Source organism: Devosia sediminis (assembly GCF_016411825.1).
GTDB lineage: Bacteria > Pseudomonadota > Alphaproteobacteria > Rhizobiales > Devosiaceae > Devosia > Devosia sediminis.
Genome location: NZ_JAEKMH010000004.1, coordinates 109,451 through 167,121, shown reverse-complemented (window position 1 = coordinate 167,121; position 57,671 = coordinate 109,451). Strand labels below are relative to the sequence as shown.

The 57,671-nt window shown below is 64.8% G+C and carries 46 protein-coding genes and 2 pseudogenes (2 of these 48 running past the window's edge); 34 read left to right on the top strand and 14 right to left on the bottom strand.

Annotated elements, in window-relative coordinates:
• The 3 genes in view from JEQ47_RS16545 to JEQ47_RS16535 are tightly spaced (at most 18 nt apart) and all read right to left on the bottom strand, a layout consistent with a single transcriptional unit that may run on beyond the window.
• Positions 1 to 120, bottom strand: the 5' portion of a protein-coding gene (locus tag JEQ47_RS16545; RefSeq protein ID WP_328769390.1) for an EamA family transporter. Its footprint begins 744 nt before the window's first position; 120 of the gene's 864 nt are visible here — the first part of the coding sequence; the start codon lies at positions 118 to 120; its stop codon lies beyond the left edge, outside the window.
• Between the two features lie 18 nt (positions 121 to 138).
• Complete coding sequence (locus tag JEQ47_RS16540; RefSeq protein WP_198877528.1) at positions 139 to 501, bottom strand: GFA family protein; 363 nt, start codon at positions 499 to 501, stop codon at positions 139 to 141.
• Positions 502 to 508: 7 nt separating this feature from the next.
• Positions 509 to 1,198: an AprI/Inh family metalloprotease inhibitor gene (locus JEQ47_RS16535; protein WP_198877527.1), complete on the bottom strand. Its 690-nt coding sequence runs from the start codon at positions 1,196 to 1,198 to the stop codon at positions 509 to 511.
• Positions 1,199 to 1,320: 122 nt separating this feature from the next.
• Here JEQ47_RS16535 and JEQ47_RS16530 point away from each other — a divergent pair, with 122 nt between their 5' ends.
• The 5 genes and pseudogenes from JEQ47_RS16530 (at position 1,321) to JEQ47_RS16510 (ending at position 7,353) form a co-directional block, all read left to right on the top strand.
• A complete protein-coding gene (locus tag JEQ47_RS16530; RefSeq protein WP_198877526.1) occupies positions 1,321 to 2,382 on the top strand; it encodes an aldo/keto reductase in 1,062 nt (353 codons plus the stop codon).
• Positions 2,375 to 3,058, top strand: a complete 684-nt coding sequence (locus JEQ47_RS16525) for a fumarylacetoacetate hydrolase family protein (protein ID WP_328769387.1) — start codon at positions 2,375 to 2,377, stop codon at positions 3,056 to 3,058. The genes JEQ47_RS16530 and JEQ47_RS16525 overlap by 8 nt, the downstream gene beginning before the upstream one ends.
• On the top strand, positions 3,058 to 4,149 hold the full coding sequence (locus JEQ47_RS16520; RefSeq protein ID WP_198877524.1) for an ATP-dependent DNA helicase: 1,092 nt from the start codon (positions 3,058 to 3,060) through the stop codon (positions 4,147 to 4,149). Before JEQ47_RS16525 ends, JEQ47_RS16520 begins: the two co-directional genes overlap by 1 nt.
• Positions 4,150 to 4,452: 303 nt before the next feature.
• Positions 4,453 to 6,237 (top strand): annotated as a pseudogene (locus tag JEQ47_RS16515) (cation:proton antiporter domain-containing protein); the annotation flags it as partial.
• 687 nt (positions 6,238 to 6,924) lie between these two features.
• Positions 6,925 to 7,353 (top strand): RrF2 family transcriptional regulator, encoded by a 429-nt coding sequence (locus tag JEQ47_RS16510; protein ID WP_198877522.1) that lies wholly within the window; start codon positions 6,925 to 6,927, stop codon positions 7,351 to 7,353.
• 148 nt (positions 7,354 to 7,501) lie between these two features.
• Here JEQ47_RS16510 and purU read toward each other — a convergent pair whose 3' ends face one another.
• Complete coding sequence (gene purU, locus JEQ47_RS16505; RefSeq protein WP_198877521.1) at positions 7,502 to 8,356, bottom strand: formyltetrahydrofolate deformylase; 855 nt, start codon at positions 8,354 to 8,356, stop codon at positions 7,502 to 7,504.
• A gap of 337 nt (positions 8,357 to 8,693) precedes the next feature.
• Here purU and JEQ47_RS16500 point away from each other — a divergent pair, with 337 nt between their 5' ends.
• A complete protein-coding gene (locus JEQ47_RS16500; protein ID WP_198877520.1) occupies positions 8,694 to 9,113 on the top strand; it encodes a DUF2267 domain-containing protein in 420 nt (139 codons plus the stop codon).
• A gap of 292 nt (positions 9,114 to 9,405) precedes the next feature.
• Here the strand turns inward: JEQ47_RS16500 and JEQ47_RS16495 are convergent, their stop codons facing one another.
• The 4 genes from JEQ47_RS16495 to JEQ47_RS16480 form a co-directional block, all read right to left on the bottom strand.
• Entirely contained in the window at positions 9,406 to 10,215 is an 810-nt protein-coding gene (locus JEQ47_RS16495; RefSeq protein ID WP_198877519.1) for an ABC transporter permease subunit, read from the bottom strand.
• A 1-nt stretch (position 10,216) separates the two neighbouring features.
• Positions 10,217 to 11,170 carry an ABC transporter permease subunit gene (locus tag JEQ47_RS16490; RefSeq protein ID WP_198877518.1) on the bottom strand — a complete coding sequence of 318 codons (954 nt, stop codon included), beginning with the start codon at positions 11,168 to 11,170 and terminating at the stop codon, positions 10,217 to 10,219.
• Between the two features lie 181 nt (positions 11,171 to 11,351).
• A complete protein-coding gene (locus JEQ47_RS16485) occupies positions 11,352 to 12,503 on the bottom strand; it encodes an ABC transporter ATP-binding protein (protein WP_198877517.1) in 1,152 nt (383 codons plus the stop codon).
• 57 nt (positions 12,504 to 12,560) lie between these two features.
• On the bottom strand, positions 12,561 to 13,652 hold the full coding sequence (locus JEQ47_RS16480; RefSeq protein ID WP_198877516.1) for a polyamine ABC transporter substrate-binding protein: 1,092 nt from the start codon (positions 13,650 to 13,652) through the stop codon (positions 12,561 to 12,563).
• Between the two features lie 418 nt (positions 13,653 to 14,070).
• On the opposite strand from JEQ47_RS16480, the gene JEQ47_RS16475 reads away from it, so the two are divergent.
• Entirely contained in the window at positions 14,071 to 15,006 is a 936-nt protein-coding gene (locus JEQ47_RS16475) for a pseudouridine-5'-phosphate glycosidase (RefSeq protein ID WP_198877515.1), read from the top strand.
• Complete coding sequence (locus JEQ47_RS16470; protein ID WP_198877514.1) at positions 15,003 to 15,887, top strand: carbohydrate kinase family protein; 885 nt, start codon at positions 15,003 to 15,005, stop codon at positions 15,885 to 15,887. Before JEQ47_RS16475 ends, JEQ47_RS16470 begins: the two co-directional genes overlap by 4 nt.
• A 149-nt stretch (positions 15,888 to 16,036) precedes the next feature.
• Here the strand turns inward: JEQ47_RS16470 and JEQ47_RS16465 are convergent, their stop codons facing one another.
• Positions 16,037 to 16,846, bottom strand: a complete 810-nt coding sequence (locus JEQ47_RS16465) for a siderophore-interacting protein (RefSeq protein ID WP_198877513.1) — start codon at positions 16,844 to 16,846, stop codon at positions 16,037 to 16,039.
• 163 nt (positions 16,847 to 17,009) lie between these two features.
• Here JEQ47_RS16465 and JEQ47_RS16460 point away from each other — a divergent pair, with 163 nt between their 5' ends.
• Positions 17,010 to 17,981 carry a zinc-binding dehydrogenase gene (locus JEQ47_RS16460; protein WP_198877512.1) on the top strand — a complete coding sequence of 324 codons (972 nt, stop codon included), beginning with the start codon at positions 17,010 to 17,012 and terminating at the stop codon, positions 17,979 to 17,981.
• Between the two features lie 198 nt (positions 17,982 to 18,179).
• Here JEQ47_RS16460 and JEQ47_RS16455 read toward each other — a convergent pair whose 3' ends face one another.
• The gene (locus JEQ47_RS16455) at positions 18,180 to 19,496 is read right to left on the bottom strand and encodes an NAD(P)H-dependent oxidoreductase (RefSeq protein WP_198877511.1); all 1,317 of its coding nucleotides are present in this window, start codon (positions 19,494 to 19,496) and stop codon (positions 18,180 to 18,182) included.
• A gap of 327 nt (positions 19,497 to 19,823) precedes the next feature.
• Here JEQ47_RS16455 and JEQ47_RS16450 point away from each other — a divergent pair, with 327 nt between their 5' ends.
• The 5 genes from JEQ47_RS16450 (at position 19,824) to JEQ47_RS16430 (ending at position 25,123) form a co-directional block, all read left to right on the top strand.
• Positions 19,824 to 20,114 carry an STAS domain-containing protein gene (locus tag JEQ47_RS16450; RefSeq protein WP_198877510.1) on the top strand — a complete coding sequence of 97 codons (291 nt, stop codon included), beginning with the start codon at positions 19,824 to 19,826 and terminating at the stop codon, positions 20,112 to 20,114.
• Positions 20,111 to 20,476, top strand: a complete 366-nt coding sequence (locus tag JEQ47_RS16445) for a response regulator (RefSeq protein WP_198877509.1) — start codon at positions 20,111 to 20,113, stop codon at positions 20,474 to 20,476. The genes JEQ47_RS16450 and JEQ47_RS16445 overlap by 4 nt, the downstream gene beginning before the upstream one ends.
• A gap of 40 nt (positions 20,477 to 20,516) precedes the next feature.
• A complete protein-coding gene (locus tag JEQ47_RS16440) occupies positions 20,517 to 22,850 on the top strand; it encodes a chemotaxis protein CheA (protein ID WP_198877508.1) in 2,334 nt (777 codons plus the stop codon).
• A gap of 104 nt (positions 22,851 to 22,954) precedes the next feature.
• A complete protein-coding gene (locus tag JEQ47_RS16435) occupies positions 22,955 to 23,443 on the top strand; it encodes a chemotaxis protein CheW (RefSeq protein ID WP_198877507.1) in 489 nt (162 codons plus the stop codon).
• A 606-nt stretch (positions 23,444 to 24,049) separates the two neighbouring features.
• The gene (locus tag JEQ47_RS16430; RefSeq protein WP_198877506.1) at positions 24,050 to 25,123 is read left to right on the top strand and encodes an ATP-dependent DNA ligase; all 1,074 of its coding nucleotides are present in this window, start codon (positions 24,050 to 24,052) and stop codon (positions 25,121 to 25,123) included.
• Here JEQ47_RS16430 and JEQ47_RS16425 read toward each other — a convergent pair.
• A complete protein-coding gene (locus tag JEQ47_RS16425; RefSeq protein ID WP_198877505.1) occupies positions 25,120 to 25,473 on the bottom strand; it encodes a hypothetical protein in 354 nt (117 codons plus the stop codon). The genes JEQ47_RS16430 and JEQ47_RS16425 overlap by 4 nt on opposite strands.
• Positions 25,474 to 25,641: 168 nt before the next feature.
• On the opposite strand from JEQ47_RS16425, the gene JEQ47_RS16420 reads away from it, so the two are divergent.
• From JEQ47_RS16420 to JEQ47_RS16335, 18 genes and pseudogenes are all read left to right on the top strand, one after another.
• The gene (locus JEQ47_RS16420) at positions 25,642 to 26,232 is read left to right on the top strand and encodes a chemotaxis protein CheD (RefSeq protein ID WP_198877504.1); all 591 of its coding nucleotides are present in this window, start codon (positions 25,642 to 25,644) and stop codon (positions 26,230 to 26,232) included.
• Between the two features lie 90 nt (positions 26,233 to 26,322).
• A pseudogene (locus JEQ47_RS20805) lies at positions 26,323 to 27,613 on the top strand (methyl-accepting chemotaxis protein); the annotation flags it as partial.
• A 390-nt stretch (positions 27,614 to 28,003) separates the two neighbouring features.
• Complete coding sequence (locus JEQ47_RS16410) at positions 28,004 to 28,846, top strand: CheR family methyltransferase (RefSeq protein ID WP_198877503.1); 843 nt, start codon at positions 28,004 to 28,006, stop codon at positions 28,844 to 28,846.
• Positions 28,846 to 29,901, top strand: coding sequence for a protein-glutamate methylesterase/protein-glutamine glutaminase (locus JEQ47_RS16405; RefSeq protein ID WP_198877502.1), 1,056 nt, complete (start codon positions 28,846 to 28,848; stop codon positions 29,899 to 29,901). Before JEQ47_RS16410 ends, JEQ47_RS16405 begins: the two co-directional genes overlap by 1 nt.
• Before the next feature lie 112 nt (positions 29,902 to 30,013).
• On the top strand, positions 30,014 to 30,403 hold the full coding sequence (locus tag JEQ47_RS16400; protein WP_104892861.1) for a response regulator: 390 nt from the start codon (positions 30,014 to 30,016) through the stop codon (positions 30,401 to 30,403).
• Between the two features lie 254 nt (positions 30,404 to 30,657).
• Entirely contained in the window at positions 30,658 to 33,186 is a 2,529-nt protein-coding gene (locus tag JEQ47_RS20800; protein ID WP_236020925.1) for a methyl-accepting chemotaxis protein, read from the top strand.
• 139 nt (positions 33,187 to 33,325) lie between these two features.
• Positions 33,326 to 35,368, top strand: a complete 2,043-nt coding sequence (locus JEQ47_RS16390; protein ID WP_198877501.1) for a methyl-accepting chemotaxis protein — start codon at positions 33,326 to 33,328, stop codon at positions 35,366 to 35,368.
• A gap of 196 nt (positions 35,369 to 35,564) precedes the next feature.
• Positions 35,565 to 37,628, top strand: coding sequence for a methyl-accepting chemotaxis protein (locus tag JEQ47_RS16385; protein WP_236020924.1), 2,064 nt, complete (start codon positions 35,565 to 35,567; stop codon positions 37,626 to 37,628).
• 246 nt (positions 37,629 to 37,874) lie between these two features.
• Positions 37,875 to 39,947, top strand: a complete 2,073-nt coding sequence (locus JEQ47_RS16380) for a methyl-accepting chemotaxis protein (RefSeq protein WP_236020923.1) — start codon at positions 37,875 to 37,877, stop codon at positions 39,945 to 39,947.
• Between the two features lie 154 nt (positions 39,948 to 40,101).
• The gene (locus JEQ47_RS16375) at positions 40,102 to 42,171 is read left to right on the top strand and encodes a methyl-accepting chemotaxis protein (protein WP_328769373.1); all 2,070 of its coding nucleotides are present in this window, start codon (positions 40,102 to 40,104) and stop codon (positions 42,169 to 42,171) included.
• 292 nt (positions 42,172 to 42,463) lie between these two features.
• The gene (locus JEQ47_RS16370; RefSeq protein WP_198877500.1) at positions 42,464 to 44,866 is read left to right on the top strand and encodes a methyl-accepting chemotaxis protein; all 2,403 of its coding nucleotides are present in this window, start codon (positions 42,464 to 42,466) and stop codon (positions 44,864 to 44,866) included.
• Positions 44,867 to 45,143: 277 nt separating this feature from the next.
• On the top strand, positions 45,144 to 46,898 hold the full coding sequence (locus JEQ47_RS16365; protein ID WP_198877499.1) for a methyl-accepting chemotaxis protein: 1,755 nt from the start codon (positions 45,144 to 45,146) through the stop codon (positions 46,896 to 46,898).
• Between the two features lie 166 nt (positions 46,899 to 47,064).
• Positions 47,065 to 48,591, top strand: a complete 1,527-nt coding sequence (locus tag JEQ47_RS16360) for a protoglobin domain-containing protein (protein WP_198877498.1) — start codon at positions 47,065 to 47,067, stop codon at positions 48,589 to 48,591.
• A 67-nt stretch (positions 48,592 to 48,658) separates the two neighbouring features.
• The gene (locus JEQ47_RS16355) at positions 48,659 to 49,021 is read left to right on the top strand and encodes a methylglyoxal synthase (protein WP_198877497.1); all 363 of its coding nucleotides are present in this window, start codon (positions 48,659 to 48,661) and stop codon (positions 49,019 to 49,021) included.
• Positions 49,022 to 49,126: 105 nt separating this feature from the next.
• Positions 49,127 to 49,909 carry an ABC transporter ATP-binding protein gene (locus JEQ47_RS16350; protein ID WP_198877496.1) on the top strand — a complete coding sequence of 261 codons (783 nt, stop codon included), beginning with the start codon at positions 49,127 to 49,129 and terminating at the stop codon, positions 49,907 to 49,909.
• Positions 49,910 to 49,911: 2 nt separating this feature from the next.
• Positions 49,912 to 50,616: an ABC transporter ATP-binding protein gene (locus tag JEQ47_RS16345; protein ID WP_198877855.1), complete on the top strand. Its 705-nt coding sequence runs from the start codon at positions 49,912 to 49,914 to the stop codon at positions 50,614 to 50,616.
• Between the two features lie 3 nt (positions 50,617 to 50,619).
• Positions 50,620 to 51,624, top strand: a complete 1,005-nt coding sequence (locus JEQ47_RS16340; RefSeq protein ID WP_198877495.1) for a branched-chain amino acid ABC transporter permease — start codon at positions 50,620 to 50,622, stop codon at positions 51,622 to 51,624.
• Positions 51,621 to 52,913, top strand: a complete 1,293-nt coding sequence (locus JEQ47_RS16335) for a branched-chain amino acid ABC transporter permease (RefSeq protein WP_198877494.1) — start codon at positions 51,621 to 51,623, stop codon at positions 52,911 to 52,913. The genes JEQ47_RS16340 and JEQ47_RS16335 overlap by 4 nt, the downstream gene beginning before the upstream one ends.
• Positions 52,914 to 53,075: 162 nt before the next feature.
• Here the strand turns inward: JEQ47_RS16335 and JEQ47_RS16330 are convergent, their stop codons facing one another.
• The 3 genes from JEQ47_RS16330 to JEQ47_RS16320 all read right to left on the bottom strand — a co-directional run bounded on the left by JEQ47_RS16330 (position 53,076) and on the right by JEQ47_RS16320 (position 55,841).
• The gene (locus tag JEQ47_RS16330) at positions 53,076 to 53,663 is read right to left on the bottom strand and encodes a class I SAM-dependent methyltransferase (RefSeq protein WP_198877493.1); all 588 of its coding nucleotides are present in this window, start codon (positions 53,661 to 53,663) and stop codon (positions 53,076 to 53,078) included.
• A complete protein-coding gene (locus tag JEQ47_RS16325) occupies positions 53,656 to 54,582 on the bottom strand; it encodes an oxidoreductase (RefSeq protein WP_198877492.1) in 927 nt (308 codons plus the stop codon). The genes JEQ47_RS16330 and JEQ47_RS16325 overlap by 8 nt, the downstream gene beginning before the upstream one ends.
• 62 nt (positions 54,583 to 54,644) lie before the next feature.
• Positions 54,645 to 55,841, bottom strand: coding sequence for an ABC transporter substrate-binding protein (locus tag JEQ47_RS16320; RefSeq protein WP_198877491.1), 1,197 nt, complete (start codon positions 55,839 to 55,841; stop codon positions 54,645 to 54,647).
• 237 nt (positions 55,842 to 56,078) lie between these two features.
• Here JEQ47_RS16320 and JEQ47_RS16315 point away from each other — a divergent pair, with 237 nt between their 5' ends.
• Together JEQ47_RS16315 and JEQ47_RS16310 are read left to right on the top strand one after the other, a co-directional pair.
• On the top strand, positions 56,079 to 57,116 hold the full coding sequence (locus JEQ47_RS16315; RefSeq protein WP_198877490.1) for a glycine betaine ABC transporter substrate-binding protein: 1,038 nt from the start codon (positions 56,079 to 56,081) through the stop codon (positions 57,114 to 57,116).
• A 228-nt stretch (positions 57,117 to 57,344) separates the two neighbouring features.
• On the top strand, positions 57,345 to 57,671 hold the beginning of the coding sequence (locus JEQ47_RS16310; RefSeq protein ID WP_198877489.1) for a glycine betaine ABC transporter substrate-binding protein. The gene runs 702 nt beyond the window's last position; 327 of the gene's 1,029 nt are visible here — the first part of the coding sequence; the start codon lies at positions 57,345 to 57,347; its stop codon lies beyond the right edge, outside the window.

Below are 57,671 nucleotides of genomic sequence, written 5' to 3'. Positions count from 1 at the left end.
CGCCGTCGCCCCGCCGGCGCCGACCAGCGGAAACAGCATTTTCGCAAAGCTGGCCCCGGTCTGGGTGAAGACCATGCCGAGGGTGACAAGGAGGACGGGGAGAAAGAGGCTGGAGCGCACGGGCGTGCTTTCGGGGCGTCAGTGAAACAGGCCGGTGCCTGCCGAGTCCTTATGATGGATTTTTGCCCCTTCGATAAGGGCCTGGTCAAACAGCCGGATATTGATGCCGAGGCGGTCGCGTCCCGCTTTGCGTGGCCACCAATGGGTGACGCAACCACACTTGGTGCAGCGGTGGAAATCGACATTGCGGCCGCCCCAGGCATAGGTGTCGGTGCCCTTGGTCTCGATGGTGACCTCGGCCATCTGATAATAGGCCCAGAGCACACCATAGCGCCGGCAAAGGCTGCAATTGCAGTGGGTTATTTCCGAAGGCGGGGCCGGCACGGTGATGGACACCGCGCCGCAATGGCATGTGCCGGTGATGAGGGCGCTCCCTGCCATCTTTGCCTCAGCAAAAATTCTGGAAGCCGATGAAGGTGCCCTGGCTGTCGGTGAAGTGTTTCAGCACGTAGCCGGTGGGCAGGTCGTTCTGGCCGGGCGCGATATGGCAGCGGATGCCATCCGGTGTAGCCTGGCAGCTATCAATCATGAAGCACTGGTTGGGCTGGGTCTGGCCAAGGAGGTCGCTGTTGCCATCGGGCAGGGCGCGGATATTGAGCAGATGCGCGCCACGCACCCAGAGCGGAAAGGCGGTGGGCACGGCAATGTCGGACGCATCGGCACAATAGCCGCTGGCGGGATGGCGGATGCAGTTCTGCGCCGGGGCCGGCATGTTGGAGGCGACATTCTGGCCGCTGAGCGGCGCGAGGACCGCCGGTGCGCCATCGGCAAAACGCCCGTCCAGCGCCCGTCCATTGGGCGAGAAGGTGGCGACGGGATTGCCGTCATAGCCCAGAAGGTGAAGATTGCCGCCCTCGGTGCGCCAGCCATTGACCATGGCGATGGGGCCAAGGCAGCCGAGGCTCGTGGCCCAGAGCCCAAACGTGCCGCTATTGGTGGCGAGATTGACCCGGCACATGCCGGTGCCGCCGCCCCCCTCGGTCACCTGCCAGTCGCCGGCATAGCGCGCAGCGCCGTCCTGCGCATGAGCCGGACCTGCAACCATCACCAGCAATGCCAGCAAAAGCCTGAAACGCATGACTTCTCCCCCAACCATGCAACGGCCGCAGAATGCCGTGATTCTGTGCCGTCTGGCGAGGCGGCCATTGACCCTCACCGGCGCCGCCTTTACTCCTTGCGGGCAGAACAAAGGAGGAATCCATGGAGTACCGCTATCTCGGGCGTTCGGGGCTCAGAGTCTCCAAGCTCACCATGGGCACCATGACCTTTGGCGGCAGCCAGAAGATCGGCCATACCGATCTGCATGCCGCGGCGCGGCAGATCGATCTCTGCCTCGATGCCGGAATCAATCTCTACGATACGGCCAATGTCTACAATGCCGGGATTTCCGAGGAAATCCTGGGGCAGGTGCTGGCCGAGAACGGCCGCCGGCAGAAGGCGCTGGTGGCCACGAAAGTGCGCTTCAAGATGGGCGAGGGGCCCAACCAGATCGGCCTTTCCCGCCACCACATCATCGAGCAGTGCAAGGCGAGCCTCAAGCGGCTCAAGACCGATGTCATCGACCTCTACCAGGTGCACGAATGGGACGGCATGACGCCGATCGAGGAGACGATGGAAGCGCTGGACACGCTCGTGCGCCATGGACATGTCCGCTATATCGGCTGCTCGAACTATTCCGGCTGGCACATCATGAAGGCCCTGATGGCGGCCGAGAAGCGCCAGGGCGAGCGCTTCGTTTCCCAGCAGGTCCACTATTCGCTGCATTCGCGCGACGCCGAATACGAACTGGTGCCGATTTCGCAGGACCAGGGCCTGGGCATGCTGATCTGGTCGCCGCTGGCCGGCGGGCTGCTGTCGGGCAAGTATCGGCGCGACGGCGGCCCGGAAAGCGGCCGGCATGTGGGCGGGTTCCGCGAGCCGCCGGTCTATGACTGGGAAAAGCTCTACGACGTCATCGACGTCATCGTCGCCATCGCCGAGGAGCGCGGCGTGTCCGGCGCCCAGGTGGCGCTGAGCTGGCTGCTGGAGCGGCCGGGCGTCACCTCGGTCATCATCGGCGGGCGCAACGAGGCGCAGTTCGCAGACAATATCGCCGCCGCGCATCTCGACCTCAACGCCGAGGAGCGCAAGCGGCTCGACATGGCGAGCCGCCCGCCGCTGCTTTATCCCTACTGGCACCAGTCATTCACCGCGCAGGACCGGCTGGGCAAGATCGATCTCGACCTCATTGGCCCCTATGCCGAGGAGTTCAAGCGTGGCTGATCTCGTTGTTGCGGCCACGCCGCCGGTGCTGATCCCGGTCCAGGGTGGGGGCCTCTATCCGGTGCGGCGCATTTATTGCGTCGGGCGCAACTATGCCGAGCACATCAGGGAAATGGGAAATGACGTGCGCGACCCGCCGTTTTTCTTTGCCAAGCCGGCCGATGCGGTGGTGACCGAGGGCGCGCCGATCGCCTATCCGTCGGAGACCCAGGATTTCCACCACGAGATCGAACTGGTGGTGGCCATCGGCAGGGACGGCGCCGATATCGGCCCGCACGAAGCGCTGGACCATGTCTTCGGCTATGCCGCCGGGCTCGACATGACCCGCCGCGACCTCCAGGCCGTGGCCAAGAAGGCCGGGCGACCGTGGGAAATGGCCAAGGCCTTCGACCAGTCGGCCCCGATCGGTACGATTGTCCCGGCCAGTGTCATCGGTCATCCGGCGCGCGGCGCCATCACGCTTTCGGTCAATGGCGCCGAGCGGCAGCGCGGTGACCTCAGCGAACAGATCTGGAGCGTGCCCGAGACCATCGCCTTTCTGAGCCGCCTTGTCGGCCTCCGGGCCGGCGACCTCATCATGACCGGCACGCCGGCCGGGGTCGGCGCGGTGCGGCGGCGCGATGTGATCGAAGGCCAGATCGAGGGCGTCGGGACGGTGTCGACGGTGATCGCCTGATGCCACCGGTCTGGTCGTCGCAGCAGGATGCAGCCCTGGTGGCGGTTTCGGCCTGGCTCAAGGACCGTGACGGGCCGCAGGTGTTTCGCCTGTTCGGCTGGGCCGGCACCGGCAAATCGACGCTGGCCGTGCACCTGGCGCAGGATGTGCGCTCGGTCAAATACGCCGCCTTTACCGGCAAGGCGGCGATGGTCATGCGCAAGCGCGGCTGCAAGGGCGCCCAGACCATCCATAGCCTCATCTATACGCTGGTGAGCGAGAAGGAGGGCGAACCGCGCTTCGTGCTCGACCCCGAAAGCCCGGCGGCGGACGCCGACCTCATCGTCATCGACGAGGTGTCGATGGTGGACGAGCAACTGGGTGCCGATCTCCTTTCCTTCGGGGTGAAGGTACTGGTGCTGGGCGACCCGTTCCAGTTGCCGCCGGTGCAGGGGGCGGGCTTCTTCATTGCCAAGGAGCCCGACATCATGCTGACCGAGATCCATCGGCAGGCGGCGGACAATCCGATCATCCAGCTCTCGATGGCGGTGCGTGAGGGCGGCTATCTCGAACATGGGCGCTATGGCGAAAGCGTGGTTGTGGGGCGCGACCAGGTGGACCGCGACGCGGTCATGGAAGCCGACCAGGTGCTGGTGGGGCGCAACAAGACGCGGCTGACCTATAATGACCGGCTGCGCGAGCTGAAGGGCCTGCCCTTTCACGAGCCGGTCGTGGGCGACCGCATGGTGTGCCTCCGCAACAACCCGCGCAAGCGCCTGCTCAACGGGCAGATCTGGATCGTCACCGATACGACGCGGCGCTCCAACGGCAAGTGGAGTCTCCTCTTGGCCGATGACGAGGGCAAGGGCGAGGCGCGGGTCCTGACCCACAAGGCCTTCTTTTCGGGCGAAGAGGACGCGATGAGCTGGCCCGAACGGCGGCAGTTCGACGAATTCACCTTCGGCTACTGCCTCACCGTCCACAAGGCGCAGGGCAGCCAGTGGGACAATGTCTATCTCTTCGACGAGAGCTTCGTATTCCGCGAGGAGCGGGCGCGCTGGCTCTATACCGGCATCACGCGGGCGGCGGAAAAGATCACGATCGTCAGTTGAGGGCGTCCAGGGAGAAGGGCCCCCACCTAACCTCCCCCGGAAGACGGGGGGAGGGACCTATCGAGTTTGCGGTGAGGCTTCGGTCGAACGCCGATCCGCTCCTCCCCCTCCTTCAGGGGGAGGCCGGGTGGGGGCCTTCCTTACAGCTCTCAAAGTCTCAATTCAGCCAAACATCCTGTCTCTATGAGACGGCGCGCATCATCCGAACGGACAATCGCTTTGTGCCGATGATCCGCTTGCGCCTGGGGGATCGATACCCCATTGTGACTATAGAGTTTTATTCCAACGAAGACGGAGGCGCCGATGCACCACGAAACCCCCCTGATCACAACGATCGTCGCGGGTCTGGTGCTGGCCTATATCTTCGGGATGATCGCCAACCGGCTGAAAATGCCGCCGCTGGTGGGGTATCTGTTCGCCGGCATCCTGGCTGGTCCCTATACGCCGGGCTTCGTCGCCGATCAGGCGCTGGGCGCCGAGCTGGCGGAACTGGGCGTCATCCTCCTGATGTTCGGCGTCGGCCTCCATTTCTCGCTCAAGGACCTGATGAGCGTGCGCGCCATCGCCATTCCCGGCGCCGTGGTGCAGATGGGCGTGGCGACGCTGCTGGGCGCGGGTCTGGGGCTCCTGCTCGGCTGGGACCTGGGGGCATCGGTGCTGTTCGGCCTCGCGCTTTCGGTGGCCTCAACCGTGGTGCTACTCAAGGCGCTGCAGGACCGGCGCCTGATCGAAAGCGAGCGCGGCCGCATCGCCGTCGGCTGGCTGATCGTGGAAGACCTCGCCATGGTGCTGGCGCTGGTGCTGGTGCCGGCCATTGCCAGCCTCAACGGCACCAGCGACGTGCACGATCCCTTCGTGTCCTTCGTGACCCGCATGCTGGGCATGGATATCGGCATCTGGGGCATTCTGGGCCTCACCGTGCTCAAGGTGGCGGCCTTTGTCGGCTTCATGCTGGTGGTGGGGCGGCGCGTCATTCCATGGGCGCTGCATGCCACCGCCCATACCGGCAGCCGCGAACTGTTCCGTCTCGCGGTACTCGCCATTGCCCTGGGCGTAGCGCTCGGCTCGGCCGTGCTGTTCGGCGTGTCGCTGGCGCTGGGCGCGTTCTTTGCCGGCATGATCCTTTCGGAAAGCGAGCTCAGCCACCGCGCCGCCAATGAAACGCTGCCGCTGCGCGACGCTTTCGCGGTGCTGTTCTTCGTGTCGGTCGGCATGCTGTTCGATCCCTCGATCCTTGTCGAGCAGCCGCTTCTGGTGCTGGCGACGGTGTTCATCATCGTCATCGGCAAGTCGCTGGCAGCCTTCTGGATCGTCATCCTGTTCCGCCGCCCGGTGGGCACGGCGCTGACCATTTCGGCCTCGCTGGCGCAGATCGGCGAATTCTCCTTCATCCTGGCCAGCATGGGCGTGGCCCTTGCCATCATGCCGCCCGAAGGACAGGACCTGATCCTCGCCGGCGCGCTGATTTCCATCGTGCTCAACCCTGTCGTGTTCTTTGTGCTCGACCTGGTGAAACCAAGGCTCGAGGCCCGCATCGCGACGCACAAGGGCGCCGAGCCCAAGGCTGCCCCGATCGAACCGCTCGAGCCGAGCATGGCTGCGCAGGGCCCGGCGGTCACCGATGCGCCCACCCAGGGCGCGGTGGACCGGGGTGCGCCCGGAGCCGACGACGATACCGGGGAGCCGTCCGAGCAGACCGGGCACACCGTGCTGGTGGGCTATGGCCAGGTCGGTCGCATCGTGGCGGCCGGCATCAAGGCCGATGGCAATGGCATTGTGGTCATCGAGGATTCCGACCACGACGTGGCCGCGGCGCGGGCCGAGGGGCTGGAAGTGGTGTTCGGCAATGCCGCCAGCGAGGACGTGCTGCGGCTCGCCAATCTGCCGGCGGCGCGCAGCCTCCTGGTCGCGATTTCCAACGGCTTCGAGGCCGGCTCGGTCTGCGAAAGCGGCCGCAAGCTCAATCCGGGAATTTCCATCGTCGCCCGCGCCTATTCGGAAGAGGAGGAGTCCTTCCTCAGAAGCTGCGGCGCCACCACGGTCATCCGGGGCGAGCGCGAGATCGGCAAGGGTATCCTGACCTATCTGCGCAGCGACGAGGCCAGGGGCGTGCAGCCGCAGGAAGAGCCCAAGCTGCCGGCGGCCGAGAATATCCTCGCCAAGGCCGCCGTTGTCGCGGCCGTGACCGAACCGGTGGTGAGCGTGCCGGAACCGGTCACCGAAACCTTGGCGGCGACGCCTCTGGTGGTCGACGAGCCCGTTGCACTCGTCGAGCCTGAGCCCGTAGTCGAGCCCGCCGTGATTGAGCCGGAAGCCGCAGCCGAACCGGAATCCATGCCGGAAACGCCCGATGCCGTCCTTGTGGCTGAGCCATCCGTTGCCGTCGAACCGTCTGCCGATGGAGCGGATGTCACGCCGGTGAGCGCCGAAGCGGAAACCGAAACGCCCGAGGTCGCGGCGGAGACGGTTGAGGTCGAGGTGGAAACGGCCGAGGCGCCGGTTGCGGCCGACGTGCTGCCGGTGGTCGAAGCGGTGCCGGAAATTGACACCGGGGACAGCGCCGAGGCACCGGTCGAAACGGACAGCCTGCCGCCGGCCGAGATCGTGCCGATCGACCCTGCGCCGGTCGCTGCGGAAGACGCACCGGCCGAGGCCGTCGAGGAGAAGGCCGAGCCGTCCGAAGACACGGATGACACGGCCAAGAAGGACCAGTCGCCAGGCGAAGTGCCGGTGGTGGTGCCGGAGCCCAAGGGCTGACGGCGACAGGGGGAAGCGATGATCTCGCAAAAGGCCAAATATGCGCTGAGGGCCCTGGTGGCCCTGGCGCGCGCCGGTCGTGGCCAGAGCCGCATGATCGGCGAGATTTCGCAGGACCAGGCGATACCCAAGAAATTCCTCGAGCAGATCCTGCTCGAGTTGAAGCGCGCCGGCATCGTCAATTCCCGCCGCGGCCGCATGGGCGGCTATGAGCTGCTGCGGGCGCCCGAGGAAATCACCTATGGCGAAGTGCTGCGGCTGATCGACGGGCCGATCGCGCCGCTGCCATGCCTCAGCAAAATCGCCTATCGCAAGTGCACCGACTGCAAGGACGAGGCGAGCTGCGAAGTGCGCCACGTCTTCGAGCGGGTGACCCTGGCCACGCGCGCCGTGCTCGATCGGACGACCCTGGCGGATTCCCTCAATCTGGAAGAGCTGGCGGTTTAACGCTAGCGACCCCCACCTAGCCTCCCCTGAAGAAGGGGGAGGGACGCATTGAGTTGGGCTCTATGACTGGGCTTGCACCAGTCTGCTCCTCCCCCTTCTTCAGGGGGAGGTTGGGTGGGGGTAAGGACGCCCACGACCTGAACTAGCTTTATCCAAACACCACGGTCTTCTTGCCGTTGAGCATGACCCGGCTTTCGAGGTGCAGTTTCACCGCGCGGGCCAGCACGCGGCTCTCGATGTCGCGGCCGGCGGCGACCAGGTCATCCGGGCTCATGGCATGGGTGACGCGCGCCGTTTCCTGCTCGATGATCGGGCCTTCGTCGAGATCGGGCGTCACATAATGGGCGGTGGCGCCGATGATTTTCACGCCGCGCTCATGCGCCTGGTGATAGGGCTTTGCGCCCTTGAAACTGGGCAGGAACGAGTGGTGGATATTGATGACCTGACCGAAGAGGCGCGTGGAGAGGTTGTCGGAGAGCACCTGCATGTAGCGGGCCAGCACCACGAGATCGGCGCCTGAGGATTTGACGATCTCGAGCACCTGGGATTCCTGGTCTGCCTTGGTCTCGCGCGTGACGGGCAGGTAGTGGAAGGGAATGCCGGCATCCTCTGCGATCCTGCGGGCATCTTCGTGATTGGAGATCACGGCCGCCACCTCGGCGTCGAGCCAACCGACGCGGATCTGGTAGAGCAGGTGCAGAAGCGTGTGATCGAATCTGGAAACCAGGATGACGATGCGCTTCCTGCGGCTTTCGTCGCTCAGCGCCGTCTTCATGTCGAAGCGCTCGATGGGCGATTTCAGCGCCTTTTCGATGCTTTCGCGGCTTACGCCTTCTGGTGCGGCAAAGGCGAGGCGCATGAAGAAGCGACCGGTCTCGCGATCCCAGAACTGGTTGGATTCGGCAATATTGGCCTTGAGCGCCGCCAGTTCGGTGGTGACGGCGGCAACAATGCCGGGCCGGTCGGTGCAGCTCAGGGTGAGGACGAAATTGGCCGCTGACAAGGCTGCCTCCAAACAAAACGTTGGCAGGGGTATCAATGGCTTGCGGGCCCGCGTCAAGCCTTGCGGCGGCCTTGAGTAAAAGTCCTCAGAACGGAAAAGGGCCGCCCTTGCGGACGACCCTTCCCGAGCTTATCGGCCTTGTGGGGCCGGGAGGCGCGTGCTTAGCCGAGATCACTCCCAGTCAACACGCGAAAACCCAGACCTTCCTCAAGAGCCAAAATCTCATAAGACACTGGACCACCTCCTTTGCTTTGGTTGAACATGAGAGGGAGCTTGCGCCTGTTCGACGGGGCTGTCCAGTCATCGGACAGTCACAATTTTCGTGAGCAATCGGGACATGACCAATCCAAGAGACGTCAAATACGCCAATGAAAGCATTGCCCGCTGGCAGGCGGCGCTGAAAGAGCGGGCAATGCTGGAAACCAACAACATCACCTTCGCGTGCCTGCGCGGCTTTTTGCACGAGCTGCGGGCGCGCCTCGACATCGAGTCCATTGCCCGCTTCGGCAATCACCTGCCGGCGGTGCAGCGGGGCGTGTTTTACCAGGACTGGGTGCCGGGTGAACCGCTGGCAACGCCGGACCTGGCAGGGTTCGAGGCTGCCTTGGCTCAGCGGCTTCTGCCGCATATCCATATGCCCGACGGGATCACCCGCGACGTGCTCTGGCTCATCCGAAGCGAGAGCGAGCCGTTCGACGCGGCGGAACTGCGCAAGGCGCTGCCAGATGTGCTCGCGGTGGTGTGGGACGGGGTCTAGGAAGTACCCCCACCCAGCCTCCCCCTGAAAAGGGGGAGGAGCAGATCGAGTTCGGCGACGATCCTGCGACAGGCACCAGCGCACCCCTCCCCCTTTTCAGGGGGAGGCTGGGTGGGGGTGCCTGACTGGAGTCTGGACGGGATACCGGCTGTTCCACCAACACCCAGTGCCGTCCTAGGGCTTGACCCGAGGACCATTCAAGACGCGCGCGGTGTGGGGAGTGGCCCTCGGGTCAAGCCCGAGGGCGGCTTCGTGGTGGTGACGGACTTGGGCCTGCCGAAGCTGGGGTGCCTTACGCCCCGCTGCTTTTCGGCTTGCTGCGCAGTTGCAGGATGGTCGCCCCCAGCACCCCCAGAGCCACGATGCCGATGATGATGGTGGCCAGCGCGTTGACGTCGGGGGAGACGCCGAGGCGAACTTTGGAAAAGATCACCATGGGCAGGGTCGAGGAGCCGGGGCCCGAAACGAAGCTGGCAATGACCAGGTCGTCGAGCGACAGGGTAAAGCCCAGCAGCCAGCCCGAGACCAGAGCCGGGGCGATGATCGGCAGGGTGATGTCGAAGAAGGTGCGGACCGGCGAGGCGCCGAGGTCCATGGCGGCTTCCTCGAGGCTGCGGTCGAAATCGGAAAGCCGCGACTGCACCACGACGCAGACATAGGCGGTACAGAAGGTGGCGTGGGCTATGACGATGGTCACCATGCCCCGGCCCTGCGGCCACCCCAGAAGCCCCTCCATGGCCACGAACAGCAGCAGCAGCGAAAGACCGGTGATGACGTCGGGCATGACCAGCGGCGCCGAAACCATGCCCGAAAACAGGGTGCGGCCCCGGAAGCGGCGGAAGCGCACCAGGGCGACGGCGGCAAGCGTGCCGAGCACCAAGGCGATGGAAGCGGCGAGCGCCGCGATCTGCAGGCTGAGCCAAGCGGCGCCGAGCAGTTGCGGATCGCTGAACAGGGCGCCGTACCACTTGGTGGAAAAGCCCGACCAGACGGTGACGAGACTCGACTCGTTGAACGAGAAGATCACCAGCGAGACGATGGGCGCATAAAGGAATGCAAAGCCCAGGGATGCGGCGATGGGCAGGAACCAGCCTCTGCGCATGCTACTTCTCCACCACCGCGCCCTGGGCGCGTTGCAACAGCATGATCGGCACCACCACGACGACCAGCATGGCTACCGCCACGGCGGCGGCGCGCGGCCAGTTGGTGGCGGCAAAGAACTCGTCCCAGAGCACGCGGCCGATCATCAGGGTTTCGGGGCCGCCCAGCAGCGAGGGAATGACGAATTCGCCGATGGCCGGGATGAAGACCAGCATGGAGCCGGCGACGATGCCCGGCAGCGACAGCGGCAGGGTGACGAAGAGGAAAGTGTGGATGGGCCGCGCGCCCAGATCCGCCGAGGCCTCGAACAGCGAGGTGTCGAGTTTCACCAGCGTCGTGTAGAGCGGCAGGATCATGAAGGGCAGGTAGGTGTAAACAATGCCCACATAGACCGCGAAATCGGTCTGCATCATCACCAGCGGCGGAATGCCGAACAGCCCCAGAAACTGGTTGATGACGCCATTGCCGCGCATGAAGCCGGTCAACGCATAGACGCGCAGCAGGAACGAGGTGAAGAAGGGCAGCACCACCAGCATCAGGAAGATGTTGCGCCAGCGATCGGGCGCGCGGGCAATGGCATAGGCCATGGGATAGCCCACGAGCAGCGTGATGACGGTCGAGATGGCAGCGATGCGGATCGAGGAGAGGTAGGCCGCCACATAGAGATTGTCGGTGAACAGGCGGATATAGTTGTTGAACTGCAGGGTGAGCTGCACCGTGCCTTCCTCGGTCGTGAGGAGCGGCGAATAGGGCGGGCGGCCGAACTGCTTGGTGGTCAGCGAAATGCCGAAGACCACGGCCAGCGGAATGAGAAAGAACACCAGCAGCCACAGCACCGGCGCGGCCAGCACCAGCATGCGGCCGGTAATGCCGACCTTGGCGAGGCCACGCTCAACCGCATTCCAGGGCTTCAATCGCCGGGGCGGCGGAATGGTGGGATCGCGGGCGATGGTCATTTAAGTAGTCCCCCAAGGCTAGCGGCAGACGCGATGCGCTCCCTCTCCCTAGGGGGAGAGGGTTGGGGTGAGGGGGCCCGCTGGCAGATGCCGGAGCGCGACAAGGCCCCCTCACCCGGCGCTGCGCGCCGACCTCTCCCCCAGAGGGAGAGGTGGCCTTCGGCAAAATGCGCGATCACGCTCATACCGTCAGCACCGAGCCGGAACTGTCGCCCCAGGAGATATAGACGCGCTCTTCCCAGGTAATGGCGTCGGGGTTGCCGCGCACCGAATTGGTCTGGCTGACTCGGATGCGCTTGCCGCTGTCGAGCGCCACCTGGTAGAGCGAGATATCCCCCAGATAGGCGATTTCCTCGACAATGCCCGATGTGACGTTGGCGCCGTGCGGATGGGTGGGCTTTTCGCGGCTAAGCACCATCTTTTCGGGGCGGATGGCCCACCAGAGCAACTGGTCGGGGGCGCAATCGACGCCATGGGCGACATAGATATCGCAGCCCAGTTCGGCCGAGCGGATGCGCACATGGCCGGGCTCGTCCTCGGTGACGATGCCCTCGACCATGTTGGCCGAGCCGATGAAGCTGGCGACGAAGCGGGAATTGGGAAATTCGTAGATGTCGGTGGGCTCGCCCACCATGGCGATCTCGCCCTGGTTCATCACCCCGATGCGGGTGGCCAGCGTCATCGCCTCTTCCTGGTCGTGGGTGACGACGATGAAGGTGACGCCGAGCGATTCCTGGATCTTCACCAGCTCGAACTGGGTTTCCTCGCGCAGTTTCTTATCAAGCGCGCCCAGGGGTTCGTCGAGCAGCAGGAGTTTCGGACGCTTGGCAAGGGCCCGAGCCAGGGCGACGCGCTGGCGCTGGCCGCCGGAGAGCTGGTGCGGCTTGCGCTTGCCATAGTCCTGGAGTTTTACGAGCGCCAGCAGCTCGGCGACGCGGGCCGCGATCTCGGCCTTGGGCAGGCCGTCGCGCTTCAGGCCATAGGCAATGTTCTGCTCGACACTCATATGCGGGAACAGGGCATAGGACTGGAACATCATGTTGACCGGCCGCGCATAGGGCGGCACTTCGGTCATGTCCTGGCCGTCGATTTCGATCGTACCCGAGGTCGGGGTCTCGAAGCCGGCGAGCATGCGCAGCAGCGTCGACTTGCCCGAGCCCGAGCCACCCAGGAGGCAGAAGAGTTCGGACTTGTAGATGTCGAGCGACACGTCGTGGACCGCCAGCACGTCGCCGAATTTCTTCGAGACATTGCGGATGCGCACAAAGGGCTTGTTGTTGGCAGTATCGCGCCAGGGGCGGGTGTCGATCGCAAGCTGCGGTTTTTTAGCCATGACGCTCTGTACCGGAAGGAGTGACGGGACGGCCGGAGCCGCCCCGCAAGGGTGGTCTTACTGACCGGTCTTGATGCGAGTCCAGGTGCGGGTCAGCACTTCCTCGAATTCAGGCGAATGCGCCTTCATCACGAATGCCTTGGCGATAGTCTCGGCCGGCGGGTAGATGCCCGGGTTGGACTTGACTTCCTCGGCGACGAATTCGAGCGCCGGCAGGTTGGGGTTGGCGTAGAACACGTAGTTGGTGATCTCGGCAACCACTTCCGGACGCAGGATGTAGTCGATGAACTTGTGGGCATTTTCCGGATGCGGGGCATCGGCGGGAATGGCCAGGAAGTCAAAGAGGGTCGCGGCGCCTTCCTCGGGGATCAGGTAGGTCACTTCATTGCCCTGGCCCGCTTCGGCAGCGGCGTCGGCGGCGATGAAGATGTCACCCGAATAGCCCAGCGCCAGACAGATTTCGCCATTGCCCAGGTCGTCGATATACTGGGACGAGTGGAAGTAGCGGATCGAGGGTTTTACCGAGTTCAGCAGTTCCTCGGCCTTGGCCAGGTCCTCTTCGCTTTCCGAGTTCGGGTCGAGGCCGAGATAGTGCAGGGCAATGCCCACGACTTCGGACGGGCTGTCGAGCACGGCGACGCCGCAGCCGGCGAGCTTGGACACGACATCCGGGTTGAACAGCAGGTCCCAGCTCTGCAGGTTCGCGTCGGCGCCCAGCGCCTCGGTGACCTTGGCGACATTGTAGCCGAGGCCGATGGTGTTGATCATGTAGGGCACGCCATGGGCATTGTCCGGGTCCTGGCTGGCGGCGGTCGCCATCACGGCCGGGTCGAGATTGCCCAGATTGGTGAGCTTGGACTTGTCGAGCGGCAGGATCAGGCCGGCCTGGATCTGGCGCTCGAGGAAGTTGCCCGAGGGCACGACGATGTCATAGCCGGAATTGCCGGCCAGCAGCTTGGCGTCGACGATCTCGTTATTGTCGTAGACGTCGTAGTTGACCTTGATGCCGGTCTCCGCCTCGAAATTGGCGATGGTGTCTTCGGCAATGTAGTCCGACCAGTTGTAGATGTTGAGGACCGGCTCCTCCTGCGCGAAGGCAGGGCTCGCGGCCATCAGGGCGCCAAGGGCAATGGCGAGCGATTTTTTCATTTCACTAGTCTCCTCAGGGGACCAAGGTGGAGGCGATTGGCGTCCCGAATGGACAGCCGGTTAGACGCGACGGGCGCGCATCCGCGGAAAGAGCCGCGGCTCAGCCCCGGGGCCTCATCTTCGAGAACCCGGAAATGATGAAATCGTGAAATCTGGATACGCCATGAGGGGGCGCCCGGAGGCGCCGGCAAACGTCGCTGCGATCAGCCCTGATCCGGGCGCGTATCGAGGCGCAAACCCTGCGCCATCAATGCTGGACCTGTTCAGCGAAGTGCCCTTTCCCTTCCTTGCAAGGGGCAAATTATCGACAAACCCCAGGCCCGACAAGGCGGTGCGGGCGAAGATTTTGCAGGACTTGACCGCAGGTGGACGTGGGCGCAAAAGCTCGGCCAAACAGCAGTTCCGGAGTGTCCCGAAAATGAGTGCCAAGGCCTATCTGTCGATCTCGGGCGAAGTGAAGGCGGCCCTGGCCGCCGGCAAGCCGGTGGTGGCGCTCGAATCCACCATCATCACCCATGGCATGCCCTATCCGCAGAACCTTGCCATGGCGCGCGAGGTCGAGGACGTGGTGCGGTCAAACGGCGCCATGCCAGCCACCATCGCCATCATGGACGGACGGCTCTGCGTCGGCGTTTCGGGCGAAGACCTGGTGCGCCTGGCCGAGGAAGGCCATGCCGCCGCCAAGGCCAGCCGCCGCGATATGGCGAGCCTGCTCGCCAGTGGAGTGATGGCCGGCACCACCGTCGCCACCACCATGCAGATCGCGGCCCTTGCCGGCATTCGCATCTTCGCAACCGGCGGCATTGGCGGCGTGCATCGCGGCGCCGAGGACACATTCGACATTTCCGCCGACCTCGAAGAGCTCGGTCGCACGCCCGTGGCCGTGGTCTGCGCCGGCGCCAAGTCGATCCTCGACATCGCCAAGACATTGGAAGTGCTGGAAACCAATGGCGTGCCGGTGCTGGGCTTTGGCACCGAGGATTTTCCGGCCTTCTGGGCCCGCACCAGCGGCCATAAGGTCGACCAGCGCTATGATACCGCTGCCGAAGTGGCGAGGATGCTGGCGATCCAGTCCGACCTCCATATGGGTGGCGTCCTCATCGCCAACCCGATCCCCGAGGCCGATGCCTGGGAAGCGTCTGCGATCGAGGGTTTTATCGCCCAGGCGCTTGATGATGCCGATGCCAAGGGCATCAAGGGCAAGGCGACGACGCCGTTCCTCCTGCAGCGCATTTTCGAACTGACCGGCGGCAAGTCGCTCGAAAGCAATATCGCGCTGGTCAAGAACAACGCCAAGGTCGCGGCCGAGATCGCCGTGGCGCTCGCCGCGCAGCTGGCTGCCCGCCCCGCATGAGCAAACGGGTCCTCGTCGTCGGCGACGTCATGACCGACATTATCGTGCGGCCCGAGGGCCCGATCGTGCCCGGCTCGGACCGCCGGGCGGAAATCCGCAACCGGCCGGGCGGCTCGGGCGCCAACCAGGCGGTGTGGCTGGGCGCGGCGGGCGCCGATGTGCTGTTCGCGGCGCGTGTCGGTGCGGGCGAGCGCGCCATGTACGAGAACTATTTCCGGGGCCTCAACGTGGTGCCGGCTCTGGCGGGCGACCCGATCCTGCCCTCGGGCGTCCTCGTGACCCTGCTCGATCCATCAGGCGAGCGCAGTTTTCTCACCGACCGGGGCGCCAATCTCAACCTGGGTGTCGATGACCTGCCGGAGAGCCTGCTCGACGGGGTCGGGCTGGTGCTGGTCTCGGGCTACAGTTTCTTTGCCACCGGTCCGCGCCATGCGGTGCAGGAGCTGCTGCGGGCGGCGCGGCGCCGCAATGTGCCCGTCGCCATCGATCCTGCCTCCATCGGCTTTCTCGACGAGGTCGGGCCGCAGGTTTTTCTCGATTGGGTCGGACCGGCGCAGTGGCTGTTTGCCAATGAGAGCGAAGCGGACCTGCTCACCGGCGAGGCCGATTTCGACCTGCAGATGCGCAAGCTCGGCGAACGGTTCGACCATGTGGTGATCAAGCGCGGGCGGTTCGGCGCGGCGCTGGGCGGACGCCAGGGCGTCTCGCATTCGCAGCCGGCGCCGCTGGTCAAGGTGGTCGACACGACGGGCGCGGGCGACGCCTTTGCAGCGGGTTTCGTCGCGGCGCTGCTGCGCGGCGAAGATCACGTGGCGTGCCTTGCCGCCGGGATCACCGGCGGCGCCAAGGCCGTGCAATTCGTGGGTGGCCAGCCGCAGTAGGACGGCCTACTGACGGCCTCTCGGTTCCTACGTCATCGCCGGGCTTGTCCCGGCAATCCATGCTTGCCCCGCATCGCGTGGACCACCCGGACAAGCCGGGTGGTGACGAGCGGTGATACATCCAGTTTGAGCGGCGACAGCGGTCTGCCTCAATGATCCTCGTGTGCGTCCGCCACGCCGAGGCGCCAGTAGCCGGCGGCCTTGACCCATTCATTGTTGAAGCCACGTTCATTGACCAGCAGGTCGCGCACCGCGCGGCTCATGTTCACCTCGCCGGCGATATAGGCATAGGCCTCGCCCGGGGGAAGCGTCGCGGCGGCGACGGCGTCGCGCAGCAGGCTGGTGGTGCCCGCAGCGGCGCCATTGCGATGCACATAGATCAGCATCAGGTCGGCGCGGGTCTCGAAGATCTGCTCCTCGGCCTTGTCGGCCACTTCAATGACGGCGACGACTTTGGCGCCTTGGGGGAGTTCCTCGATGCGGCGGCCGATAGCGGGCAGGGCGGTTTCGTCGCCGGCCAGCAGGTACCAGTCGAAGGCGACCGGCACGACCTGTGAACCGCGCGGCCCGCCGATGACCAGGGTCGAGCCAACCCTGGCGGAAGCCGCCCAGCTCGAGGCGGGGCCATCGCCATGCAGCACGAAATCGAGATCGATCCAGCCCTCATCGACGCTCCAGTAGCGCGGCGTGTAATCGCGCATTTCAGGCCGCGTGCCGGGTTTGAACTCGGCGCCATTGGGGCCGATCGGGGGCAATTCAGGCGTCACGCCCTCGGCAAAGAAGAAGGCCTTGATGTGATCGGCATGGCCCAGTGAGGCAAAGCCCGACATATCGCCTTCGAGCCGCATGCGCCGCATCAGCGGGGTGATGTCGGTGATGGCCGTAACCTTCAGGAGCCGCAGCTTGGTGTCGTGGCGCACGCGCTGGATGGCGCGCGGATTGGAAAAGGTCTCGGTCATGCGTATTATCCTGAATATTCCAGTCAGCATTTACGCCAGCTCAGGCGGGAAGGCAAGGAATGCGCGGCCGGCGACCCTCAAGGCGGCGGCGGGACGGGTGGCGAGGGGTTGACGGGGCGGGGCAACGGCCTATGTGAGGTCCTTGTTACAAAGGAGCCTGCTCATGAAGAGCGCGGTCTATGCCGAGTTCGGTTCACCCGAAAAAGTTCTCTCCAGCGAGGAGCGCACGCGGCCGCAGCCCGGTCCCGGCCAGGTCCTTGTGCGGATGGTGCTGTCGCCGGTGCACAATCATGACCTGATGACCATTGCCGGCCAATATGGCTTCAAGCCCGAACTGCCGTCGGTGCCCGGCACCGAGGCCGTCGGCGTCGTGGAGGCACTGGGCGAGGGCGTCACCAATCTCCAGCCGGGCCAGCGCGTGGCCGGCGGCGCGAGCGGCACCTGGGCCGAGTTCTACCTAGCCGACGCGGCGCGACTGGTGCCCGTGCCCGAGAGCGTCAGCGACGAAACCGCCTGCCAGCTCGTCTCCATGCCATTGAGCGCCAAAATGCTGCTCGACACGCTCGATGTGTCCGCGGGCGGGTGGATCGTGCAGAACGCCGCCAATGGCGCGGTGGGCAAGCTCATGGCCCAGTATGGCGCCGAGCGCGGCATCAAGGTGCTGGGTCTGGTCCGCCGCACGGAGGCGGTGGCGGAGCTCAAGGCGCTGGGCATCGACAATGTCGTCGCAACCGACGAAGACGGCTGGGTCGAAAAGGCCAAGGCCCTGACCGGCGGCGCGCCAGTGATCCGTGCCGTGGACTCGCTGGGTGGCGACGGTCCGGCACAGGTGCTGGCCGTGGCCTCGGACGGCGCCCAGCTTATCAGTTTTGGCGCCATGACGCAGCGGCCGCTCAAGATTTCCGCCGGCGAACTGCTGTTCCGCGGCATCACCGTCAAAGGGTTTTGGGGCGCCAAGCCGCCCGTAAAGCCCGAGCGGATCGGCGAACTCCTGGGCGAACTGGTGCGCGACGCGGCGGCCGGCAAGCTGGTGATGGAGATCGAGAAAGCCTATCCGATCGACGAAGTCGCCGAAGCCGCCCGGGCGAGTGGCGAGCCTGGCCGCAAGGGCAAGGTGGCGATCCGGGGGAGTTGAGGGCTTTCGCCTCTCCGCCTTGAGGGGGAGGGATCGAGGGTGGGGTGGGTAACGCACTCAATCTGGCGTTTGCCGATCACCCCACCCAGCGCCGCTACGGCCTGATGGCCTAGCTTTGCTACCCTCCCCCTCAAGGGGAGGGAGGGTAGGAGCCGATGGTGAGCGCGCGCATCCATGTGCACTGTGGGTGTCTATGGATTAAACGTAACCCAAAAGCTTGTCCTGCTCCTGCCTGAGCGCAAAGAGCCGTGTCGATACGTCCGGGGTGGCATTGGCGCGGGTAATCAGCTCGCCCTTCTTGACCGGCGCGGTGACCTTGCCGCCTTCGAGCAGGCCCACCGGCCAGGCGCCGGCGGCCTGGGCGTCGACGACGGTCATGGCATAGGAGCGGTAGCAGGTCTCGCCGATGGCATCGAGCGCTTCGCCGGCCTTGAGGTCGCGCTTGGCGACGGCGCAGACTTCGGCCACCGGGCGCGGCAGCGGCACCATGTCGGGCTTGCCATACATCATGATGCGGGCGCAGGTCAGCGGCACTTCAAGGCTGGTCAGGTGATAGGGCCGGAAGAAGCCGTAATAGGGCCCATGGCCGATATGGAGATCATCCATGCGCTCGATGATGCGCGGATGGGTGGCCTTGACGATGACGAAGACGCCCGGCGCCACGCCCTTGCCCACGGTGAAATCGACAACGCCGGATTTGTTGAGGATGCCGCCATCTGCCGTGGGAATGAGCACCTTGGCCATGTCGTCGCGATGGGTGGCCGGGCCATGCATGCCCGGCACGTCGGGCACGAGGCCGGTGGCATTGGCGATCGCGGTCATTTCCACGGCGGTCTTCGAGCCATCGACGAATTCCACCAGCATGCGCGGGTTCATGTTCCTGCGCGTTGCTTCCTCGCGATAATCGTCGGGCACGGCGTCGTGCTTGAGGGGATTGTTCTTGCCCTTGCCGGCCGCGACGATGTCGAGGCCGAGGGCGGAGACGAATTCGATGAGCTCCATGCAGGAACTCGGCTCGTCGCCGGCGCCGACGGAATAGACGACACCGAGCCGGTCGGCCTGGGCCTTCAGATAAGGTCCGATGGTGACGTCGGCCTCGACATTCATCATCACCAGATGCTTGCCGTGTTCCATGGCCATGAGATCGTAGTCGGCGGCGACGCCGGGCTTGCCGGTGGCGTCGATGACCACGTCGATATTGGGCGTGGTGACCAGCGTTTCGGCCGAGGTGATGGCGATCTTGCCGGCCTCGATGGCGGCAGTTGCAGCGGTGGGGCTATCGGCTTCCTTGCCCTTGCTGTCGTCGCCATAGGCGATACGCATCGCCTCGAGCGCGGTATGCGGGCGGCGCGTCGCCACGGCGGCCATCTCGATACCGGTCATCAGGCTCATCTGGGTGACGAGGTCGGTCCCCATTTCGCCCGAGCCGATGACGCCGACGCGGATGGTCTTGCCGCTTTCGGCGCGCTGGGCGAGGTCACGGGCAATGCCGGTGAGGGCGATCTTGGAGGGCATGGATGGTCCAGTTCTGGTGTTGGGCATGCGATAGCGCTGTGTGGGGGCGGGGGCAAGGATTTCCGGCGGGTCGGTTGGGGCATGGGGCGTGAAATAACACTGTGCCGCCCTCGGGCTTGACCCGAGGGCCTGCTGCAACCTGAGCAATGTCTGTGGTGTCCACGGTGTGTGCGGCCCAGCCTTTCGAGCGTAGCTCTCAAGGCCTCTGACGCTCCAAACGCGCCACTGGCGCGTTTGGCCCTGCGGGACGCGTCATAGTTAGCACTTCTTAAACCGTTCAAGTTGAATATGCCGCTTGGAGTAGACTCCGGGGGCATTCCTTTAGACATGGCCAAGCAATCCAAGCAGACGGTCGCCTTGCCAGAGGTCATCGATCTCGATGCCATTGACGGCATTCGCGATGTGCTGATCGACGCGCTCGAGGAGGGGCCGGTGACGGTTCAGGCGAGCGCGGTCGAGCGGGTATCCACCAATGCACTGCTGCTGCTGGTGAGCGCTGCCGAGACGGCCCGGAGAAACCAATTTGATTTCAGGATTGAAGCGCCGAGCGCGGCCATGAATGCCGCCATCGAGCGACTGGGCCTTGCCGCCCGGTTTTCAGGGATGATGACACCATGACGTTGCGGGTACTGACGGTAGACGATTCACGCACCATTCTGGCCATGCTGCACCATACGCTCAGCAATGCCGGCTTCGAGGTGCTGCAGGCCGAGGACGGCAAGCAGGGCCTCGACGTGCTCAAGGCGCAGGCCGTCGATGTGGTCATCACCGACATCAACATGCCGGTCATGGATGGCATCGAGTTCATCAAGAATGTGCGCGCCACCGGGCAGCACAATTCCCTGCCCATCCTCATCCTCACCACCGAGACCAGCCAGGACAAGCGCGACCAGGGCAAGGCCGCCGGCGGCACCGGCTGGATCGTGAAACCCTTCGATCCGGAAAAGCTGATCTCGGTCATCCACCGCGTCGTGCACTAACATCCGAACCCCTGACCCAGAAGGGTTGAAAGCCTAGAGCATGAGCGATCTCGACGACTTCAAGGCCACTTATTTCGACGAGTGTTCCGAGCTCCTGACCGAGCTTGAAGAGCAGTTCGCCGCCATCGAAGAGGGCGAGCGCGGCGCGGACCGGCTCAATGCGGTGTTCCGCGCCATCCACTCGATCAAGGGCGGCGCCGGCGCTTTCGGCTTTTCGGCCCTGGTGGGCTTTGCCCATGCCTACGAGACCCTGCTCGACTATGTGCGCGACGGCCGCGTCGAGCTGACCGACGACGTGGTCAACCTCTGCATCCGCGCCAATGACATCGTCGCCGACCACGTCAATGCCGCCCAGTCGGGCGAGGACCTGCCCGCCGATTACGGCGCCGAGGAAAAGTCCCGCTTCGACGCCCTAGCGCGTGGCGAGACGGCGAGCGAAGACGACGACATGGGCGGCGAGATGGTCGAAGAATTCGACATCGACTTCACCCCCGTCATGGTCAATCTCGATGGTGGCGGCTCGGGCTTTGCTGCCGGCGAAGCGCCGGTGGAAGACGTCTTCGAGGCCGCGCCCATGGAAGCGGCCGACGGACAGTGGGAAATCCGCTTCACCCCGCATCGCGCGCTTTATGCCCGCGCCAACGATCCGCTGCTGCTGTTCCGCGAACTCGCGGCCCTGGGCACCATGCAGGTGCGCGCCATTCTGAGCGACGTGCCGCCGCTTTCCGATTTCGAGCCCTTTGCCGTTTATTGCGCCTGGGAAATCACCCTCGTGGCGCCGGGCCTTGGCGAAGAGGCGATCCGCGAAGTCTTTGAATTCGTCGATGGCGATTGCGACATCGTCATCGCCCAGGCCGGCATCGTGCCCGGTGCGGGCCTCGATCTCGGCGATTTCGACGCGGCTCCGGCTCCGACCGAACCGCAGGAGCCCGATCTGTCGAGCCTCCTGGCCCTGACCGAAGAGGAAGTGGCCAGCCCGGCCCGTCCGGCCGAGCCGCTGCCCAGCTTCGCCCCGGACCTGCCCGCCGAGCCGGTGGGCGCCCAGGACAAGTTCGAGGAAGCGCCGGCCCTGAGCTTTGCCGATCTCGCCGCCGAGATCCCGCCGCCGGCTCCCAAGATCGAGGCGACCCCGGTTGCCGCCGCCGCCGCCAAGCCAGCCAGCAGCGAAGGCGAAGAAGGTGGCGGCCGTTCGGTCGGCGTGCAGTCCATCCGCGTCGATCTCGACAAGGTCGATCGCGTCGTCAACATGGTGGGTGAACTGGTGATCACCCAGTCCATGCTCACCCAGCAGATGGATGAGACCCTGCGCGCCCGCTATACCGAATTGGTGCGTGGCCTCGAAGTGCTGGCCCAGACCACCCGCGGATTGCAGGACTCGGTCATGGCCATCCGCGCCCAGCCGGTCAAATCGGTGTTTTCGCGCATGCCGCGCCTGGCGCGTGAACTGGCCACCAAGACCAACAAGAAGATCAAGCTCGAAACCATCGGCGAGAATACCGAGATCGACAAGACGGTCATCGAGCAGCTCAGCGATCCGCTCACCCACATGATCCGCAATTCGGCGGACCACGGCATCGAGAGCCCGGAAAAGCGCCTCGCCGCCGGCAAGCCAGAAACCGGCACGATCCGGCTTTCGGCCGAGCAGGCAGGCGGCAATATCCTCATCATCGTCGAGGATGACGGCGCCGGCATCAACCGCGAAAAGGTGCTGCAGCTGGCCCGCAACAAGGGCATTGTCGCGGCCGACATCACCCCCACCGACGAGCAGATCGACCAGTTGATCTTCGCGCCGGGCTTTTCCACGGCCGAGGCGGTCAGCGACATTTCCGGCCGCGGCGTCGGCATGGACGTGGTGCTTTCCAACATCAAGAAGATCGGCGGCTCGGTGCATGTCCGCTCGTGGACCGGCAAGGGCTGCCGCATGACCCTCAGGCTGCCGCTGACGCTGGCGGTGCTCGACGTCATGCTGGTCAAGGTCGGCGGCGGACCCTATGTGGTGCCGCTCTCCTCGATCGTCGAAACCATGCAGTGCTCGCGCGCTTCGTTCGAGCGCGTGCCTTCGGGTGGCCGCGTGCTGCAGGTGCGCGGCGAATATGTGCAGGTCATCGACCTCGGCCAGCGCTTCGGCCTTTCGACCCAGACCGCACCGGACGATCAGTTCGTGGTCCTCTGCGAAACCGAGGGCAACCAGAAGGTGGCGCTGGTGGTGGACGACATCATCGGCCAGCAGCAGGTGGTCATCAAGAGCCTCGAAGAGAACTTCGAGCGCGTCGAGGGCATTGCCGGCGGCACGATCCTGGGCGACGGCAATGTCGCGTTGATCGTCGACGTGCAGGGCCTACGCACGACCCATCTGCACCAGAACGCGGCCTAGGGCGTGTCTACCGACGCGGCGCGCCGTTAACCGATTGGCGTCAATGACGCGCTAGACTGCAAGCAAATCGGCCCAGGACGGGCCTCGAGTAAAGGCGAGTAAAGATGGAAGCGCTGAGCCTTCGCGACGATGTGAGCGACAAGTCGGCCCTGGCTGGACAGAACACCCTGCAACTGATCGCCTTCTCGATCGGCGAGCAGACCTATGGCGTGGAAATCACCACGGTGCGCGAAATCCGCGCCTGGAACGGCGCCACCCCGCTCCCCAATACCCGCGAATTCGTGCGCGGCGTGATCAACCTGCGCGGCACCATCGTCCCGATCTTCGACCTGCGCGCCCGTTTCGGCGACGGCCAGACCTCGCCCACCAAGAACCACGTCGTGGTGGTGATGAGCGTCGGCGACAAATGGGTCGGCATCCTCGTGGACGCCGTCAGCGACATCCTCACCGTCTCCAAGGACGACATCCACAACGTCCCCGAAGGCAATTCTATCGACACCGAACTCCTCAACGGTATCGTCACCCACGAAAGCCGCATGGTCGGCTTGATCGATCTCCACGCCGTGGTGTCTGGCGCCAAGATGGACGGCTAGGGCCGGGCTGATCTGGAGCGAGAATTGAAAGGGCGCCGCGAGGCGTCCTTTGCTTTTGGGAGTGGAACGGGGAGACAGGCGGCTTTTGGGAGACAAGACGCAAACCCCGGACAGTCGGTGCTGACTTCAACTCGCTAACGGATGTATTCCAACTTATAACAACTGTTTGCGAGCAGCCTGTGGTTTGCATCACTCGCCTAAAGCATCGGGATTCCTGCCTCCGTCAAAATATTGTCTAGGGCCGGTAACCCCCATCTTGTAGCCAGATCATAGAAGATCACACTTAGTACAATAAAAGCCGCGGGCGATAACGTGGAATGCTCTAAAAATTGCCCACGACACGAAAGCAAGGGCATACAGGCTCCACAATTGGCCCTTCTGGAATCCTTCAGAGATTATTACCCAGAGGAAGTAGCCAACTGGCCGGAAATCCCGACGCCCGGAGGCGATCACGGCCTCACAATTTCACACTCAGAGGCGGCGACCGCCTCCGGGCTCCATCACCCTCTCTTTCCCTGCGACGCTTTCGGGCCGGGCAGCGCAGAGTCACGCCTGTGGCAACGATGCGGCGGGCGATGCCGTTACCGACGCGGAGGATTTCGCATCATGCCCCTCACCTTCATCGCCCCGATGGAAGCCAAGCTGGTGACCGGCCTGCCCGATGAGACGGGCTGGCAGTTCGAGCCCAAATGGGACGGGTTCCGGTGCCTCGCCATCAGGGAGGGCGAAAAGGTCGCGCTCTATGCCAAGTCGGGCAAGGATCTGGGGCGGTATTTTCCCGAGGTCGTGGCCATGGTCGCAGCGCTGCCGGGGACGCGCTTCATTCTCGATGGCGAACTGGTGGTGGCGACCGAGGGCGTCGCCTCGTTCGATGATCTGCAGCAGCGGCTCCATCCGGCGGCGAGCCGGGTGCGGAAACTGGCGGCGGAAACACCGGCTACATTCGTGGTTTTCGACCTGCTCGACTATGGCGCGGATATGTCCGTTCTGCCGCTTGCGGAGCGGCGGCAGCGGCTGGAAGCCTTTGTGGCCAAGTCCAAGGCCGAAGGGCTGCGCCTGTCGCCCGCCACCGAGGATGCTGCCGTAGCCCAAGGCTGGTTCGAAAAGCTCAGCGCCGAACTCGATGGCGTCATCGCCAAACGGCGCGATGCGCCCTATGCGCCCGGCGAGCGGGCCATGCTCAAGATCAAGACCATCCGCACCGCCGATTGCGTGGTGGGCGGCTTTCGCTATGGCAAGGACAGCAAAGAGGTCGGCTCGCTGCTATTGGGCCTCTTCGATGGGGATGGGAAACTTCACCATGTCGGCTTCACCTCGGCCATTGCGGCCAAGGACAAGCCGGAGCTGACGGAAAAACTCGAAAAGCTAAAGGGGAAACCCGGCTTTACCGGCAAGGCGCCGGGCGGGCCGAGCCGCTGGTCGACAGAGCGCTCAAGCGAATGGGAGCCGCTTCGGCACGAGCTTGTCGTCGAGGTCGCCTATGACCAGATCACCGGCGACCGCTTCCGGCACGGCACGCGCTTTCGGCGCTGGCGGCCGGACAAGGCGCCGGAGCAATGCACCTTCGCGCAACTGGCGGCGCCGGCCGCGCCGGATGCGGTGATTGCCGGGGTTCTGGGCAAAACGCAAAAAGGCGCCCGGGGCGCCAGCGTTGAAGGGATGTGGAGGCGGAAGGACTAAAACAGTTCGGCGTCGCCGTGGGCGCCGTGGGCGGCAATGCCGGACAGGGCGGGCACGCGCAGCTCGTCGAGGGTGAGGCTGGCCCAGATCTCGTCATAGACCGAATCGGGGGCCGTGGGGGGCAGGAGGGCGAACTGGCGCACCGCCAGAGCCATGTTGTGGCAGCGCTGCTCGATGCGATCCTGGCCCTGCAGGGCGGTGATGATGAGCTGGACCGCCTCGTTGACCGTGGGGTCCTTGCCGAGGCCTTTTTCGGCGAGCAGCTCGAGGGCTTCGGTAATGCCTTCGAGCATGGAAGCGGTCTGGCGCGCCGTCTCGTCCAGTTCCCGCGCGAGTTTCTGCAGTGACATAGATGCGTATTCCTAGCCCCGATCAGGCAAATCTATAGCCCTATTTCTAAAGCTCTCCTTGCTGAATCAATCGTCACCAGCGAACTCGTATGTCTTGGTTAGCAATTGGCTAACGAGTTTACCTCTACCATCCGAAGCAATTCGCCCGCAGAGGTAGATGAAGACCAAATGCCCCTTTCGAATACCCTGCCACCCGAGTTTGACCGTGGGGTGGTGACCACCGTCCACCAGGGCGATTGCCACGTTTCCAATGCCGCCGACATCACCTTCTCGACCGTGCTGGGATCGTGCGTCTCGGCCTGTGTGCGCGATCGGGTGGCGCTGGTCGGCGGGATGAACCATTTCCTCCTGGCCGAGCAGTCCGGTTCGGCCAAGGACCGCTATGGCGCCTCCGCTCGCTATGGCGCCTTCGCCATGGAACAGCTCATCAACAAGGTGCTGAGTCAGGGCACGGGCAAGAAGGCCAATCTCGAGATCAAGATCTTCGGCGGCGGCAAGATCAATTCTGCGCTGGACGATGTGGGCGCCAAGAATATCGACTTCGTGCGCCAGTTCCTGGCCGACGAAGGCTATGTCGCCACATCGGAGGATCTGGGCGGCACTTTCGCCCGCCGGGTGCTGTTCAAGCCGCATTCGGGCCGGGCCTTCGTCAAGCGGCTCGACAGCGATGCCGGGGCCAATGTGGCCAAGGAAGAAATGGCACTGGCCAAGCGCCGCGTCGTGGTTCCGGCGCCGGTGGACGATATCGAACTGTTCTAGTTCCGGTGCGGCGGCAGGTACTTTCGGAAGTCTTACCGCCCGCCATCTCTTTATAGATTTGGTTAACCATTGTGCGACTAGGGTCCGGACATGTCGGACCATGCCGCCTTTGCTGTTGATTCGCGTCCTCCTCACCGGGGATTGCGCCTCATGCTGGCGGCGGCCGGGGTCTGGATGTTCTTTGTCGCCGTGGCCGCGGGCATGCTGCTGGCCATGGGGCCGGGGCCAGCCTGGTTTGCCGCGGCGGGAAGCCTTGCCGGCCTGGCGCTGGCGGGCTGCGCCGCTGCGGGCGTGGTTGCGGATCGGCGCGATGCGGCGCGGCTCGCCGCTGTTGCCCAGGCCGCAGGCTTAGTCGACCGGCCCGGCGAAGTCCTCTCCATTGCCGGCATCGTCGCGCGGCTCGGCAACCGCCTCGAAAAGGCGCATCATTTCCGGGCCGCCATCGGCGCCATCGAGGCGCCGCTGATGGTGGTGGACGAGCATGGCGTGATCCTCGCGGCGAGCCGCGGCATGGAGCGGCTGGCGCCCCGGGCCCGCGAGGGAGAAACGCTCGATGGGCTCTTCGGCCCGGGCTATCTCGATGGCGGCGGTGGCGCGCCGGAGGAAGCGCTGGTGCTGCTCAAGGGCCAGCGGCTGGTGGCGCAGCGGCGTCCGCTGCCTTCGGGGCGTTACGCCCTCGAACTGCTGCCGGCCGGCCATTTCATCGCCGACGACAATCTCGAATCCGCGCTGGGCGCCCTGCGGCTCGGGCAGACCGGCTTCCGCTTCGGCGGCGAGGACGTGGCCGTGCATCCGGTGCTGGGCCAGTTCAACCTCATGTTCGAGACGCTGGACGATGGCCTCATGCAATTACGCGCGGTGATGACCGGCGAGCCGATGCAAAAGGCGGATCTGCCCTTAGCCGCCGAGGCGCAGATGGTCATCGACCTTTTTGCCGGGCTAGACGAGCAGCAGCGCGACGAGGCGCAGGCGCGGCTGGCGCTGGAAACGCGGCTCGGTTCGGTCAAGACGCTGCTGGCCCAGTTCGAGGCACGCGCCGCCGAACTCGAACAGACGGCGGAAACGGGACGGCAGTCACTGGCCGCCGGGGTTGCGAAAATGGCTGGGCTCGAGGCGGAGCTGGCAGCGGCGCGCCGTCGCAATCACGAAGCCGACGCCCTGGCCGGGCAGGTGGAGCAGGCGGCCGAGCGCACCAAGGCGCTGGTCAGCGAGATCGCCCGCATGGCGCAGGAAATCGATACGATGACGGCGGGCATCGAGGATGTGTCCTTCCGCACCAACCTCCTGGCGCTCAATGCGGCGGTGGAGGCGGCGCGCGCCGGGGAAAAGGGCGCCGGTTTTGCCGTGGTGGCCGACGAGGTGCGCCAGCTCGCCCAGGTCACCAACCGTTCCGCCAAGGATATCCGGGTCATTGCGGACAAGGGACGGGCACAGGCCCGGATCGGGCTCGACGAGGCCGGGGGCCTGCAAAAAATTACCGCTGCCCTACGGGAGAATTTACGCAATCTAAGCAATGAGCCAGCCAGTATCGCCCCGATTGCAGTGATTGGCGGACGCGTTGAGGCGTCCATCGGCGCGGCAAGGCCGGTGGTCGGGGGGCAGGGTCAGAAGACCGGTTTCGATCAGCGCGCCGCCAGCTAGGGCATCGACCGGCAAGGGCCGGCGCTGCCTTGGTCCCTAGTGTAGTCGCGCGGCCGAACCGCAAAAGTCTTGCAACTTTTGCCGGCCACGCTCCAGGTCCGGGAGAACCCGGCGTATAAGGGGTGGTTGCATGGAACAGGGGGAATATTCCCTCAGCGAGCGGGAATTCGCTCGCATCAAGGCCCGGGTCTATGCCGTGGCCGGCATATCGCTCAGCGATGCCAAGCGAACCCTGGTGGTGTCCCGTCTTTCCAAGATCGTGCGTGCGCTGCGGCTGCCCAGCTTCGACGCCTATGTCGACTATCTGGAGCGCGGCGGCACGGCGCAGGACGGGCAGGACTTCGTCAACGCGCTGACCACCAACCTGACGCGCTTTTACCGCGAAGATCACCATTTCGACCACCTGCGCACCCATGTCGCCAATCTCATGGCCGAGCGGCCGCGCGGCCCGCGTCTCAGGATCTGGTCGGCCGGCTGCTCGACGGGGCAGGAGCCCTATACGATCGGCATGGATCTGCTCGGCGCCTTTCCCGAACTCAAGCGCTGGGACTTCCGTATCCTCGCAACCGATATCGACACCGCAGTGCTGGCCAAGGCGGCCGGCGGCGTTTACCCGGAAAACGAACTGACCGGCCTCTCCCAGGAGCGGGCCCGGGCTTTCGAGCGCGGCGGCGACGGCATGATCCGCATTCCGGCGGCAGTGCGCGAACTGGTGTCGTTCAAGCCGCTCAATCTTATCGGTCCCTGGCCGATGAAGGGGCCGTTCGACGCGGTGTTCTGCCGCAACGTCGCCATTTATTTCGACAAGCCTACCCAGGGCGAAGTGTTCGGTCGCTTCGCCAAGATGATGGCCCCGGAGGGTTTCCTCTATATCGGCCACTCGGAAAACCTGGGCTCGGGCGGGGACGGGTTCCGGCTGGTGGGCAAGACCATCTACCAGTCCAAGGAAAAACTGAACAGAAGAGCTGCATGATGAGCATCAAGGTTCTGGTCGTCGACGACTCGGCGCTAATCCGCGAGGTGCTGGGGCGCATGCTGACGCGTGATGGCGACATCGACGTCGTTGGAACCGCCGTCGATCCGATCGAGGCGCGCGAAAAGATCAAGCAGCTCGATCCTGATGTCGTGACGCTCGACATCGAAATGCCCAATATGAACGGGCTGGCCTTTCTCGAAAAGCTGATGCGCCTCCGGCCCACGCCGGTCGTGATGGTGTCGACGCTGACCAAGAAGGGCGCCAGCGAAACGCTTCTGGCGCTCGAACTGGGGGCGGTCGATTTCGTCGCCAAGCCCAGCGCCGAATTCCAGGGCGGGCTCGATGCCTTCGGCGCCGGGCTGCGCGACAAGATCCGCGCCGCCGCCAAGTCGGACGTGCGCGGCCGCTCCGCCAGCCGGGCCGATGTGCCCAAGGTCAAGGCCCCGCTCAAGACCGCCGCGGCGCCCGAGGGCGCGCTGATTGCCATCGGCGCCTCGACCGGCGGGGTGGAAGCGATCCGTGCCGTGCTCAGCGAATTGCCGGCCGACTGTCCGCCCGTGGTCATTGCCCAGCATATGCCGGCCGGCTTTACCGGGCGTTTTGCCGCCCGGCTCGATGAACTCTGCGCGCTCAAGGTCGCCGAGGCCGAGGACCGCATGCCCCTATTGCCTGGCCACGCCTATGTGGCGCGCGGCGACTATCACCTCAGGGTGGAAAAATCCTCCGGCCAGCTCAAGTGCCGGTTGGGTCAGGACGGGCTTGAAAGCGGCCATCGCCCCAGTGTCGACGTCTTGTTCGAATCCGTGGCCAAGACGGTCGGACCCATGGCGGTCGGCGCCATCCTCACCGGCATGGGCCGGGACGGGGCACGGGGCCTCAAGCTCATGCGCGATGCCGGCGCCTATACGGTGGGCCAGAGCCAGGCTTCGGCCCTGGTCTATGGCATGCCGCGCGTCGCCTTCGAAGAGGGTGCCGTTGTGGAACAGGCGCCGGTCGAGCAGATCGCGGCAAAGCTGGCTAACGCATTGGTGAAACTCAAATCCGCGGCGTAAACCGCGCCGCGACAATGCCAAGGCGGCGATTGAGGGAATTGTAACGCTTGGACCCTAGAGTCGGCGACAAGTGCGGCCCGAAGGCCGAAGGCGCGTAGAGGTAAGAACGACCATGCCAAAAGCAAGCGCTGTCAGCGTCCTGATTGTGGATGACCAGCAGTCCATGCGCGGGATTTGTAAGTACATCCTGACCCAGCTCGGCTTCAAGGACATCATCGAGGCAAAGTCCGGGCGCGACGCCCTGGGCAAGCTCGAAAAGAGCAATGTCGACCTGATCATTTCCGACTGGAACATGGAAGACATCGACGGTCTCACCCTGCTCAAGGTGATCCGCAAGCATCCGCGCACCCAGGCCATGCCCTTCATCATGGCCACCGGCCGCTCGGACAAGGAGCAGGTCAAGGAAGCCATCTCCTTCGGCGTCAACAATTACATCATCAAGCCATTCGACGCCTCGACCATGAAGAAGCGCATCGAGGCGGTGATTGGCGCGCTGACCTGATCGCATGGCGATAGTCTGATCCATGCCCCTGCCCTGAGGCGGGGGCATTGTCATTTGCGGCACCGATACTGTCGATCGTGATCGCGACTGCCTAAAAATTGGGCCATCGGCAATTATCCGTAAGAAGTGATTAAGCCCCCTCCTATATCGTTTCCATGACTAGCGCGCCGCGTCGCGCCACGGCTGCCTGCGTCACACCCCTTTTCGGGCGGGGACGCGGGAGGGAGCGGCCGGTTTTGGGGAGACGACATTTCATGAAGTTCATTCCGCAGCTCAAGATCGCCCAGAAGCTGCCCCTGGCGCTGGTGGGTTCGGCCCTGGTGGTCAGCGCCGGCGTGGGCATTGCCAGCTACCTTATCGGCCTTGGTACGGTGCAGGAGCAGCGCAACCAGTCGATGCAGGCCTCGCTGACCACGGCGAGCTCGCTGGTGGGCGATTACTTCACCAGCGCGGAAGTGGACCTCAGGCTTTTCGTGCAGCGCTCCGACACCGTCACGGCCATGAAGAACCTGACGCGCGCCCTCGACGAGCTGCGCATGGGCCTCAAGGAACGCGCGGCGCCGCAATTGCAGGCCGCCTATGTCACCGAGAACCCCGATCCGGAAAATCGCGCTTCGGTCGACAGCGTCGGCGCCAAGGGCGCGACCTATGACGCGCCGCACAAGCGCTTCCACCCCGGCTTCCGCACGCTGATGCAGGAACGGGCCTATTCCGACGTGCTGCTGATCAGCGCCGCCGGCGACGTGGTCTATTCGGTGGCCAAGAATACCGACTTCGTTTCCAACGTGCTGACCGACGCGACGGCCGCCGCCTCCGGCCTCGGCCTGGCCTTTGCCGCCGCCAAGGACCTGCCGGACGGCCAGGCGACCTTTGTGGATTTCTCGCTTTATGGACCGACCGGCACGCCGGAAAGCTTCATGGCCATGCCGGTCTATGACAAGGAAGAAAATACCGGCGTCATGGTGCTGGCAATTTCGCCGGCGACGCTCAGCGCCCGCGTGTCGAGCCTGTCGGGCCTCGGGCTCACCGGTGAAGTTGTGGTCGTGGGCGCCGATGGGCTGCTGCGAAGTGAATCGCCGCGCACCGAGGCCGCGGATGTCCTCGTCACCCCGCTGACCTCTCCCGCCATTACCAGCGCCTTTGCCGGCGCCGCCGAGGAAGGTATCAGCACCGATTATCGCGGCGCGCCCATGGTGGTGCGGGCCCAGCCGGTCAGTGTCCATGGCGTCAACTGGGCCGTGGCCGCCGTGCAGCCCCAGGACGAGGCCTATGCTGCCGTCGTCGAGATGCGCAACATGACCATTCTGGTCGGTGGCATTCTGCTCGCCATCGCCGCCATTGTGGGCTTCTTCTTTGCCCGCTCGATCAGCAAACCGATCAGCCGCCTCACCGGCACGATGGAAGCGCTGGCCGATGGCGACCTCGATGTCGAGGTCAAGGGAGCCCGCCGTGCCGACGAAATCGGCGCCATGGCCCGTGCCGTGGAAGTGTTCCGCGAGAATGCGCTCAAGGTCAACGAGATGACCGAGGCGGAAGCCGCGCGCATTATCGCCAACCAGGCCGAACGCGCCGCCATGATGCAGGATCTGCAGCGCGCCTTCGGACAAGTGGTGGATGCGGCCATTGCCGGCGATTTCTCGCGCCGCGTTACCGCCGAATTCCCCGATGACGAGCTCAATACCCTGGCCCGTTCGGTCAATGGTCTGGTCGAAACGGTGGATCGTGGCCTCGGTGAAACCGGCGCCGTGCTGTCCTCGCTCGCCAATACCGATCTCACCCAGCGCATGCAGGGCGACTATCAGGGGGCCTTTGCCCGCCTCAAGGCCGATACCAATGCGGTGGCCGACAAGCTGACCGATATCGTGGGCCAGTTGCGCGACACCTCGCGCACGCTCAAGACCGCGACCGGCGAAATCCTTTCGGGCGCCAACGATCTTTCCGAGCGCACGACGCGCCAGGCCGCGACCATCGAGGAAACCTCGGCGGCCATGGAGCAGCTTGCTTCCACCGTGCTGCAGAATGCCGAGCGCGCCAAGGAAGCCTCGACGGTGGCGACAGGCGTGACCCATACCGCCGAAGAAGGCGGTCAGGTCATGGGCAAGGCCACCGAGGCGATGGAACGCATCACCCAGTCCTCGGCCAAGATCTCCAACATCATCGGGCTCATCGACGACATCGCCTTCCAGACCAATCTCCTGGCGCTCAACGCTTCGGTGGAAGCGGCGCGTGCCGGGGAAGCGGGCAAAGGTTTTGCGGTAGTCGCCGTGGAAGTGCGGCGCCTTGCCCAGAGCGCGGCCCAGGCGTCGAGCGACGTCAAGGCGCTGATCGAGCAGAGCGCCAACGAGGTCAAGGGCGGCTCCAAGCTCGTGGCGGACGCCGCGGGTCGCCTCGAACAGATCCTCACCTCGGCCCGCTCCTCGAGCGAGCTGATGAACAATATCGCCCGCGAAAGCCGCGAGCAGGCCTCGTCGATCGACGAGGTCAACACCGCCGTCCGCACCATGGACGAGATGACCCAGCACAATGCGGCGCTGGTCGAGGAAATGAACGCCTCGATCGAGCAGACCGAAGCCCAGGCGACCCAGCTCGACCGTATCGTCGACATCTTCGCCCTCGAACAGCGCATGGCGCCGGCGCCCCGCAACGCGGCAGCAGCAGCGCCGAGCCCGGTACAGGCCATCGCGCAGGGCGCGCGCGGGTTGCAGCAGAAGCTCGGGGCCGCTGCCAAGTCGTATCTCACCAAGGGCAATGCCGCGGTCGATACCGACTGGAGCGAATTCTAGGCGAGTTCAAGGGCGCCCCGGAGGCGCCCTTTTGCTTGCCACGCCGACTACCATACAAGATCAACCAAGCGTTAAGCCGAACGGGGCTAGCGTCGGTCGCCGGGATTGAGGAGTTCCGGTGCTATTCTGGAGGGGACAGATGACAATTTTTGCCGGCCTGCGCCATGTGCGGCTGACCACGGCCATTGCGGTGCTGCTGCTGATCAGCATCGGCGTCACCATCCTGGCCTATAGCACCAGCACCTATCTCAGCCTGCGCGGTCAGGCGGTTGGCCAGGCTGTCGCCCAGCAGGATGCCGACCTCAAGACCGCGGCAACCGTCTATGAACGGCGGCTCAACGGCTCGGTGCTGACCTGGTCGGAAGAGGATGGCAGCATTGTCAGCTTCACCACCTATTCGATCCCCAATTTTTACGACACCGGCGCGGTGGATTCGGTGACGCGGGTCACCGGCGGCGAAACCGTGATCTTCGGCCGCGACGAGGCCGGGCAGTTCATCGCCAAGTCCAGCAGTTTCGAAACGGCGGAGGGCGAGCGGGTCGTCGATTTCGTGCTCGATCCGGCCAGTCCCGCCGCCGTGGCGCTGGCCGCCGGGCAGATGTTCCAGGGCGAAATGAGCATCGAGGGCAGCACCTTCAATGCCGCCGCCTATCCGATCTTCAAGCTCGACGGCACGCTCCTGGGCGCCTTCTGGGTCGGCAAGGACGCGGCGCTGGCCGACGCCGCCGCCAATGCGGCATTGCCGGGCCTCGCCGCCATGGCCGGCGCGCTGCTGCTGGTGATGAGCGCCATCGGCCTCCTGATGTCGCGCCTCCTCACGCGGCCGATCCCGAAACTGGCCGGCACCATGGATGCCATCGCCGCCGGCGACTACGATGTGGCCGTCCCCTTTGTCGATCGCGGCAATGAAATCGGCGCCATGGCCCGGGCCGTGGAAGTGTTCCGCGAAAACGGACAGCGCGTCAGCCAGATGACCGAGGCGGAAGCGGCGCGAATCATCGCCGATCGCGAAGCACGCCAGCAGATGATGGTGGAGCTGCAGGACGCCTTCGGCGCCGTGGTCGATGCCGCCGTGGCCGGCGATTTCGGCCGTCGCGTCATGGTGGAATTCCCTGATCCCGAGCTCAATGCGCTTTCGGGCAGCATCAATAACCTGGTCTCGACCGTCGATCGCGGCATTGCCGAAGTCGGCTCCGTGCTTGGCGCCCTGGCCCATACCGACCTGACCCGCCGCATGGAGGGCGACTATGAAGGGGCGCTGGCCCAGCTCAAGAGTGACACCAATGCGGTGGCCGACAAGCTGAGCGAAGTCGTTGGGCAGTTGCGCGCCACCTCCGGCACGCTCAAGACTGCCACCAGCGAAATTCTCTCGGGCGCCAACGACCTGTCCGAGCGCACCACCAAGCAGGCCGCGACGATCGAAGAGACCTCGGCGGCCATGGAACAATTGGCCTCTACCGTCCTGACCAATGCCGGGCGCGCCCAGGAAGCGAGCAGCAGCGCCAGCCTTGTCACCCGTACCGCCGAGGAAGGGGGCCAGGTGATGGACGCGGCCACTGGAGCCATGGAGAAGATCACCACCTCCTCGGGCAAGATCTCCAACATCATTGGCATGATCGACGACATCGCCTTCCAGACCAACCTCTTGGCGCTCAATGCCTCGGTCGAGGCGGCACGAGCCGGTGAGGCCGGCAAGGGATTTGCCGTGGTGGCCGTGGAAGTGCGGCGCCTCGCCCAGAGCGCGGCCCAGGCCTCGTCGGACGTGAAACTGCTGATCGAGCAGAGCGCCGAGGAAGTGCGTGGCGGATCGCGGCTCGTGGCGGATGCCGCGGCCAAGCTCGGCGCCATTCTCGATGCCGCCCGGGCGTCGAACACTCTGATGCATTCCATCGCCACCGACAGCCGCGAACAGGCGTCCTCCATCGAGGAGGTCAATGCCGCGGTGCGCCAGATGGACGAGATGACCCAGCACAATGCCGCGCTGGTCGAGGAGATGAATGCCGCCATCGAACAGACCGAGGCGCAGGCCACTCAGCTCGACGGCATTGTCGATATTTTCCGCATCGAGGAGAGCCGGCCGCAGGCATCGAGCCGCCCCGCGGCGCCGGATGTGCGCTCTGCCGGCCGGGCCTATCTCAGCCGCGGCAATGCCGCCCTCAAGACCGACTGGAGCGAATTCTGACGCTGGGGATCGCGGACGGCTTTTCGCATTCAGGCGATAAAAATGTGAAAGCGGCTCAGGCCGGCGCGTTTTGAGAGCGGAATTTACACTTCCAGCCCCTCAAAATGAAAATGCACCTTGACTAAATCATTGTAATACTTGATTAAATTTGCGACCCCATGCTTGCTCCCACGCTGGATTGCTTCGGGGGACGGGCATGGTCGGGTTTATCGGGAAATTCTTTGGGCGGCTGAGCCTCAGGCTTCAGATATCGGGCCTCGTCATGGCGGCGATCATGGTGTCGATCGGCGTCGTGGTCTTGGGCATCTATCTCAGCTTCTCCTCCACCATGATGCAGCAAGGGCGGGATCGGCAGGAGACCAACCTCAAAACCGCTGCAACCATCTTTGCCGCCGCCACCAATATGAAGGGCGGCACGGTGGTGGAATGGACCGAGGATGGCGCCATGAGCCAGGTCAAGGGCTGGGCGCTGCTGCCCTTCTTCGATACCGAACTGGTGGACGGCATCAGCCGTGTCATCGGCGCCGAGACCGCCATCTACATCACCGACAAGGATAGCGGCGCGCTGGTCAACAACACGACCACGCTGGCGACCGATACCGGTGAGAGCCTCAAGGACAGCGTCATCGACCCCGATGGCGCGGTCATGGCGGCGCTCGGCGCCGGGCAGGGCTGGTTCGGCGAAGAGAGCCTTGCCGGGGTCAATTACTACTCGGCTTACTTCCCGGTGCTGCGCGAGGACGGGGCGCTGGCCGGCGCGCTATTCGTCGGCGAGCCGGTGGCCCGCATCGAGCAGCAGGTGAGCCAGACCATGGTTCTGCTGCTGGCCATCGGGCTGGGCACGACGCTGGTGCTGGCGGTGCTGGGCTACCTCGTCAGCCTGGCTATCACCCGGCCGATCCCGCGCATCGCCCGGGCCATGGACGCCATTGCCGAGGGTGAGTTCGAGACCGACGTGCCCTATCGCACGCTGGGCAACGAAGTCGGCGGCATGGCGCGGGCCGTGGAAGTGTTCCGCGAGAACGGCTTGCGGGTGAGCGAGATGACCGAGGCGGAAGCCGCGCGCATCCTGGCCGACGAGGACAAGCGCCGCCAGATGATGCGCGAGTTGCAGGCTGCCTTCGGCGACGTGGTGGACGCGGCCGTGGCCGGCGATTTCGGCCGCCGCGTCGGCACCCAGTTTCCGGACGAGGAGCTCAATGCGCTGGCCTCCAGCGTCAACAACCTGGTCTCGACGGTCGACCGTGGCGTCACCGAAGTGGGCTCGGTGCTCGCGGCGCTGGCCAATACCGACCTCACCCGCCGGATGGAGGGCGACTATGAGGGTGCGCTGGCCCAGCTCAAGGACGATACCAATGCAGTGGCCGACAAGCTGAGCGACGTTGTCGGGCAGTTACGCGCCACCTCGGGTACGCTCAAGACCGCGACGGGCGAAATCCTCTCGGGCGCCAACGACCTCTCCGAGCGTACCACCAAGCAGGCAGCCACCATCGAAGAGACGTCGGCGGCCATGGAGCAGCTCGCCTCCACCGTGATGACCAATGCCGGACGCGCCCAGGAGGCGAGCAGCAGTGCAGGTCTCGTCACGCGCACCGCCGAAGAGGGCGGCCAGGTCATGGAAGCGGCCACCGATGCCATGGAGCGGATCACCACCTCCTCGGGCAAGATCTCCAACATTATCGGCATGATCGACGACATCGCCTTCCAGACCAACCTTCTTGCCCTCAACGCCTCGGTCGAGGCGGCGCGGGCCGGCGAGGCGGGCAAGGGCTTTGCCGTGGTGGCGGTGGAAGTGCGGCGACTGGCTCAATCGGCGGCGCAGGCCTCATCTGACGTCAAGACGCTGGTCGAGCAGAGCGCCTCGGAGGTGAAGGGCGGATCGCGCCTCGTGGCCGATGCTGCGGCCAAGCTCACCGCCATTCTCGAGGCGGCGCGCACCTCCAACGGGCTGATGCACTCGATCGCCCAGGAGAGCCGCCAGCAGGCCGCCGCCATCGACGAAGTGACGACGGCGGTGCGCACCATGGACGAAATGACCCAGCACAATGCGGCGCTGGTCGAGGAGATGAATGCCGCCATCGAACAGACCGAGGCGCAGGCGAGCCAGCTCGACCGGATCGTCGATGTCTTCACCGTCACGCCGCAGGAGGCGGCAGTCTCTCCCAGCCGCGCTGTCGCCAATGACCGCGTCAGGACGGCGGGACGCGCCTATCTGGCGCGCGGCAATGCTGCCCTCGACGCCGACTGGAGCGAGTTCTGAGGCCGGGCGACCGCGAGAGAATCACCATCCCTGCGCGCCGCGGCCCCACGCCCGGCGCGCAAAAAAAGCAAAGACAGGGCACTTGTCTGGACAAATTTGTCTCTTTTTCCTGGTGAACAGGCTGTGAAATCGATTCCGGGGAAATCCGTACAGTTTTCAGTAAATAATATCCCATAGCGTTTTGGCCGATTCAGCCGATCCGGGACGTCACCGACGCCTTCCGGGTCCGCGTGGGGGAGAGACGCTATGAAACTGATTGCGCGCGCTTTGGGAAATGTGCGCATGACGACCAGCATCATGATGCTCGTCATGTTGTCGATTGTCGGATCCATCGCCGCCGTATCGGGCGCGATCTATCTGAACCTGCATAGTCAATCCATGGCCGAGAGCCGGGTGCAGCAGGAGACCAATCTGGGCGTCGCCGCCACCATTCTCGAGCGCCGCATTTCCGGCTCGGTGCTGACCTGGAACGAGGAAGGCGCCATCGCCTCCTTCCAGAGCTGGGCCATTCCTCCCTTCTACGATACCGAAGTCATCGACTCGGTCACCCGCGTCACCAAGCAGGACGCCGCCATCTACGTGACCGATACGGCCACCGGCGACATGGTGGCCAAGACCACGAGCCTGGTGCTGCCCGATGGCGCCCGTGCCGTGGGTGGCATCCTGCCGGCCGCCAGCGACATGGTTGCCAAGCTCAATGCCGGCGAGATGGTACTCGGCGAGGTCATGCTCGACGGCGTCAAGTATTACGCGGCGCTGCAGCCGATCTCCAAGACCAGCGGCGAGGTGATGGGTGCCATCATGGCCGGCACACCCATGGCCAATGTCGAGGCCCAGGCCACTGGCGTGCTGGGTCTGATCGCCATGGTCGGCGGTGCCGCCATTGTCGGCTTCAGCCTCTTGGGCTTTGTCACCTCGCGCCTCATCACGAGGCCGATCCCGGCGCTGGCGCGGACCATGGATGTGGTCGCCCAGGGCAATTACGAGGTCGATGTTCCCTATACGAGCCAGGGCAATGAAGTGGGCGCCATGGCCCGCGCCGTGGAAGTGTTCCGCGAAAACGGCCTGCGCGTCAGCCAGATGACCGAGGCGGAAGCCGCCCGCATCATCGCTGACGAGGAAAAGCGCCGCCAGATGATGAGCGAGCTGCAGGGTGCCTTCGGTGAGGTGGTGGATGCCGCCATTGCCGGCGATTTCACCCAGCGCGTCACCGCCGCCTTCCCCGATGCGGAACTCAATGGCCTCGCCTCCAGCGTCAACAACCTGGTCGAGACCTTTGATCGCAGCGTCGCCGAAGTGGGCGAAGTGCTGGGCGCCATGGCCGAAGCCGATCTGACGCGTCGCATGGAGGGCGACTATCAGGGCGCCTTTGCCAAGCTCAAATCCGACATCAATGCGGTGGGCGACAAGCTGACCGACGTGGTCATGCAGTTGCGCCACACTTCGGGTTCGCTCAAGACCGCCACCGGCGAAATGCTTTCGGGCGCCAACGATCTTTCCGAGCGCACCACCAAGCAGGCGGCGACCATCGAGGAAACCTCGGCGGCCATGGAACAACTGGCCTCCACCGTGCTCGCCAATGCCGAGCGCGCCAAGAATGCGAGCGCCTGTGCCTCGCGCGTCACCAACACGGCCGAAGAGGGCGGACGCGTCATGGATGCCGCCAATGACGCCATGGAGCGGATCACCGCCTCTTCGGCCAAGATCTCCAACATTATCGGGCTGATCGACGACATCGCCTTCCAGACCAACCTCTTGGCGCTCAATGCCTCGGTGGAAGCGGCGCGGGCCGGCGATGCCGGCAAGGGCTTTGCCGTGGTGGCCGTGGAAGTGCGGCGCCTGGCGCAGAGCGCCGCCAGCGCATCGTCCGACGTCAAGGCGCTGATCGAGCAGTCGAGCGGCGAAGTGACGAATGGCTCCAAGCTCGTGGGCGAAGCCGCCGGCAAGCTGGCCAGCATGCTCGAAGCCATTCGCGAGAATACTCAGTCGCTCGAAGCCATTGCCCGCGACAGCGCCGAACAGGCCACTTCCATCGAGGAAGTCAGCTCGGCGGTGCGCACCATGGACGAGATGACCCAGCACAATGCGGCGCTGGTGGAAGAAACCAATGCCGCCATCGAGCAGACCGAGGCCCAGGCCAGCGAGCTCGACCGGATCGTCGACATCTTCGCCGTGGCCAATGCAGCGAGCGAGGTACCGGCCCAGTCCACGATGCGTCGCCCCGCCCCTGCTCCGGTCTCCAGGTCGGCGCCAAAGGCAGCAAAGACCTATCTCACCCAGGGCAATGCGGCGGTGTCGGCCGATTGGGACGAATTCTAAGTCTTTCTCCCTGCCCAAATAATATGCGGCCTGCATAAGCAGGCCGCAGTCATTTTCGATGGATAATACTCGGTTAATCCGATCGGATTAGGATTTCTCCTAAGACTGTCGCCGTTCCGTGGGGGAGCTGGGCGACGCAATGGGGGTCTGATCTGTGGTCGGCTCAATAAAACGCTTCTTTGGCAATATCCGTCTCACCACGGCCATCGCGACGATGGTCATCGTGGCCATCCTGATCTCGGTGATGGCTGTCTCGGCGGCGATCTACTACAATCTCAGCGGCACATTGCGCCTGCAGGCCGAAGAGCAGCAGCGCGCCAACCTCAAGACCGCGGCAACGATCCTTGCCAGCAACCTGCCGGGCGCCGAGGTCACGTGGGGCGAGGACGGATCGCTCGAACAGATCAAGACCTTTGCCATGCCTCGGCAGTTCGTCAATCACGACCTGGTCGATTCCATCGTGCGTCTGACCGGCGAGTCCGCGACCATTTTCGGCTTCGATGCCACCCAGCAGGATTTCGTGCGCATGACCACGACCCTGGTCGGCGAGGATGGCGAGCGCATCACCGGCACGACCCTGGGCGCGACCAGCACGGCCTATGAATCGGTCATGGCCGGCCAGCCCTATTATGGCGAGGCCACTATTGTCGGGCGCGCCTATTATACCGGCTACCAGCCGATCGTCGACATGGCCGGCGCGCCGGTGGGCATCCTTTATGTCGGCGTCGACAAGGACGGGGTCCAGGGCGTTATCTCGGCCATGGTCAGCCTGCTGATGGCCATCAATCTGGGCACGCTGCTGGTACTTGGCCTTGCCGGCTTCTTCATCTCGCGGGCGTTGATGGCGCCGGTGCCGCGCCTGGCCAAGACCATGAAGGTCATTGCCGACGGGGATTATGAAACCGAAGTGCCCTATCTCGGGCGGCAGAACGAAATCGGCGAAATGGCGCGCGCCGTGGAAGTGTTCCGCGAAAACGGGCTCAAGGTCAGCGCCATGACCGAGGAAGAACGCGCCGCGTCCCAGCGCCGCCGCATCGAGCGCACCGACATGATGGTGGCGCTGCAGGCGGCCTTCGGCGAGGTGGTTGACGCCGCCATTGCCGGCGACTTCTCCAAGCGCGTGCATGCGCAATTCCCCGATGCCGAACTCAACAGCCTGGCGGGCAGCGTCAACAGTCTCGTCGAAACCGTCGACCGCGGCCTGGGGGAAACCGGGGCGGTGCTGGCGGCCCTGGCCGAGGCAGACCTCACGCAGCGCATGAAAGGGGACTATCAGGGCTCCTTCGCCAAGCTCAAGAGCGACACCAATGCGGTGGCCGAGAAGCTCAGCGACGTGATCGGCAAGCTGCGCGTGACTTCGCGGGCCCTCAAAACCGCGACGGGTGAAATCCTCTCGGGTGCCAACGACCTTTCCGAGCGCACCACCAAGCAGGCGGCGACCATCGAAGAAACCTCGGCGGCCATGGAGCAATTGGCCAATACCGTGGCCGAAAATGCCCGCATGGCCGATGATGCCAATACATCAGCCAATGCGGTCTCGGCCGACGCAGCGCGCAGCGGCGAGGTCATGGACCGGGCCAATGCCGCCATGGAGCGGATCACGCAGTCCTCGGCCAAGATTTCCAACATCATCGGCATGATCGACGACATCGCTTTTCAGACCAATCTGCTGGCCCTCAACGCCTCGGTGGAAGCGGCGCGGGCGGGCGATGCCGGCAAGGGCTTTGCGGTGGTCGCGGTGGAAGTGCGGCGGCTCGCCCAATCGGCGGCGCAGGCCTCGTCCGAGGTCAAGGTGCTGATCGAAGCCAGTGCCAGTGAGGTGCAGGGCGGCTCGCAACTGGTGTCGAGCGCGGCCACGCAACTGCGCGACATGCTGGGCGCGGTCACCGAAAATGCCGGGCTGATGCAGGCCATCGCCAAGGCCAGCAAGGCGCAGGCAGCGGCCATCGACGAGGTCAGCGTCGCCGTGCGCACGCTCGACGAAATGACCCAGCACAATGCGGCGCTGGTGGAACAAACCAATGCCGCCATCGAGCAGACCGAGGCGCAGGCGGGTGAGCTCGACAGCGTAGTCGACATCTTCACGCTCGACGAGACCGAGGCTGCCGCCCCGATGCAGCTCCGGCCCGCCGCCGCGCCGGCGCGCGGTTCGGCCCAAAAGGCCAGCAAGGCCTATCTCAGCCACGGCAATGCCGCTGTCGCCGCCGACTGGGACGAATTCTGAAGTCCTTAAAAGGACGAACAAGAGTATCGGGAGGGGGCGCTGGGCGCCCCCTTCTGCATTTGAGCAGAGAACTCTTTGGCTTTACCGGGCCTTAACGCTGTTCTGCTTTAACTCAGATTGGACGCAGACCTGAATTTACGAACCCCGGCAACGGCGCCGGTGGCTTGGGCGGGCGTCATTCCCCCGTATTTTGACCTTTGTTCCGCCCCTCGGGGTGGACCGTTGGCGCGCACGGCGAGCGCGGGGTTTTGGCCTGTCCAGAAGGACCGGCTTTATTGGAAGCATGCGCAAGATGAAACTGAGCGATCTGTCCATCCAACTCAAGCTGGTGCTGGGAGCGGGCATTGTCTTCCTCCTGGCCACCGGCGGCCTCATCGCCGGGGGGCTTTATCTCATGTACCAGACGGCCGGTGCCGAGGCGGAGGAACGGGCCCGGGCGCTGCTCGGACAGTACAGCCAGCTCGCGACCGGGCAGTTGGGCAATGTGATCGCCCATACCCAGGCGACCGCGGCCATTGTCGAGGGCCTGGTTGCCACCAATGCCAGCCGCGAGGCCGTCGCCGAAGCCGTTACTCGTGCGCTGCAGTCGCGGCCATCTGTGGTCGGCATGACGGTGGCGCTGGAGCCAGATGTGCTGGGCAGCGATGCGGCCCATCGGGGCCAGCCCCATTCGGATGCGCAGGGCCGGTTCGTGCCCTACTTCACCCAGGCGGGCGGCAAGGTGGCGCTCGAAGCGCTCGACATGTCGGTGCCTGCCAATGACGAGAACTGGTATCACCTGCCCATGCGCGAGGATCGCGGCGTGCTGACCGCGCCCTATGCCTATGCGGTCGAGGGCAAGGACACGCTGCTGACCAGCATCGCCATGGTCGTGCACAAGGATGGCAAGCCTGCGGGCATCGTCACCTCCGACCTTACCCTCGACGTGATCGGCGGGGTGATCGGACAGTTGCGGCCCTTTGATGTGGGCTCGGTGCTGCTGGTCAGCAATGCCGAGACCTGGATCGCCAATCCCGATCCGTCGCTGGTCGGCCAGGTGCTGTCGCCGGAAATTTCGGGCGCGCTGCTCAACACGGCGCTGATGGAAACCGGCATGAGCTATGTCAACGAACTGGGGGTCAACACCTTCGTCGTTACTGCGCCGCTGAGCTTTGCCGGGGTGGCCGACCAGTGGACCATGGTCATGACCGTGCCCACCGCGACCATCTATGCGGGCGTCGACTCGATGCGCAACATGGCGCTGGTGGCCGCCGCGGTGCTGCTGGTGGTGGTGCTGGGCCTGGTCTGGCTGGGTGCCGGGGTCATCGCCAAGCCCATTCGCCGCATGACCGACCTCATGGGTGTGCTGGCCGAAGGCAAATATGATGTCGCCGTCCCCGGCCTCGATCGCCGCGACGAAATCGGCGGCATGGCGCGCGCCGTGGAGATCTTCCGCGAGAACGGCCTCAGGATCAGCCAGATGACCGAGGCCGAAGCGGCTCGCATCATCTCCGACCAACAGGCGCGCCAGGCGATGATGCAGGACCTGCAGCTCGCCTTCGGCGAAGTGGTGGATGCCGCCATTTCCGGGGATTTCACCAAGCGTGTCGATGCCAGCTTCCCCGATGCCGAGCTCAACAGCCTGGCCGGTTCCGTCAATTCGCTGGTCGAGACCGTCGACCAGGGTGTCACCGAGACCGGCAAGGTGCTCGAGGCGCTGGCCCGCACGGACCTGACGCTGCGCATGCATGGCACCTACCAGGGAAGCTTCGCGCAATTGCAGACCAGCACCAATACCGTGGCCGAAACGCTTTCGGACGTGGTCAATGGCCTCAAGGCTACCTCGCGCTCGCTCAAGACGGCGACCGGCGAAATCCTCGAAGGCACCAACGATCTTTCCGAGCGCACCACCAAGCAGGCCGCGACCATCGAAGAGACATCGGCGGCCATGGAGCAACTGGCGACCACAGTGCTGCAGAATGCCGATCGCGCCCGCGACGCCAATGCCATTGCCCAGACCGTGAGCGACACGGCCGAAGAGGGCGGCGTGGTGATGGGCAAGGCGACCGAGGCCATGGAGCGGATCACCACCTCCTCGGCCAAGATCTCCAATATCATCGGGCTGATCGACGATATCGCCTTCCAGACCAATCTGCTGGCGCTCAACGCCTCGGTGGAAGCGGCGCGGGCCGGGGATGCCGGCAAGGGCTTTGCCGTGGTGGCCGTCGAAGTGCGCCGTCTGGCGCAGAGCGCCGCCAGCGCCTCGTCCGACGTCAAGGCGCTGATCGAGACGTCGTCGGGCGAGGTGGGCGAGGGCACGCGCCTCGTGGCCGAAGCCGCCGCCAAGCTCGCCGCCATGTTGGAAGCTGCCAAGTCCAATTCGAGCCTCATGGAAGGCATCGCCCGCGACAGCCGCGAACAGGCCTCGGCCATCGAGGAAGTGACCGTCGCCGTGCGGCAGATGGACGAGATGACCCAGCACAATGCGGCGCTGGTGGAAGAGACCAATGCCGCCATCGAGCAGACCGAGGCACAGGCCAGCGAGCTCGACCGCATCGTTGCGGTATTCCGCACCGATGGCAGCGAGCTGCGGGCTCCATCGGAAGCTGCGCGTCCGGCTCCCGCTCCGCGCCCGGTGCAGAAATTGCGACAGGCTGCCTCGGCCTATCTCACCCAGGGCAACGCCGCCCTCTCGGCAGACTGGAACGAGTTTTAGGCCAAGCATTCCGCAGAACAGCAGCAGGGACTGCCAGTGACTTGTCATCACCGGCAGTCCTTTCATATTCTGTGTATGTATATCAGAATATATCCTGGTAAAATTACGTAGGTATATTTCCGTAGTTCCGCGAAAACTGCATCAGAGTTGCGAAAATCAATTCCTAAGAATGCCTGTTAATACGGCAAATGTTTATCCTCTCTCTATGGAATTCTTTAACCGTCCCGGCGCAGCCTGATGGAGCGCCGAAGCAGCGGCATTCATTCAGGGGCAGAAAATGGCGGGCTTTCCGTTTGGCAACGGCAGTCGGGACAACCAGGCCAAGGTGGATGCCATCACCCGCAGCCAGGCGGTGATCGAATTCGAACTCGATGGCACGATCATCACGGCCAATGAGAATTTCCTCGGTGCCATGGGCTATGGGCTCGATGAGGTGCGCGGCAAGCACCACGCCATGTTCTGCGACCCGGCCTATGCGGCGAGCCCCGCCTACCGCGCCTTCTGGGCCGAGCTGGGGCAGGGCAAGTTTCAGTCGGCCGCGTTTCAGCGCTTTGCCAAGGGTGGAAGGGAAGTCTGGATCCAGGCCAGCTACAGCCCGGTCTTCGACCGCTCCGGCAAGCCCGTCAAGGTCATCAAGTTCGCCACCGACATTACCACGCAGCGGCAGCAGGCCGCCGATCATGCCGCCCAGATCGAAGCGATTTCGCGCGTCCAGGCGGTGATCGCCTTTAATCTCGACGGCACAATCATTTCGGCCAATGAGAATTTCCTCGCCACAGTCGGCTATGGCCTCAGCGATATCGTGGGCAAGCACCATTCCATGTTCTGCGAGCCGGGCTATGCCCGCTCCGCGGACTATCAGCAGTTCTGGGAGCGGTTGCGCGCGGGCCACTATGAAGCGGCCGAGTTCCAGCGCTTCGGCAAGGGCGGCAGGGAAATCTGGATCCAGGCCAGCTACAACCCGATCTTCGATGCATCAGGCAAGCCGGTCAAAGTCATCAAGTTTGCGACCGACATCACCGAGCGCAAGCGCTGCGAAGGCATTCTCAACGAGCTGACGCAGAGTCTGGCGCGCATGGCGGAGGGCGATCTCGGCGGGCGCATCGACATGGCCTTTACCGGCCAGTACGAAGCGCTGCGGCAGGCCTTCAACCTGACGCTCGACAAGCTCGAAACCATTGTCCACGGATTGACCGGCGCCGCCGGGACATTGCGCACCGCCACGGCCGAAATCCTCTCGGGCGCCAATGACCTGTCGAGCCGCACCACGCGGCAGGCGGCCACCATCGAGGAAACCTCGGCGGCGGTCGAACAGCTTTCCCATGCGGTCTCGGCCAATGCGAAGCGGGCGGCGACCGCCAGCAGCAAGGCGCGCCTCGTCTCGCAGAATGCCACCGAGAGCGGTGCCGTGATGACCGAGGCCACTTCCGCCATGGCGGCCATCGAGGCCTCGTCGGGCAAGATTTCCAACATTATCGGCATGATCGACGACATTGCCTTCCAGACCAACCTGCTGGCGCTCAACGCCTCGGTCGAGGCGGCGCGCGCCGGCGATGCCGGAAAGGGCTTTGCGGTGGTGGCAGTGGAGGTGCGGCGCCTGGCGCAAAGCGCGGCCAGCGCTTCCTCGGACGTCAAGGCGCTGATCGAGGCCAGTGCCGGCGAGGTGCGGAGCGGAGCGCATCTCGTGGGCAAGGCAGCCGAGGGCCTCAGTGACATCCTCGCCGGCGCCGAAGAAAGCGCCGTCCTCATCGACGAGATCGCGCGGGAAAACCTGCAGCAATCCGGCGCGCTCGAGGAAGTGACCGTCGCCGTCCGGCAGATGGACGAGATGACCCAGCACAATGCGGCATTGGTGGAAGAGACCAATGCAGCCATCGAGCAGACCGAGGCGCAGGCGGGCGAACTCGACCGCATCGTCGCCGTGTTCCGCAAGGGTCAGCCGGCTTCGGTGCCACAGGCCGGTTCGCGGCCACGGCTGGTGACGCGCAGTAGTGGCAATGCAGCGCTATCGAGCGAATGGGAAGCTTTCTAGTTTTAGTGGTGATCGATCCTGCCAAAAGGCCGTCGCCCCGGGGGTGGCGGCCTTTTGCTTTCCCGGCCGTCTACGTAGAACCCGGTAAGTTTATATTAACCATGAAATTTACCCCGCGCGCGCTCTCATAACCGCAATGACGCGACGTATTTTCCGGGGTTCAGACATGCAGGACACACTTCAGCAAAGGCTCGATTTCATCGGGCTCGGCGAGGGGGTCGAGGAGCGGCTGGCGCCGGTTGCCGACAGCGCGGCCCGCCATCTCGATCTGGCCCTGCAGCGGTTCGCCAGCCAGGTGGCGACGGCCCCCAGTGCCGCACGCTTTCTTTATGGCCGCGAGCGCATCGAGGGCGATAGCGGCGGGCCAGCCACGCATTGGCGCGCGCTGGTTTCGGGCCGTCTCGATCGCAGCTTTGCCGAAGCGGCCGTCCGCACCGGGCAGCGCCACGCCCGTATCGGCGTCGATCCGCGCTGGCATGTGGGCAGCCAGGCCATCATCGTGCAGGACCTGGTCCGCGGCATGATCCCGGAGGGCGTGGCCACGATGATGAAGCCGCGCCGGGGACCGCTGGGCCTGCTGGGTGCGCCGGATGCGAGTGCCGTACAGGACGCGACCGATGCGCTGGCCAATGGCGTCGCGACGCTGCTGGGCGCCGTGCTTCTCGATCTCGATCTGACATATTCTGGCTATTTCGAGCGCCAGCGCCTCGATGCGGAAACGCGCCTCGACGCCCAAGAGGCGCGGCTGCGCCAGTCCATCGAGGCTGCCGGACGGATGCTGGAAGCGGCTGCCGAGGGACGGCGCGAGGAAGCGGGACTTGCCGGCGACGATGCCGAGCTCGCGCCGCTGCGGGCGGGTGCGGAAAAACTCGCCGACAGGGTCGCTACCCTCATCGACGATCTCGGCACCGCCAGTCGCGCTGCCGAGAGCCTGGCGAACGACGTGCTGGCCAGCGGCAAGGCGCTGGTGGCCGAAAATGCGGCGCAGCGTGACCTGGCGCAGCGCCTCGCCGAACTTCTGTCGCAGCAGGCGCCGCGCGCCGCCGACCTGCCGCGTCAGCTCGGGGACCTCGCCCGCCATGGCAAGGCGCTGGCCCGCCGCTGCGCCCGGCAACGGCGCGACCTGCTGGCCGCAAGTGCGGCCGAGGCAAACCGGAACAATCCCCTGGCTCTGGTCGAGCGAATCGACGGCCTTGGCCTTTCCGCCAACCTCGTTGCAGCCCGGCTCGCCCAGAGCGCAGGCGGCGCCGGCGAAAAGCTCGATGGCGAGCTTCATGCCATCGCCTTGGGCCTAGCGCAGGTTTCGGCCGAATTGCGAGCCGAAGCGGACCGGCGCGACAGCGCGTCCGAGAATACCGACCATGCCGCGACACGCCTGGCCACGATCCTTGAGCAGCTTGTCGCTGAACTCGGGGCCGACAGCGCCGCCTTGGCGGAGCTTGAGCAGCAGGGCCGGACGCTTGCCGACGGCGTGGCCGAGGCCAGTGCGCTGGCCGACGGGCTGGTGACTTCGGCGGGGCAGGGGGCAGAGGCCGTGGAGCGGGTGCGGGCAAGCCTTGCCGGCGCTGGGGCGCTGGGCGACCTCAAGGCGGTGTTCAACGCCCCCACCCTGACTGAAGCGCAGGCCGAAGAGCAGCAGGATTATCCAGCGCTCGATTACGAGGCCATTGCCGCCCACTGGTTTGCCGTCTGACCCCGCCGGCCATTGCCCTTTTCGCGCCGCGCGGGCATGAAGGCCGGGTACAGGGAGGCGCAACGCCATGGCACGTATTGGTCTCGTGGCCCACGACGACAAGAAGGACGACCTTTGCCGCTGGGCCGAGGTGCACCGGCACAAGCTCGGCCAGCACGAGCTCTGGGGCACCGGCACGACCGGCAGCCGCGTCATGGCGGCGACGGGTCTCACCGTGAGCCTCCTCAAGAGCGGTCCGCTCGGCGGCGACCAGCAACTGGGCGCGATGATCTGCGAGGGGCGGCTCGACGTGCTGATCTTCTTCATCGATCCACTTTCGGCACAGCCGCATGATGTCGACGTCAAGGCATTGACGCGGTTGGCCACGCTCTACGACGTGCCCCTCGCCAACAACAAGTCCACTGCCGATGCGGTGCTTGCGGCTGTTTGAGTGGTTACTCAGCGGTTGAAATTCCGGTCGGTCTGTGAGCACATGCCCCAAAATTGCCCGGATTGAACCGGGCCGGCACGCATTCAGGAAACCGGGCTCTCTTCATTGTCCACTGACTTGGTCATCGACGTTCGCAACGTCTCAAAACGCTTTGGCGGCCTCCGGGCCGTCAACAACTGCTCCCTTTCGGTTCGGCGCGGCTCCATTACCGGGCTGATAGGCCCCAATGGCGCCGGCAAGTCGACGCTGTTCAACATGGTCGCCGGCAATATCGTGCCCGATGAAGGCCAGGTGATCTTCGACGGCACCGACGTCACGGGTTTGAAGCCGCACCAGCTTTTCCGCATCGGCATGCTGCGCACCTTTCAGATCGCGCATGAATTCTCGCAGATGACGGCGCTCGAGAACCTGATGATGGTGCCCGGGGACCAGCCCGGCGAGCATCTTGTCGACACCTGGTTCCGCCCGGGCCTCGTGCGCTCGCGGGAAATCGAGGTGCGCAAGAAGGCGCTCGATGTCATCGACTTCTTGAAGCTCGGCCATGTGCGCGACGAGCTGGCCGGCAACCTTTCCGGCGGGCAGAAGAAGCTCCTTGAACTGGGGCGCACTATGATGGTCGACGCCAAGGTTGTCCTGCTCGACGAGGTCGCGGCGGGCGTCAACAAGACCCTGCTCAACGACCTGGCCGGCAATATCGAGCGCATGAACCGCGAGTTGGGCTATACCTTTTTCGTCATCGAGCACGACATGGACCTGATCGGGCGCCTGTGCGATCCGGTCATCGTCATGGCCCAGGGCGAAAAGATCGCCGAGGGCCCGATGGCCGAAATCCGCGCCAATCCCGCAATCGTCGAAGCCTATTTCGGCTCGCCCGCCGAGGTGGCATGACCATGGCCCTGATCGAACTGAAGCACGTCGTCGGCGGATATGGCGGCGCGCCCATCCTCAACGGCGTCAACATCGCTATCGACAAGAGCGATATCGGTGTCATCGTCGGCCCCAATGGCGCGGGCAAGTCGACCACGCTCAAGGCCATTTTCGGCCTCCTGAAGGTCACCGGCGGCACGATCGACTTCGGGGGCGAGAACATCGCCAATTCGCTGCCCGACAAGCTGGTGCCCAAGGGCCTCTCCTTCGTGCCGCAGGAGAAGAACGTCTTCACCTCGATGAGCGTCGAGGAAAACCTCGAAATGGGCGCCTTCACCCGCAAGGACGATTTCCGCGCCACCATGAACTGGGTCTACCAGATGTTCCCGGTTCTGGCCGAAAAGCGCCGTCAGCCGGCGGGCGAACTCTCGGGCGGCCAGCGCCAGATGGTGGCCATGGGTCGGGCGCTGATGAGCAAGCCGAGCCTCCTGATGCTCGACGAGCCCTCGGCAGGCCTTTCGCCGCGCTATGTGATCGAGATCTTCGAGACCATCCAGCGCGTCAACAAGGAGGGCGTCGGCATCCTCATGGTCGAGCAGAATGCCCGCCAGGCGCTGGCCTTCGCCACTAAGGGCTTCGTGCTCGCCAGCGGCCAGAACCGCTATACCGGCACCGGGGCCGAGCTCATCGCCGACCCCGAAGTCGCCAAGTCATTCCTCGGGGGCTGAGCCGTGACCGAACTCGTTTTCTTCATCAACCAGGTGGTGATTTCCGGCCTCGTGCTCGGCTGCATCTATGCGCTGGGCGCCATCGGCATCACCCTGATCTTCGGCATCCTGCGCTTTGCTCACTTTGCCCATTCCGAGCTGATGACGGGCGGCGCCTTCATCGCCTTCCTGCTGGCCTCGGCTTTTGCCGCCTGGGGCATCGTCACGCCCATCCCGACCGGCTTCGTGGTCCTGCCCATTGCCATGGTGCTCACGGCCATCCTGGCGCTGGGCATCGACAAGGGCTTTTACGCTCCGCTCCGGAAGCGCGGCGCCAAGCCCGTTACGCTGCTGATCGCCTCGATCGGTGTGACGCTGATGATCCAGGGCCTCATCCGCCTGTTCTTCGGCGCCGGCTCCTACTCCTTCTTCGAGACCGAGCCCAAGGAAGTATTCCGCATCGACATGGCCGGCCTCGGTTCGACCCGGCCGCTCGTCATCACCGAGCCGCAGGTGCTGATGATCCTCGTCACCGCCGTTTCGGTAGTGGCGCTGCATTTCTTCCTCACCCGTTCGCGGCTGGGCAAGGCCATGCGCGCCATGGCCGATAATGCCGACCTCGCGCAGGTCTCGGGCATCAACACGGCGCTGGTGGTGCGCGTCACCTGGGTGATCGCCGGGGCGCTGGCCTGCATGGCCGGCACCATGCTGGCGCTGGACGTGACGCTGAAGCCGGATCTGGCGTTCAATATCATCCTGCCCATCTTCGCCGCCGCCATCGTCGGTGGCCTCGGTCAGGCCTATGGCGCCATTGCCGGGGGCCTTCTTATTGGCTTTGCCGAAACGCTGGCCGTGTTCAACTGGACCATGCTGTTGCGGCCGCTCAATGCGGTGCTGCCAGACTGGATGCAGTTGCCGGCGACGCTGGCGCTAGTTCCTACCGAATACAAGCTCACCGTCGCCTTCGTCATCCTCGTGGTGACCCTGCTCGTCCGGCCCACCGGTATCTTCAAGGGAGCCTCGTCATGATCCAGCGTTCCCTCGCACTCTTTGGCGGCCTGTTCGTCCTGATCCTCGTGATCGGCTGGGTCATGGGCCTGCCCTTCACCACCTCGCGTCTCGTGGAAGCTGCGGCCTATGCGCTGATCGCGCTCGGGCTCAACATCCAGTGGGGTTATGGCGGCCTCTTCAATTTCGGCATTATGGGTTTCCTGATGGTGGGCGGCGCCGCCGTCACCTTCATTTCCTATCCCGTCAATCCGGCCTTCTGGGGCTCGGACGGCCCGATGATGCTCGGCCGGGCGCTGTTCGCCTTCGCCGGCGGCGCGCTGATCGTGCTGGCGGCCCGCCAGGCCCATCGCATCGGCATTACTGGCAAGTGGCGGGGCGCGCTGATCGTTCTCGCCTGGTTTGCCGCCTATGTGCTCTATCGCAGCCAGATCGATCCGGCCGCGGCCTATATCGAATCGTCAGGCGGCGGCTGGGTCGGCGGTCTCGGTGGCCACCCGATCCTGGGCTGGCTCTTCGGTGGTGTGCTGGCCGCCGGCATCGCCTATGTCATCGGCAAGATCTGCCTTGGCCTGCGGACCGACTATCTCGCCATCGCCACGATCGGCATTTCGGAGATCATCCGCGCGCTGATCAAGAACATGGACTGGCTGACCCGCGGTACGCTCACCGTCTCGCCCATTCCCTGGCCGACGCCGCTGCCGCAGCAGTACCAGGCCCAGGGCATGGATATGGCCACCTCGCTGATCGCTGCCCGCGCCGGCTTCCTGGTCCTGGCCCTGGTGGTCCTCGCCATCGTCATGTGGCTGATTTCGCGGGCCTATTCGGGTCCTTGGGGTCGCATGATGCGCGCCATCCGCGACAATCACATCTCGGCCGCTTCCATGGGCAAGAATGTCACGGCTCGCCAGCTCGAAATCTTCGTCTTCGGCTCGGTGCTGATGGGCATTGGCGGGGCCATGCTGGTCAGTTTCGTGCAGATCTTCGATCCCTCGAGCTACCAGCCAATCAACCACACCTTCCTGATCTGGGTTATGGTCATCGTCGGCGGCGCCGGCAACAATTGGGGTGCGCTGTTCGGCGCTGTGCTCCTGTGGCTGATCTGGGTGATTTCCGAGCCGCTCAGCAAGGCTGTGTTCGACTTCGTCTCGATGTGGTCGACCAATTTCGGCTGGGGCGCCATCCCCGAGATCGAAGCCCGTTCCGCGCAGATGCGCGTCTTCGTGCTCGGCCTCGTGGTCACCATTGCGCTCAGGTTCGCGCCCAAGGGGCTGATCCCGGAAGTGGTCAAGCGCGAGGATGCGCGCTGACTGGAGCGCGTGTGCTGGGTCACCCCACCCTCATTCCCTCCCCATCAAGGGGAGGGAGGCGAAGGGTAGGGGCTCAGTGTTCAGCGACTCCCTCCCCCTTGTGGGGAGGGTAGCGTCGATAGGCCCGGTGGGCCGTAGCAGAGCTAGGGTGGGGCGTTTCCGTTACCGCCTCGCCGTCATCCACAACCATTCGGTGGGCAGCGCGTCAAAACCGCTGCCCATTGTCGTTTCGAGCGTGAGGTCGCTCCATCCGCCGGCGCGATAGTCCGCTCCCAGCCTCGCGGCTGAAGGGTAGTTGTAGTAGCGGCCGAGCCTATCGCGGCCTTCGCCTGATCCGGCCTTGAAGCTGGCGACGAAGGTGCCGCCCGGCCGCAGGGCGCGGCGGATGCTGCCGAGGACCTGCGGCAAGCCGGCCGCCGGCACATGCAGCAGGCTCGCCGAAGCCCAGACGCCGTCATAGTCGCTCTCGGCATCCAGGTCTTCGAACCGCATCACCCGCGCTCGCTGTCCGATCCGCTTCTGCGCCTCGACCACCAGGCCAGGCGTGCCGTCCGTGGCGTCGACGTCAAAGCCGAGCGCCAGCATGCGTTCGGCATCCATGCCATTGCCGCAGCCCAGTTCCAGCACGCGGCCGCCTGCGGGCAGGGCGGCGAGAAACCTGTCCAGTGCGCCACCGCTGGCGCTGGTGCGATGCTGCGCATAGGTGGTGGCATTGTCGGCGTAAAAGCGCAGTGTGTCGTCGTCAGCCATGAGCTTGGCCTTCCATCGCTAGCCAGTTGACCTGCGTCAGCGCTTCCGACGCCTCCCACAAGCGGCGGGCCGTGTCGGCATTGCGAGCTGCCCTGGGGACGCTGGCCGGGCCGGGCGGGTTCTTGAGTTCGAACCAGTGGCCAGGGCCGATATAGGCATCAGTCGGCAGATGCGGCTCCAGCGCCGCGGCAACGATGGGCAGCGCACCGGCGGCGGCCGACTGCGAGACCAGGGGCTCGAGCAGTTTTTCGCCACGGCCGGAAATTCCGCTCCGGCCGTGGCGGAAGAGTTCGGTCCGGGCCCAGCCCGGATGGGCGCTCACCGCCTTGATACCCCAGCCCCCTTCGTCACTCCGCCGTTGCAATTCCCGCGCGAACAGCAGGTTGGCGAGCTTAGATTGAGCATAGGCGCGGAAAGGGTTGTAGCCACCTTCCGACTGCAGGTCGTCGAAGTCGATGCGGCCAAATCGGGCGGCGATGCTGGCGACGCTCACCACGCGCCCACGGGCCGCCTGCAGCAGCGGCTGGAGGTGGCTGGTCAGGGCAAAGTGGCCAAGGTGATTGGTGCCCAGTTGCAGCTCGAAGCCGTCCGCCGTGACACCGCGCTCGCGGGGCGCCATCACCCCCGCATTGTTGATCAGCAGGTCCAGCCTCGGGATCTGCGCGGAGAGGCGGGCGGCGGCGTCCCTGATGCTGCCCAGGTCCGCCAAGTCGATGCGCTCGAAGCTGAGGTCGCCCTGGCGCGGCAGGCTCCGCAGCGCGGCTTCGCCCTTGGCCACGTCCCGGCCTGCCAGGATGACGCGCGCGCCGGACGCCGCGAGCATGCGCGAGATTTCCAGGCCGAGCCCGCCGGCGGCGCCGGTCACGAGGGCAATGCGGCCGGATTGGTCGGGAATCGTAGTTTCGCTCGATATCTGCATGTCAGTGCAACGAAAAAGGCCCGGGATCGCTCCCGGGCCTTTCCGTTATTGGTTCCAGTGAATTACTGGATGACACCCTTTTCGACGAACGAACCGCCTTCGACGGCCAGTTCGACGATGATGCCGTCAACGTCGCCGGCTTCGTCGAAGTCCAGCGCGCCACCGGCGCCTTCATAGTCGATGTCGGTACCGGCAGCGATCAGTTCCTTGGCCTTGGCCCATTCGCCCGGCAGGATCTTCTCGCCCGGAGCCGAAGCGACGTCGCGCAGGGCGGCGGCAATGCCGGCGCGGTCGGTCGAGCCGGCCTTCTCGATGGCGAGAGCCAGGAGGAAGGCAGCATCATACGCCTGCGGAGCGTAGGTCGCGTTGGCGGTGAAGCCTTCGCCGGTGAAGGCATTGTAGATGTCCACGGCTTCGCCGGTCGGGGCACCGGCGCGGGTGGCGATCAGGCCTTCCACGGCAGCAGCGTCGATACCGGTCAGCAGGTCGTCGCCGACCATGCCGTCGCCACCAACGTAAGTGGTGAAGTTGCCGCTCTCGACAGCCTGACGCAGCACGGTGTTACCCGAGGCGTTGGCATAGGCGAGAATGACGAGGTTCTGCGACGCGACCAGGTTGCCCAGCTCGGCGCGGTAGTCCGCCTTGCCTTCTTCATGGGCGATATTGGCAGCCACGGTGCCGCCACCGGCCTCGTAGGCAGCGGCCAGCGCATCGGCAAAGCCCTTGCCGTAGTCGTTGTTCACATAGGTGATGGCGATGTCGTTGACGCCCTTGGCGAGCAGCAGCTCGGCCATCTTCACGCCCTGGAGCGCGTCGGACGGGGTGGTGCGGTAGACAAGGTCATTGTCTTCCAGCGTGGTCAGGGCCGGGGCCGAGGAGGCCGGCGACACGAAAACCACGCCACCCGACAGGCCCGAGCCGTTGAAGGCGCCGATGGTTTCACCGGTGCAGAGGCCGCCGACGACGGCGACGACGTTGTCGGTGTTGATGACCTTGTCGGCGGCGGTAGCGCCACCGGTTGCGTCACAGGCACTGTCGGCCGAGATCATGCTGAGCTCGCCGCCCAGGATGCCGCCCTGTTCGTTGACCTGGGTCACGGCGAGCTGAGCGCCGGCCAGGATCGGCGGAGCGAGAGATTCGATCGGGCCGGTCAGGCCGCCGACGAAACCGATGGTGGCGCCGGTATCCTGGGCCAGTGCCGGAGCGGCAACGGTCAGTGCAGTGGCGGCGACCGCCAGGGTCAGGGTTTTCTTGAACATGCGTGTCCCTCTGTTCTCGTTGCGCGCCGGGTGGCCTTGCTCGACCTCCTCCTTGCGGCGCTGCAACAGGCAAGGGGGCGCGATGCGCGCCCCGCTGGGAAGGGACTGTTGCACAATCGGGGCGCTGATGTCACCGGGGATTGCGTGCCAAATCCATCAGTCGTTGCGGTTGCTTAACGCGCGCCTCTTGGGCATAGACTGGCCCCCGAGGGCCCGGGAGGAACGGCACCGTCGGATATGACAATTCTTCACCCCGTCATCGCTGTGCTTGCACTGGCCCTGCTGGCCGCGCCGGCATTCGCCCAAGTCACCGTGCTCGACAGCGCCCAGGACCAGGCCGCGCCGTCTGATCAGCCGTCGGCAGGAGCCACGACACCCGCCACGCCCTGCGGCGGCCGGCCCATTTCCATTGCCCGAATGAGCTGGCCATCGGCCGCTTTGCTGGCCGAAATCCATGCGCGGATCCTCACGGCCGAATTCGGCTGCGAGGTGCGCATCGTCCAGTCCGACCTGGCTGCGGCGGCGTCGTCCATGGGGTCGACCGGCCAGCCGCAGGTGGCGCCGGAAATGTGGATCAACCGCATTGCCGATCTCTGGAACGGGGCCATGGAAGGCCAGCAGGTGCGCAGCGCCGCGCCGACCTATGTGGAGACCCGGTTCGAGGGCTGGTTCATGCCCTCGGCACTGGCCGGCAGTTTTACGGCGACCCCAAAGGCGGCCGACCTGGCACTGGCTTTGCCGGAACTGGCGGCCGAGGGGCCGATCCAGTTCATCTCATGCCCGATGGACTGGGCCTGCTCGATCCTCAACCGCAATCTCATCGCTGCCCACGGCCTCGACACCCTCGTCGAGGTGATCGAGCCGGCCAATCGTCTCGAAATGGATCGGTTGATCGCCGAGGCGGTCAACCGGCGTCAGCCCTTTCTGTTCTACTACTGGCAGCCCAATGCCATTCTCGATCAGCTCGACTTTGTCGCCATCGACATGGGCGAATATGTCGAGGCGGCGGCGCAATGCCTGGGCGACCGGGTCTGCAATGATCCCCAGCCATCGGCCTTTCCCGACGATAGCGTGGTGATCGCCCTGGCCGAGCGGGTGTTTACCGATGCGCCGCGGGTTGCCGGTTATTTCCAGCGCGCCAGCCTGCCGCTGGCCGAAATGGACGCGCTGCTGGCCGATCTCAACGAGGCGGGAGCCAGCGTGGAATCGGTGGCCGACCAGTTCGTGGCCGAACGCAGCGACCTCTGGGGCGGCTGGGTCGGCGAGACGCCCTGAGCTTTTTTTTGAGATTTTTTTAACTTGCGCGCAGTCCATCTGGTGAGGCGTGGCTTCTTGCGCAGTCAAGACGACAGGTCGTCTCAGTTTATGTCGCAAGTTGAGCAATGGAATCTGCCAAGAAAAACGCCCGGCTATGTCTGTTATTGCTCAAATATTGCCGGATTTGACACACATTTCTGCCATCTTTATGGTCCGCGACATTCCATAACCGCAGGAGCGAACCTGATGATTTTGAAATCCGGTGGCATTGCCGCCGCGATCGCCGTTTCCCTTTTGTCCACCGGCAGCCTTCCCGTCCTCGCGCAGGACGCCGGCGCCACCGAATGCGGCACCGACCGCACCATCGATATTGCCGAAATGACCTGGCCCTCCGCCGCCGCCCTGGCGCATATTCATGCGACGATCCTCGACAAGGGATATGGCTGCGATGTCGCTGTTGTGGCCGGTGACACCGTTCCCACCGCCTCCTCCATGCTCAATCGCGGCACGCCTGCCGTAGCGCCAGAGCTCTGGACCAGCACCATCGAGGATGCCTGGGCCGAAGGCATCGAA

Excerpts from the sequence above, each read along its gene's own strand:
- JEQ47_RS16540 (WP_198877528.1), bottom strand. The coding sequence starts at position 501 with ATGGCAGGGAGCGCCCTCATCACCGGCACATGCCATTGCGGCGCGGTG.
- JEQ47_RS16535 (WP_198877527.1), bottom strand. The coding sequence starts at position 1,198 with ATGCGTTTCAGGCTTTTGCTGGCATTGCTGGTGATGGTTGCAGGTCCG.
- JEQ47_RS16530 (WP_198877526.1), top strand. The coding sequence starts at position 1,321 with ATGGAGTACCGCTATCTCGGGCGTTCGGGGCTCAGAGTCTCCAAGCTC.
- JEQ47_RS16520 (WP_198877524.1), top strand. The coding sequence starts at position 3,058 with ATGCCACCGGTCTGGTCGTCGCAGCAGGATGCAGCCCTGGTGGCGGTT.
- JEQ47_RS16510 (WP_198877522.1), top strand. The coding sequence starts at position 6,925 with ATGATCTCGCAAAAGGCCAAATATGCGCTGAGGGCCCTGGTGGCCCTG.
- JEQ47_RS16500 (WP_198877520.1), top strand. The coding sequence starts at position 8,694 with ATGACCAATCCAAGAGACGTCAAATACGCCAATGAAAGCATTGCCCGC.
- JEQ47_RS16495 (WP_198877519.1), bottom strand. The coding sequence starts at position 10,215 with ATGCGCAGAGGCTGGTTCCTGCCCATCGCCGCATCCCTGGGCTTTGCA.
- JEQ47_RS16490 (WP_198877518.1), bottom strand. The coding sequence starts at position 11,170 with ATGACCATCGCCCGCGATCCCACCATTCCGCCGCCCCGGCGATTGAAG.
- JEQ47_RS16485 (WP_198877517.1), bottom strand. The coding sequence starts at position 12,503 with ATGGCTAAAAAACCGCAGCTTGCGATCGACACCCGCCCCTGGCGCGAT.
- JEQ47_RS16480 (WP_198877516.1), bottom strand. The coding sequence starts at position 13,652 with ATGAAAAAATCGCTCGCCATTGCCCTTGGCGCCCTGATGGCCGCGAGC.
- JEQ47_RS16475 (WP_198877515.1), top strand. The coding sequence starts at position 14,071 with ATGAGTGCCAAGGCCTATCTGTCGATCTCGGGCGAAGTGAAGGCGGCC.
- JEQ47_RS16470 (WP_198877514.1), top strand. The coding sequence starts at position 15,003 with ATGAGCAAACGGGTCCTCGTCGTCGGCGACGTCATGACCGACATTATC.
- JEQ47_RS16465 (WP_198877513.1), bottom strand. The coding sequence starts at position 16,846 with ATGACCGAGACCTTTTCCAATCCGCGCGCCATCCAGCGCGTGCGCCAC.
- JEQ47_RS16460 (WP_198877512.1), top strand. The coding sequence starts at position 17,010 with ATGAAGAGCGCGGTCTATGCCGAGTTCGGTTCACCCGAAAAAGTTCTC.
- JEQ47_RS16455 (WP_198877511.1), bottom strand. The coding sequence starts at position 19,496 with ATGCCCTCCAAGATCGCCCTCACCGGCATTGCCCGTGACCTCGCCCAG.
- JEQ47_RS16450 (WP_198877510.1), top strand. The coding sequence starts at position 19,824 with ATGGCCAAGCAATCCAAGCAGACGGTCGCCTTGCCAGAGGTCATCGAT.
- JEQ47_RS16445 (WP_198877509.1), top strand. The coding sequence starts at position 20,111 with ATGACGTTGCGGGTACTGACGGTAGACGATTCACGCACCATTCTGGCC.
- JEQ47_RS16440 (WP_198877508.1), top strand. The coding sequence starts at position 20,517 with ATGAGCGATCTCGACGACTTCAAGGCCACTTATTTCGACGAGTGTTCC.
- JEQ47_RS16435 (WP_198877507.1), top strand. The coding sequence starts at position 22,955 with ATGGAAGCGCTGAGCCTTCGCGACGATGTGAGCGACAAGTCGGCCCTG.
- JEQ47_RS16430 (WP_198877506.1), top strand. The coding sequence starts at position 24,050 with ATGCCCCTCACCTTCATCGCCCCGATGGAAGCCAAGCTGGTGACCGGC.
- JEQ47_RS16425 (WP_198877505.1), bottom strand. The coding sequence starts at position 25,473 with ATGTCACTGCAGAAACTCGCGCGGGAACTGGACGAGACGGCGCGCCAG.
- JEQ47_RS16420 (WP_198877504.1), top strand. The coding sequence starts at position 25,642 with ATGCCCCTTTCGAATACCCTGCCACCCGAGTTTGACCGTGGGGTGGTG.
- JEQ47_RS16410 (WP_198877503.1), top strand. The coding sequence starts at position 28,004 with ATGGAACAGGGGGAATATTCCCTCAGCGAGCGGGAATTCGCTCGCATC.
- JEQ47_RS16405 (WP_198877502.1), top strand. The coding sequence starts at position 28,846 with ATGAGCATCAAGGTTCTGGTCGTCGACGACTCGGCGCTAATCCGCGAG.
- JEQ47_RS16400 (WP_104892861.1), top strand. The coding sequence starts at position 30,014 with ATGCCAAAAGCAAGCGCTGTCAGCGTCCTGATTGTGGATGACCAGCAG.
- JEQ47_RS20800 (WP_236020925.1), top strand. The coding sequence starts at position 30,658 with ATGAAGTTCATTCCGCAGCTCAAGATCGCCCAGAAGCTGCCCCTGGCG.
- JEQ47_RS16390 (WP_198877501.1), top strand. The coding sequence starts at position 33,326 with ATGACAATTTTTGCCGGCCTGCGCCATGTGCGGCTGACCACGGCCATT.
- JEQ47_RS16385 (WP_236020924.1), top strand. The coding sequence starts at position 35,565 with ATGGTCGGGTTTATCGGGAAATTCTTTGGGCGGCTGAGCCTCAGGCTT.
- JEQ47_RS16380 (WP_236020923.1), top strand. The coding sequence starts at position 37,875 with ATGAAACTGATTGCGCGCGCTTTGGGAAATGTGCGCATGACGACCAGC.
- JEQ47_RS16370 (WP_198877500.1), top strand. The coding sequence starts at position 42,464 with ATGAAACTGAGCGATCTGTCCATCCAACTCAAGCTGGTGCTGGGAGCG.
- JEQ47_RS16365 (WP_198877499.1), top strand. The coding sequence starts at position 45,144 with ATGGCGGGCTTTCCGTTTGGCAACGGCAGTCGGGACAACCAGGCCAAG.
- JEQ47_RS16360 (WP_198877498.1), top strand. The coding sequence starts at position 47,065 with ATGCAGGACACACTTCAGCAAAGGCTCGATTTCATCGGGCTCGGCGAG.
- JEQ47_RS16355 (WP_198877497.1), top strand. The coding sequence starts at position 48,659 with ATGGCACGTATTGGTCTCGTGGCCCACGACGACAAGAAGGACGACCTT.
- JEQ47_RS16345 (WP_198877855.1), top strand. The coding sequence starts at position 49,912 with ATGGCCCTGATCGAACTGAAGCACGTCGTCGGCGGATATGGCGGCGCG.
- JEQ47_RS16335 (WP_198877494.1), top strand. The coding sequence starts at position 51,621 with ATGATCCAGCGTTCCCTCGCACTCTTTGGCGGCCTGTTCGTCCTGATC.
- JEQ47_RS16330 (WP_198877493.1), bottom strand. The coding sequence starts at position 53,663 with ATGGCTGACGACGACACACTGCGCTTTTACGCCGACAATGCCACCACC.
- JEQ47_RS16325 (WP_198877492.1), bottom strand. The coding sequence starts at position 54,582 with ATGCAGATATCGAGCGAAACTACGATTCCCGACCAATCCGGCCGCATT.
- JEQ47_RS16320 (WP_198877491.1), bottom strand. The coding sequence starts at position 55,841 with ATGTTCAAGAAAACCCTGACCCTGGCGGTCGCCGCCACTGCACTGACC.
- JEQ47_RS16315 (WP_198877490.1), top strand. The coding sequence starts at position 56,079 with ATGACAATTCTTCACCCCGTCATCGCTGTGCTTGCACTGGCCCTGCTG.